The sequence below is a fragment of the Arthrobacter sp. StoSoilB5 genome (assembly GCF_019977235.1).
Taxonomy (GTDB): domain Bacteria; phylum Actinomycetota; class Actinomycetes; order Actinomycetales; family Micrococcaceae; genus Arthrobacter.
Genome location: NZ_AP024646.1, coordinates 4,421,339 through 4,478,370, shown reverse-complemented (window position 1 = coordinate 4,478,370; position 57,032 = coordinate 4,421,339). Strand labels below are relative to the sequence as shown.

The window sequence follows — 57,032 nt, the reverse complement described above, 5'->3', positions numbered from 1 at the left end:
TGGTAGGTTCCGACGGCCATTAGTGTCTGTAGGGAATTGTTCAAATCGCTCTAATGCAATGATGCGTGGAGGAAAAGGGGAAGATGGCGGGCAGTTTCGAAATACTCAAGGCCGGGACGAACACGTTCAGGTTCCGACTCACAGCCGATGACGGCACAGTTGTGGCAGTGTCGCCACAGTTTCCCAATTTGAAGGCCGTAGTGGCCGGTATCAACGCAGTCCGCGAAAACGCGGCAACCGGATTCGTAGTAGACCGGAGGAATCTGGGCACCTAAGCCACCCCGGTAGTACAGCAAAAATACAGTTGGCGGCAGTGTTCTTCATGAACACTGCCGCCAACTGTATTTCCCTACCTTGGCTTGCCCGGGTTCCTGGGCGTCGCCGTTCTTAGGCGTCGCCGCCTGCTCCGCCGGTGGTGCCGGCGTTCACGTCGAGCAGTTTGTAGCGGTCAATGGCGTACGACGGCGCACCCTCCTCGACCTCGCCCCTCGCCGCCAGCAACTGCAGGGTTTTGGCGACGATGGAGTGGGTGTCGTTTTTGAAGTAGCGGCGGGCGGCTTGGCGGGTGTCGGAGAAGCCGAAGCCGTCTGCTCCGAGGGAGGCGAAGTCGTTGGGGATGAATTGGCGGATTTGGTCGGGGACGGCTTTCATGTAGTCGGACACGGCGATGACGGGTCCGGTGGTGCCGGCGAGTTGTTCGGTGATGAACGGGGTGCGGGCGGGTTGGCCGGGGTTGAGGAAGGCGTGTTCCTCGGCGGCGAGGCCGTCGCGGCGTAGTTCGTTCCAGGAGGTCACGGACCATACGTCGGCTGCGACGCCCCAGTCCTCGTTGAGGATGCGGGCCGCTTCGATGGCCCAGGGCACGGACACGCCGGAGGCGAGGATGTTCGCGGTGGGCCGGTTGGTGTCGCCTTCGGGTGCGGGGGCGAGGTGGTAGATGCCCTTGATCAGCCCGGTGGTGTCCAGGTTTTCGGGTTCCGCGGGTTGGGTGATGGGTTCGTTGTAGACGGTGAGGTAGTACATGACGTTCTGATCAGTACTGTTGTCGCCGTACATTTCTTCGAGGCCGTGGCGGATGATGTGGCCGATTTCGTAGCCGTAGGCGGGGTCGTAGGTTTTCACGGCGGGGTTGGTGGAGGCCAGGAGGGGGGAGTGCCCGTCGGCGTGTTGGAGTCCTTCGCCGGTGAGGGTGGTCCGTCCTGCGGTGGCGCCGATGATGAAGCCGCGGGTCATTTGGTCCGCTGCTGCCCAGAAGGAATCTCCGGTGCGTTGGAAGCCGAACATGGAGTAGAAGACGTAGATCGGGACCAGGGGTTCGCCGTGGGTGGCGTACGCGGTTCCGGCGGCGGTGAAGGCTGCGACGGCGCCGGCTTCGTTGATGCCGGGGTGGATCAGTTGCCCGGCGGGGGATTCCTTGTAGGCCAGGACGAGGTCCCGGTCCACGGAGAGGTAGTTCTGGCCCTTGGGGTTGTAGATTTTCGCGGTCGGGAAGAACGCGTCCATGCCGAAGGTGCGGGATTCGTCCGGGACGACGGGCACGAACCGGGCGCCGAAGTTTTTGTCCCGCATGAGGTCTTTGAGGAGCCTGACGAAGGCCATGGTGGTCGCGGCTTGTTGTTTGCCGGATCCGCGTTTGGCGACTTCGTAGGATTTGGCTTCGGGCAGGGTGACGGGGGTGTGGGTGCGGCGGCGTTCGGGGACGAATCCGCCCAGTTCGGCCCGGCGTTCCATGAGGTATTTGATTTCCGGGGCGTCCATGCCGGGGTGGTAGTACGGGGGCCGGTAGAGGTCCGCGTCGAGCTGGTCATCGCTGATGGGGATGCGCAGGTGGTCACGGAAGGCCTTGAGGTCTTCCATGGTCAGCTTTTTCATCTGGTGGGTGGCGTTGCGGCCCTCGAAGTGCGGGCCCAGGCCGTAGCCCTTGACGGTTTTGGCCAGGATCACGGTGGGTTTGCCCTTGAACTCGGTCGCTGCCTTGTACGCGGCGTAGACCTTGCGGTAATCGTGCCCGCCGCGTTTGAGGCCCCAGATCTGGTCATCGGTCAGGTCAGCGACCATGTCCTTGGTCTGCGGGGACTTGCCGAAGAAGTGGTCCCGGACGAACCCGCCGGACTCGGCCTTGTAGGTCTGGTAGTCACCATCGGGGGTTTCGTTCATGATTTTCACCAACGCCCCGTCGGCGTCCGCTTCCAGCAGGGAGTCCCATTCCCGGCCCCAGACGACCTTGATCACGTTCCAGCCCGCGCCGCGGAAGAAGGCCTCCAGTTCCTGCATGATCTTGCCGTTGCCGCGCACCGGCCCGTCCAGGCGCTGGAGGTTGCAGTTGATCACGAAGTTCAGGTTGTCCAGGTTCTCGTTCGCCGCGAGCTGGAGCAGGCCGCGGGACTCGGGCTCGTCCATTTCCCCGTCACCCAGGAACGCCCAGACCTGCTGGTCCGAGGTGTCTTTGATCCCGCGGTTGTGCAGGTACCGGTTGGACTGGGCCTGGTAGATCGCGTTCATCGGCCCGATACCCATCGACACGGTCGGGAATTCCCAGAAGTCCGGCATCAGGCGCGGGTGCGGGTACGAGGACAGCGCATGGCCTTCCCGGGACTTTTCCTGGCGGAACCCGTCCAGGTCCTCCTCGGTCAGCCGGCCTTCCATGAACGCCCGGGCGTACATGCCCGGGGACGCGTGGCCCTGGAAGAACACCTGGTCCCCGCCCGAGGGGTGGTCCTTGCCGCGGAAGAAATGGTTGAACCCGACCTCGTACAGCGTCGCCGCGCCGGCATAGGTGGAAATATGCCCGCCCACCCCGATATCGGACCGCTGCGCACGATGGACCATGACCGCGGCGTTCCAACGCATGTACGCACGGTACCGGCGCTCGAACTCCTCGTTCCCGGGAAACTCTGCTTCCTGGTCCACCGGGATCGTGTTCACATAATCAGTGGTCGTCACCATCGGCACACCCACCGACCGGGCACCGGCACGCTGCAACAACGAACGCATAATGTACTGGGCACGCTCCGTGCCCTGCTCCGCGATCAACGCATCAAGTGACTCAATCCACTCCGCGGTCTCTTCCGGATCACGATCAGGCAGCTGGGCAGTCAACCCGCTGAGGATGTGTGAGGTCTCTTCTCCTGCAGCCACGTCCAACCTCTCTTCATTGAATGTCTGGGCGCTTGCTCTGTGGGGGCGCTCAAGGAATTTCGTATTGTGAGAATAAAATTCTGCAATTCGAGATTACGTCTGCCGATGGGCAGCGTCAACACGGATTACGTAACCGCAACAGTCAACTGGGAAACACTCGGCCAATCAACCGAATGTGACCCTCCATACAGTTGTGACGCCTTGACGTGACGTGACCTAGGTCATAAAGTGTTTTCACTATTCAATAACTTGTTTCCGCAATGTGGAAACAATACGAAGTGGAGATCCATGATGCAGACGACTTCATCAGTCGGCGTCACTGAGGCTCCGGGAGACATAGCAGCAGGTGGCCCCCACCACCCGGCCGTAGGCAACACGGACCTTTGCGCTATTGCTTCCGAAGCGGCAGGCCGTACCATCAGCCCGAGTCTTTACAACATCGACCTCGCACCCACTAAGGCGGCCGGCCGTAAGTGGACGAGCTACAGCATCTTTACCCTCTGGGCCAATGACGTCCACAGCCTGGGTAACTATGCCTTTGCCATTGGTTTGTTCTCCCTCGGACTGGGTGGTTGGCAGATCCTCGTGGCACTGGGAATCGGGGCAATCCTTCTCTTCGCCCTCTTGAACTTCTCGGGATTCATGGGCCAGAAGACCGGCGTTCCCTTCCCTGTCATGAGCCGCATCAGCTTCGGCATCCGGGGCGCCCAGATCGCCAGCCTGGTCCGCGGCGCGGTGGCTGTCGCCTGGTTCGGCATCCAGACGTACCTGGCATCTGTGGTGCTTCGTGTCATGCTCGTCGCCATGGCCCCTGGCCTCAAGGACTTGGACAGCAACTCCATCCTTGGCCTTTCAACGCTGGGCTGGCTCTCCTTCGTGGCGCTGTGGATTGTCCAGCTCGTCATCGTCAGCTTCGGCATGGAAATGATCCGGAAATACGAGGCCTTCGCGGGTCCCATCATCCTGGTGACCATGGCTGCGATTGCAGTGTGGGTCTTCATCGAGGCTGGCGGAGCCATCCAATGGAGCGGCATCAAGGGACTCGAGGGTGCGGACATGTGGCTCACAATCTTCGCCGGTGGCGCATTGTGGGTTTCCATCTACGGAACGTTCGTCCTGAACTTCTGCGATTTCACCAGGTCCTCTGTCTCCAAGAAGTCCATCGTCAAGGGCAACTTCTGGGGCATCCCCATCAACATGCTGGTATTCGGCGCAATCGTGGTGGTCATGGCAGGCGGGCAGTACAAGATCAATGGAACAGTCATCGAGAGCCCGTCGGACATCGTCCAGAGCATTCCTAATACTCTGTTGCTGGTCCTGGCTTGCCTTGCCCTGCTGATCCTAACCATCGCCGTGAACCTGATGGCCAACTTCGTGGCACCCGTCTACGCGCTGACCAACCTTTTCCCGCGGCATCTGAACTTCCGCAAGGCAGCCTGGGTCAGCGGCACCATCGGCCTCATCATCCTGCCGTGGAACCTCTACAACAACCCGATCGTCATCGTGTACTTCCTCGGTGGCCTGGGCGCTCTTCTCGGTCCGCTGTTCGGTGTGGTCATGGCCGATTACTGGCTGGTCCGTCGAGGCAAGGTCAATGTCCCAGAGCTCTACACCGATGATCCCAAGGGCGCGTACTTCTACAAGCGTGGCGTGAATCCCAAGGCCATCATCGCCATGCTTCCTGCGGCCGCCCTGGCCATTGCCATTGCCTTCATCCCGGGACTGGCTGCCGCGGCACCATTCGCCTGGTTCATCGGAGCCGGCGTCGCCGCGCTCACGTTCTTCGCTGTTGCTGACAAGAAGCACATCCACGAGGACGTCTCCGGCGAGCCGATCGCCGTCGCCAGCACTCACTAGCCCACCCTATGATCAGGCACCACCCGTCCTCCCCGGTCCAAGGGGCAAGGGCGGGCGCTGCCGTTGAGAGGAAACCATGCGCATTCTTGTGGCAAACGTGAACACCACCCAGTCCATGACTGATTCCATTGCCGCCCAGGCCCGGGCTGCTGCAGCTCCCGGCACTGAGATCGTCGGCATCACTCCGCGTTTTGGCGCCGATTCCTGCGAGGGCAACTTCGAGAGCTACCTTGCCGCTATCGCCGTGATGGACGCGGTGGTCAACTATCCCGAACCCTTCGACGCCGTCATCCAGGCCGGCTACGGCGAGCACGGCCGCGAAGGGTTGCAGGAGCTCCTCGATGTCCCGGTCGTGGATATCACCGAGGCTGCTGCAAGCACTGCGATGTTCCTCGGCCACAAGTACTCCGTGGTTACTACATTGGACCGAGCCGTCCCCTTGATTGAGGACCGCCTCAAGCTTGCTGGGCTGGAGGCGCGCTGCGCTTCAGTCCGCGCCAGCGGCATGGCCGTGCTGGAACTCGAGGAACATCCGGACCGCGCCGTCGAGGCAATCGTGGGCCAGGCCGAGCAGGCTGTTCTTCAAGACAAGGCCGAGGTGATTGTCCTTGGCTGCGGTGGCATGGCTGGCCTCGATGAGCAGGTCCGGCAGCGCACTGGCGTCCCGGTGGTCGATGGGGTGGCGGCGGCCGTCACCATCGCTGAGTCCTTGGTCAGGCTTGGCCTCACGACGTCCAAGGTCCGCACCTATGCAACGCCGCGTCCGAAGACTGTCATAGGCTGGCCAATAACTGGAGCCCAGCCCCCTGCAGCCCAGCCCCCTGCAGCCCAGCCCCCTGCAGCCCAGCCCCCTGCAGCCCAGCCCCCTGCACAGCAGTCCGCAGAAGCAGCGCACTGATTCGGCTTGCAGAGGCTGTGTTGAACGCGATTCCCCGAAAGGCGACCACATGACTGACCCACGCCCGCCCGCAGACCAGAAGGTCGCCGTCGTAACCGGTGCCGGTTCCGGCATTGGGAGGGCCGTTGCGCGGCTCATGCTCGCCGAGGGATACCGCGTGGCGTTGGCAGGCCGCCGCGAGGCGCAGCTGCTTGAGACGGCTGGTGGCCACACGGACGCGCTGGCGGTGCCATGCGATGTGACGGTGCCCGACGACGTCGCCCGCCTTTTCGCCGCGGTCCGCGAGCGCTGGGGCCGGGTTGATGTGCTGTTCAACAATGCGGGCATCTTCGGGCCTGCCGGCGACGTGGGCGAGATCGACGTCGACGAGTGGGAGGCCACGCTGCGCGTCAATGTCACGGGCTCCATGCTCTGCGCCGCGGAGGCTGTGAGAACCATGAAGGCCCAGGAACCGCAGGGTGGCCGCATCATCAACAACGGCTCTATTTCTGCGCATTCGCCCAGGCCCAGATCCGTGGCGTACACGGTGACGAAGCACGCGATGACCGGTTTGACCAAGAGTATTGAGCTGGATGGTCGCGGGTTTGGCATCACGTGTGGGCAGATCGATATCGGAAACACCCGGACCGAGATCATGGACACCATCGGAGTCGGCTCAGGCGCGCTCCAGGCGGACGGCAGCCGCCGTGTGGAGCCGATGTTCCCCGTGGAGGACGCTGCGCGTGCGGTGCTCATGATGGCCAACATGCCTGCATCGGCCAACGTTGGTTCCCTGGTGGTGACAGCCGCCGGCATGCCGTTCGTAGGCCGCGGCTAGGTTGAGTGGCGCCTGCGTGTGCCGTACTGACCTTCTTTGCTTCAAGTTCGCCCACGGCACGCCCATATTTTGGGCGTGCCGTGGGTTTTTCCATGTCAAAAGAGGTCAGGAAGCCACTTTCATCCGGCTTCTCAGCAAAATGTGACTTTCCGCAATATGGAAATTCAATTTCCCCTTGCGGAATGATGTGAGCGGGATTACATTGAAAACAACCCCCAAATGTGGGGCTGTTCCCAACTGATTGGTTCAGATCAATGAAGATCCCAGACTCTGCGGCGCTGAAGGCGAGTTCGGCCCCGCTGAAGAAGAAGCCACTGTACAAGTCGCTCTTCTTTCAAATCCTGATCGCCGTCGTCGCAGGTGTGCTTATCGGTCATTTTTGGCCGAACATCGGGTCCACCCTCCGGCCGCTGGGTGATGGATTCATTCAACTCATCAAGATGATCATCGCCCCGCTGATTTTCCTCGTGATCGTCACGGGCATCTCGGCAGTCGGCGACGTCAAGGCGGTCGGAAGGGTCGGAGTCAAAGCACTCCTCTACTTCACCTGCGCCACTCTCTTCGCCCTGGTCTTCGGACTCATTGTGGGCAACATCGTTCAGCCCGGTGCTGGCCTGAACATCGATCCCTCCACGCTCTCCCAGGAAGCCGTTGATGCAAAGACAGGCCACGCGGTTCCCAAGGACGCTGCTGCCTTCCTGCTGGACGTCATCCCAAGCAGTGTGATCGGTGCCTTTGCCAGCAACAGCCTGCTCCAGGTGCTGTTCTTCTCCGTCTTCTTTGGTGCCGCGATCGTGGTCATTGGCCGCCAGCGTTGCCTGCCTGTGATCAGCCTCATGGAGACCGTTCTGGAGCTGATCTTCAAGATCATGTCCTGGATCATGAAGGTCGCTCCCATCGGTGCCTTCGGCGCCATGGCCTTCATCATCGGCCAATACGGGCTTGGCACGCTTGGCACGTATGCGCTTCTCATCGCATCCTGCTACGGAGCCGCCGTCGTCTTTATCGGCCTGCTGTTCCTGGTGGCCTGGGGCTTCGCCCGCGTTCCGCTGTGGCACTTCCTGAAGTACACCCGCGAGGAATTCCTGCTTGCGCTTGGCACCGCCTCCACTGAAGCGGTCATGCCGCGCATCATGACCAAGCTGACCAATGCCGGCTGCTCCCGGGCAACCACCGGCCTGGTGGTCCCCACGGGCTACTCCTTCAACCTAGACGGTGCAGCGATCTACCTTTCCATATCGCTGCTGTTCCTGGCGCAGGCGTTCGGCCACCACCTCGACCTCGGCCAGCAACTGGCTGCGCTGGGTGTGCTGCTGCTGACCTCCAAGGGCATGGCAGGCGTTCCGGGCTCATCGTTCCTGGCCCTCTCGGCCACGGCTGCGGCCCTCGGCATCTTCCCTGTGGCCGGCGTCGCGCTCCTCCTCGGAGCCGATCGCCTCATGGACTCCATGCGCGTGGTGGTAAACCTGCTGGGTAACTGCGTAGCCACCTTCGTTGTAGCCAAGTGGGAAGGCCAGTTCGATCGCAGCGTCATGGTCCGTGCTTTCAACGGCGAGATTACCAACGAGGATTCGGCCATCATGCTCGGCCAGGAGGAAGTGTTCGAGGAACAGGAACTCGAACGCCTCAGCGAGGGCCATCACCCCTCACCGAAATTCCGTGGAGGTCCAACCGCGGACGAAATCCCGCAATTCGAAATGAGCAAGCCTGGGCAACCAACCAACCCGGTCTGCCCGGACTAATTACATAGTTTTGTGTACGGCTGATGCCCTTAAGACGCGGTCTTGAGGGCATCAGCCGTACACAAACCCGTTAAAGGGGGAGCAGTTCAGAGAGGTCGGCGCGCAGCCCGGACGCGGCAACCCGCCCGACGTCGACGGCGTCCGCCCACGAAAGCTGGCCGGTTACCAGCTCAAGCCAGGTTGCGGCGTCGCACTCTATGACGTTCGGGGGCGTGCCACGCGTGTGGCGGGGCCCCTCCACGCACTGGGTGACGCCGTAGGGCGGGACGCGGACCTCCACCGAGTTGCCGGGCGCACGGGCGGTGACTTCCTCAAGTGAGTAGCGGACCGCCGTCGCAATCAAAGAGCGCGACGGCGGGGTCGCGTCTTCAACCGCGGGGCCGACGGCGGATTGCCAGGCTGCCAGCGCAGCGCGGCCCTCGTCGACGTCGATGCGGCGTCGTGCAACTGCCATGGTTTCTTTCCTTATATAACTAGGTGGGTCAGTAACTGGCCGGCTTAGTCGAGCATCGCGGACACGGCGTGGCCCAGACGGATCTTGCCCACTGGCCGGCCGCCGCCCAGCACGGGTTCAACCACGCGTTCCAGGACGTTGGAAACCGCGGGAATGTCCACCGCGCCACTGACGGCAAGAAGGGTCAAGCCAACCAGGGACGTAGCGCGTAGGTTGCCGTCCAGCATCTTGACCGCCACTGTAGCGCCGGTGGAAGTGGCAAGGACCAGGACCCCTTCGGCGCCGATCTTTGCCAGGACGTCCAGCTCTTCCATGACGATCGTGTTTGACTCGCCCTTGCCCTGAACCGCCCACGGGTAGTCCAGCATGGAGGTGGCGATCGTGGCGGCGCGTGCGTTCGAGGAGGAATCGCCGGGTGACTTCGCCAACCGGGAATACGCCCGGGCCAGTCCGGTCAGCGAGATCGCCGCAACTGGTGCCCCGCAGCCATCGATGCCCAGGTGGGAGATCGTTTCGCCGCTGTATTCCTCGATCACGGACCGGACGCGCTGCTGGAGTGGGTGATTCGGCTCAAGGTAGCTGCGAAGGTCCCAGCCGTTTTCCGTGCATGCCCAGAGGAAAGCCGCGTGCTTCCCGGAGCAATTGAAAGCGAGCTTGGTCTGGCCGCGCTCAGAGCGGACCAGCCAATTGCGGGCGGTTTCGTCCTGCGGCCAGGCTGTGGGGCACTGAAGCTGATCCTCGCGCACGCCTGCCGCTTTAAGCATTCCCTCCACGACGTCCATGTGGTCCAGTGAACCGGTGTGGCTTCCGCACGCGACAGCCACCTGCGCGCCCCGGAGCGGGACACCGGACTGCATGGCGGCGAGGGTTTGGAATGGTTTCAGGGTGGACCGGGCCAGGATGGGAGCGTCGATATCACCCAGCCGGGTGACCACGCTTCCGTCACCGGCAAGGACGACGGCAGCACCGATGTGCCGGGACTCGATAAAGCCACTGCGTTCGATGACTGCCAGTTCGACGGCGGACTCAACCTTGAACGTTTCATGCGAACTCATGGGCATGAGCCAAGTCTAGGGCGCGACGACTGTGTTACCCGGTCACATGCGAGGTCCGGGCGCGGTCCCGGATCCGGTCATCCGTTGCCGGGGGACGACACAGCTTAGGCCCCGCGCCCTACACAAAGTACCCTTGAAGACTGTGAAGGTACTCGTCATTGGCCCAGGCGGCCGCGAACACGCCATTGTCCGCTCTCTGCTTGAAGATCCCAACGTTTCCGAGGTCCATGCGGCTCCGGGCAACGCGGGCATCAGCAAACTCGTTCCCACGCACGCAATTGACGGGAACAACCCGGAAGCCGTGTCCGCACTCGCCACCAAGCTGGCCGTGGACCTGGTTGTCGTCGGTCCGGAGGCTCCCTTGGCCGCCGGTGTGTCGGACGCCGTCCGTGCAGCTGGCATCCCGGTCTTTGGACCCAGCAAAGAAGCAGCCCAGCTCGAAGCGTCCAAGGCCTTCGCCAAGCAGATCATGGCTGAAGCCGGTGTTCCCACGGCCATGGCCCGTGTTGCCACCAATGCCGAGGAAGCCGCCGATGCCCTGGCTACGTTCGGAGCCCCGTACGTTGTTAAGGACGACGGCCTCGCCGCGGGCAAGGGCGTTGTAGTCACCAACGACCGCGAGGAAGCACTCGCTCACGCGCAGGCTTGCTTCGACGCCGGTGGAAGCGTGGTCATCGAGGAGTTCCTCGACGGCCCCGAGGTCTCCCTGTTCGTCCTCTGCGACGGCCGCACTACGGTTCCGTTGTCTCCTGCACAGGACTTCAAGCGCATCTTCGACAACGACGAAGGCCCCAACACCGGCGGCATGGGTGCCTACACCCCGCTCGAGTGGGCACCGGCAGGCCTGGTCCAGGAAGTCATCGACCGCGTGGCCCAGCCCACCGTGGATGAGATGGCCCGCCGCGGCACCCCCTTTATCGGTGTGCTCTACTGCGGCCTCGCCCTTACCTCGCGCGGAACGCGCGTCATCGAGTTCAACGTACGCTTTGGCGATCCCGAGACGCAGGCAGTCCTTGCACGCCTCAAGACCCCGCTAGGTGCCCTGCTTCTGGCAGCTGCCAAGGGCGAACTGGACACCGCCGAAGAGCTGCGCTGGTCCAAGGACACGGCAGTCGCCGTCGTCGTGGCCGCCGAAAACTACCCTGACGCTCCCCGCACTGGCGATCGCATCCGCGGACTGAAGAAGGTGGACGAGCTCGATGGCGTCCACGTTGTCCATGCAGGCACCAAGCTGGACGAGGAAGGCAAAGTGGTTTCGGCTGGCGGCCGCGTCCTCGCGGTGGTCGCGCTCGGTTCAGATCTGGTGGAGGCCCGCGAAAAAGCGTACGACGGCGTGGAGCTGGTTCAGCTTGAAGGCGCGCAGTTCCGCACGGACATCGGAGGCAAGGCCGCCCGCGGCGAAATCCGCGTGCCCTATGCAGCCACCGGAACCATCCCGAAAGTACAGGCCTGAGCATGACTGATTCCCTCCCCACAGGCGGTTTCAAAACCGAGACCCTGCAGCTTCCCGGCTGGACTCACGTGTATTCCGGCAAGGTTCGCGACCTCTACGTCCCAACCGATGAATCCATCACGGAAAAGGTCGGCCAGGAATGCGTACTGGTGGTTGCCAGCGATCGCATCAGTGCTTATGACCATGTCCTGAGCAGCGAAATCCCGGACAAAGGCCGCATCCTTACACAGCTGAGCCTGTGGTGGTTCGATCAGTTGGATGTTGAGCACCACGTGCTGGCGTCAACCGTTGAGGGTGGCGTTCCCGCGGCCGTCGAGGGCCGCGCCATGATCTGCAAGAAACTGGAGATGTTCCCGGTGGAGTGCATCGCCCGCGGCTACCTCACGGGTTCCGGCCTGGCGGAGTACAAGGAGTCCCGCACGGTCTGCAACATTCCGCTTCCCGAAGGGCTTGTTGACGGTTCCCGCTTGGAGAAGGCCCTGTTTACGCCATCTGCAAAGGCCGACGTGGGCGAGCACGACGTCAACATCACCTATGACGACGTCGTGGCCATGGTCGGCGACGACATCGCGGCCCGTCTCAGCGAACTCACGCTGAAGATCTACACCCGCGCCGAGGAGATCGCCCGTGAACGGGGCATTATCCTGGCCGATACCAAGGTGGAGTTCGGCCTCGATACATACACGGGCATCATCACCTTGGGCGATGAAGTCCTCACCCCGGACTCCTCCCGTTTCTGGGACGCCTCCACCTATGCGCCGGGCAAGTCGCAGCCATCGTATGACAAGCAGTACGTCCGTGACTGGCTGACCTCGGCCGAGTCCGGTTGGGACAAATCCTCGGACACGCCACCGCCAGCCTTGCCTGCGGAAGTCGTGGAGCGGACCCGTGCCCGCTACGTGGAAGCCTACGAGAAACTGACGGGGCGCACGTTCGCCTAAGCTTCACAACGTTCATAACGCAGGCAGCCCCGGACCGCGAAGGTCCGGGGCTGCCTGCGTTGGAAGCTAACTGGCCTCGGAGTGCTCCGTGTGCTCAGGGTGCGTGGCTGCGGCGCGGCGTTCCGCGAGGCGGATCTCCAGGACCGCATCCATGGCTTGCTGCACCCGGTCCGATGCGCCGGCTGCACTGAAGTCGTTCTGGGCCTCTTCCAGATAGTGCAGCGCTTCCGTGGTTTCACCGGCGGCCTTCAAGGACTTGCCCAGCAGCAGCGAAACTTCACCAGCCGTGTGGCGGGCCAACACCTTGCGGTCCTTGTAGATCTCGCGAAGCTTGTCCACCGCGGCCGGAATATCGCCGGTCAGGTATAGCCAACGGGCGCGGATGAAGGCCACTTCCAACTGGTCCGTCTTGTTTCCGCCGACGATGGATAGCGCGAGCTCGGCACGTTCAATCGCGGACAGGGTTTCGGGCTCAACAATGCCGGAGGACAACCTGACAGCAGCCGATGCCTTATTGAAACGGGCCCACAGTTCGATGTCGTTGGCGGGGGAGAGCAGCTTGGCCGCGCGCTCGTGGTGCTTGATGCCCTCCACGTAGTCGTGGCGCATGAAAGCAACGTTTCCCACCACCCACGCGACTTCGCCGGCCAGCTGGGACATGGAGTGCTCGTCCATGTGCTCGATCATCGTAAGGCAGTACTGCCATGCTTCGTCCAGCTTGCCGCTCTCCGCGAGGGCGCCGATCAGCGCGCGGTGCGCACCGATGATCAGCGTGGATCCCTTGGGCAGCTGCTCGCTCAGCTGCACGGCTTTCTTTGCATGCTCGACGGCGGTGGCCAGCTGACCTTGTCCGTGACAGACGGCGGCGAGCATCTGCCAGGCCCGCACGCCAAGGCCCGCGGATTCCGTGGCCATGGGATGTTCCAGCAAGTGCTCAACAATCTGCTGGCATTCCTTTAGCTGGCCTTGCTTCATCACACACTCGGCCTGCATGTAGGTCATATTCCACCAGGCGCTGTTGTTCTTTGCCTCGAGGGCGATCTGTGCGGCGGTGGCTGCATGGCTTGCTGCGAGCTGGTAATCGCGTAGGTCCCAGGCTTGCCGTGCGTACAAGCCGGCCAGCACGTACTCGGCATCGCTCACGGAAACGGGTTGGCTCCAGGCTTCCAGAGCCTTTGGAGCCAGCTCCAGCCTGCGCGCCAGCTCTTCGATGACCTCGGCAGTAGGCTCGCGCCTACCTGTTTCAAGCAGCGAAATGTAGCTCGGGGAATACAGGTTTTTGCCCAGTTCTGCCTGCGTCAACCCGCGTTCGAGCCGTTCGGCACGTAGCTTCTCGCCGAATCCGTTTCCCACGGGGTCCTCCTACAGGTGTCTTTTCACCAAAACCTTGACAGTCTCTGTGGAAAACATTTTACAATGTATGTCAACAGGGACCGTGCAATTTCCGTAACGAATCCGACTCGCATTGGGGAACAATATGTTCAAGAAAATGGCCGCTTCTGTGGCCTTGGCAGGCGCTCTCGCTTTTACGGTTGCGGCTCCCGCAGTCGTCTCGGCTGCTGCGGCGGCAGACTCCAGCACGGTAAGTGCTATTGGTAACTGGCCCGATCCTATGCGGTCCGGCACCACAACGGTACCTACCACGTCTTCCATCGGCAATTGGCCGGATCCTATGTAAATCAGTAGTACTGCTGGAAACCCCGGAGCGTGACGAGCGATGCTCCGGGGTTTTCTTTTGCCCCTTTACAAGGGTGCGGGTCAACAGGCCGGTGGCGGCGACACCCATATTCGCCCAAGCACCAGAAACGGGTTGGCGACACCCGTATGTCGGTGTCGCATGCGGGGATGTGTGGCGCTTGTGAAGATGCGCGTCATTGGTAGAAGCTCGAATAGATCCGGACAAACGAAAAATGGCGCCGATTCCTCGGCGCCATTTTCGTGTTTGGTCGGGATGACAGGATTTGAACCTGCGACCTCTTCGTCCCGAACGAAGCGCGCTACCAAGCTGCGCTACATCCCGATCCGCTGCGAAAGCAACTGTTCAAGGATAGCTGAATCACTGCGGGATGCGAAATCGAGGAGGAGGTGTCACTCCTCACACGAGCGAGTCCCGCCATGCCCCGTGGAGCCGGGCAAACTGGCCGCCACCAGCTATCAGTTCCGCCGGTGTTCCGTCCTCAACAATCCGTCCATCGTGGACCACCAGTACCCTGTCTGCCGTCTCCACAGTGGAGAGACGGTGGGCAATGATGATGGCGGTGCGGGCAGCGTTCTGGCCAGCGACACCCTCCAGAAGGTGGGCGAGCCCTGCCTGAACCATCCGTTCGGAAGGAATATCCAGGGAGGATGTTGCTTCATCCAGGATCAGGACAGCAGGCGCGGCGAGGAAAGCCCGGGCGAATCCGATCAGTTGGCGCTGGCCCGATGAGACGCGCCCTCCGCGCTTATTGACATCCGTGTCATATCCCTCGGGCAAACTCATGATGAATTCATGCGCGCCCACTGCTTTAGCCGCAGCCTCCACTTCTTCACGCGAAGCTTCGGGCCGGCCCAGCGCAATGTTCTCAGCCACGGAGCCGCTGAAAAGGAAGGCTTCCTGCGTCACCATGACCACTGCCCGGCGAAGGTCGGTAGTAGCAAGGTCGCGGAGGTCAACGCCGTCCAAAGTGATGGCGCCGGACGTGACGTCGTAGAAGCGCGCAACGAGTTTGGCCAAGGTGGATTTACCGGCGCCCGTCTGTCCAACCAAGGCAACAGTTTGGCCAGCCGGAATGTGCAGGTCCAGTTTGGGCACAACCACCTTGCCATCGCTGTACCCGAACTGCACGCCTCTGAAGTCGATCTCGCCGCGCGAACTCTTCAGCGGGACAGGATTCTTTGGCGGCCGGACGGTGGGCACTTCCTCCAGGAGCCCGGATACTTTTTCCAGTGCCGCCTGTGCGCTCTGGAAGGAGTTGTAGAACATGGCCATCTGGTCCACCGGCTGGAAGAAGCGCTTGGTGGAGAGGATGAGGGCCAGAAGGACGCCTACGGCGAGGTCACCGCTGAGCACCCTGAACCCGCCGAACAACAGGACCGCCGCCACACACACGTTGCCGATCAGCACCAGTCCAGGCTGGAAGATGCCGTTGAGGTTGATGGAGCGGACGGTGTTCTTGCGGTAGTCCTCAGCCAACGCACCATAGCGGTCAGCGTTCTCGCGCTCCTTGCGGAAGGCCTTCACTGCACGGATGCCGGTCATGGTCTCCACGAAGTGTACGATCAACCGCGCTGAAACAACCCGGGATTCCCGGAACGCGATCTGTGAATGCTTTTGGTACCAGCGCGCGAGCAAGAACATGGGCACACCCGCCGCAAGCATGATCAATCCACTGCGCCAGTCCAAGGCAAACACCGTGAAGGCAGTGAAGAGCATAAACAGCATGCCCGACGCCAGGGAGCTCACACCGGAGTCCAACAATTCCCGGAGCGCCTCAAGATCCGAGGTTTGACGGGCGATGATGCGGCCGGACGTGTACTTCTCATGGAATTCCAGGCTCAACCGCTGGGTGTGCCTGAACACGCGGACCCGGAGGTCCAACAGCATGGCCTGGCTCAGTTGGGCCGTGGACGTTACATACAGGGCTGTCATTGCGGCCGTGGCGACCGCTGCGGCCAAGTACAACGCACCGGCGAGTACAAGCGGGCCGTTGTCACCGGCTTGCAAAGCGGGCAACGCGGCGTCGATGCCAAAGGCGATCAGGGCTGGCCCCGCCACCCGGGTGAGCTGCGAAACCACCACCATCACGATTGTCACCCAGAAACGCAGCCGCACCGGGCGGATCAGCGAGGCAAGCAAGGTCAGCGACCGGCGTCGTACTGCTTTGCTGTCCGCTTTGGTCAGGAGCGTGTTGTCCTCGTTGGCAGTTCCAAAAGTTGTGGCGCTCACCGGCGGGCCTCCTGGGCGTCTTCGAGCTCGTCCAGTTCACTGTCCAGGTCCCTCGGACCCGTATCCAGGCTTGCGATGACGTAACGGTAATGTGGGTTTTCAGCCAACAGTTCCGTGTGGGTCCCGACGGCGGTGATGGTTCCGTTTTCGAGCAAGGCGACCCGGTCCGCCAATGCCACCGTGGAAGGACGGTGCGCGACGATCAGCGTGGTCGTCTTGTGCAGGACCTCACGCAGATGGGCTTCCACGCGCTCTTCGGTGTTCACGTCCAGCGCGGAGAGGGGATCGTCCAGGACCAGGACTTTCGGCTTCGCGGCGATGGCCCGGGCGAGGGCGATGCGCTGCCGCTGGCCACCGGACAGGCTCAAGCCTTCCTCGCCAATCAGGGTGTCCACGCCCTCTGGCAGGGAGTAGGCGAACTGGGCCTGTGCTACGTCCAAAGCCTGGTCAAGCGCTGCGTCGCTGGGCTCAGGGGCGCCGAGCAGGACGTTGTCCCGTACTGAGCTGGAGAACAGTGTGGTGTCCTCGAAAGCGACCGCCACGATCCGGCGGAGTTCCTCAATGTCGTAATCGCGGACGTCGACGCCATCGATGCTCACGGCGCCCTCCGTGACGTCGTATAGACGCGGCACCAGTTGGAGTAAGGCGCTCTTGCCACTGCCGGTAATGCCCACTAGCGCCATTGTTTCGCCCGGCCGAATGTCCAGGGTGACGTCGTGCAGGAGCGTCCCGCCGTCGTCGAATCCGAAGCCCGCATGCTCAAAGCGGAGGGCGCCCTTCACGGTCTCCGGCACTGCGGGCTGGGCCGGCGAGGTGATGGTGTTCTCGGTATCCATGACTTCGAAGTGTCGGTCCAGCGCAGTCTTGGCAGTGAGCGCCATGGCCAGGAGCATGCCCGAAAATTCCACGGGAGTAGCCACGACGGCAGCAGTCGCGAAGAACGCAACGAGCGAACCGATACTCAGCTGGCCGGTGGCCGCGAGCATGATGCCTACCACCAGGCCGACGCCCAGCGCCAGCTCAGGCAGCAACGTGACCACCAGCGTGAAACCGGCTTGCTGCTTGGCCTTGGCGATTTCGGTCTGCCGCAGCTCTTCTGCCTGGCCGTTGAAATTCTCCAGCGCTTCGCGGCTGCGGCCGAATGCTTTCAAGACGCGAATGCCATGGACGGACTCTTCCACGGTGGTGGCGAGGTCGCCCGCCTGGTCCTGGCTGAGGCGCGTGACCAGGCTGAAGCGGCGGCGGAAGCGGAAGGAGTTGACCATGATCGGCACCGCCGCGCCAAGGAAGATCAGCGCCAACTGCCAACTCATGGAGAACATAACTCCGACGCCAATGATCACCGTCAACGTGGTGACCACCAGCATGATTGCCCCGAACGCCATCCAGCGGCGCAAAAAGCTCAGGTCCGTCATGGCCCGGGACAGCAACTGCCCGGAACCCCAGCGGTCATGGAAAGACACTGTGAGTTGCTGGAGGTGACCATACAGCGATACGCGCATCCTGGTCTCAACCGTGGTGGCCGGGTTGATAACGAACTGCCGCCTCAAGGCCACAAGTCCGGCCTCAGCCACACCAAGCGCAAGAATCACGACGGCGGCAATCCAGACGGCGCCTGGGTCACCGCCGGGTTGCAGCGAGTTGTTGACCAAAACACGCAACACTTGCGGGATGGTCAGCGCGACGATGCTGGCGAGCAGGGCGCAGAGGAGGCCCATGAAAAGCCGGGGGAGGATGGGCCGTACATGAGGGTACAGGCGGCCGACGGATGTGAAGAATGACGTTTGTTTGGACATGCCCGCTTCTCAACAGCTGGATCTTCAGATGGTGCGGAGGTAGTTTCCCGTAGCAACTACCCTATGCCATGCCGTGATTCGTTTCACAGGACCACACTTTGCTATGTGGAAAGTTCCCCAGTTATTGAGGTTCGTAATGGTCCGTGAGGTTTTAGCTGCGGGCCGTGAGGGTGAGCAGTACCGCTTCCGGGCGGCAAGCGATCCGAACTGGGGCGTAGCGCGAGGTGCCAATGCCGCCTGAGACGTTCACCGGCGTCGTGAATCCGTCGCTTTCCCAATCGTGGAGGCCCTTGGCCCGCCACGTCGGGAGATCGCAATTGGAGACGAGAGCGCCGTAACCAGGGATGCAAATCTGGCCGCCGTGGGTATGTCCGGCGAGGATCAGATCGGCCTCGGCTTCGGTGAAGTGGTCCAGCACGCGCTGGTACGGCGCATGGATAACGGCGACCCTGAGGTGCGGACGGGCATCCTGGTTCACGGTGCCACGGGGCCAACCGGCATAACGTTCGCGCTTCAAGTGGGGATCATCGACGCCCGAGAAATCGAAACGCAGGCCATTCAGCACCACCGACTGGGCGCGGTTTGTGAGGTCGATCCAGCCTCCCATGCCGAACGCAGACCGCAACCTGGGCCAGTCGAGCTTGATCGGGTCGGTCCTGAGCTTCGACGGTCCGCGGAAGTAGCCGGCAGGGTTCTTGATTCTGGGCGCGTAGTAGTCGTTGGAGCCCGGGACGAAGACGCCGGGAAATTCCATGAGGGGCCGGAGCGCGGTAATCAGCGGATCGACGGCCTGTGCGTGGCTGAGGTTGTCGCCTGTGTTGACCACAAGATCGGGCTTCAAATCGACTAAAGACTGCAGCCACTGGGTTTTCTTGTCCTGTCCCGGAACGAAATGGATATCGCTCAGGTGCAGTACGCGGAACGGCTCCGAACCTTCGGGGAGGATGGGGAGAGTCTCATGGCGGACTTCGAACTGGTCCTTTTCCCACCAACCGTATGCAGCAGCTGCCGCGCCGGCAGTGGCACCGAGGGCCGTAGTGACGGCGAAACCGCGCCCGATAGTGCGGACGCGGTTTGCCAGGGAATCACCGAAGGTCACGGCTAATCCTTGCCAGGGCCGTTGCCGTTGCCATTCCCGGTATTGCCACCGTTGCCGGTAGGGGCAGGCGAGGGGGCGGGATTGTTCTGCGTGGGTGCTGGCGCCGTACTGCGCTGTGGAGCAGGGGCTCCGAGGAGGTTGGACGGCGGCTGCTGGAACGGGTTGGTTCCATATGCAGGGGCTACGGACAGCATGTAGTTGGTGAACTGCGGACCAGCAATCATGTAACCGTCGATGGACTGGTAGAACTTGCCGTTGACGGTCAGGTTACGTCCGGGACGCTTCTGGTCGCCCAGGGGGTCACCGAACCAGGAAGCCGTTGCCAACCCGGTGGTGTAGCCGACGACCCAGGTGGAACCGTTGGTGTCGTTGGTACCGGTCTTGGCGGCTACCGGGAAGTTGTTTCGGGTGGAAAGAGCCGGCCGGATCAGTGAACCCGAACCGGCGTTCAAGACTTCCTGCATGGCATACGCCACGCCCCGGGCAACTTCAGGTTTGACGGCATCCTTGCAGTTGGACGATTGCGCCGGGAGATCGGCACCCGACTGGTCCTTTACCGAGGTGATGGCGATTGGCTCGCAGTACTTGCCATCGGCAGCGAACGTGGCGAAGGCGCTGGCCATGGTGAGGGGCGCAGTCTGGGTGGAACCAATGAGGTTACCCAGAGTGGTCATGGGCACCTTCGGATTGGGATCCGTAATCTTGCCGGCATCATCCCGCGCGGGCAGGCCCCCATGGATGCCCGTGGCATCAACAATGCCCTGGATGCCACACAGGTCCAGCTGGGAAGCCGAAGCAAAGGTGGCTGTGTTGATGGAGTTCATGAGGCCGTAGAGGACCGTCATGTTTCTGTAGTAACCCTCGTCGGAGTTCTGCAGGTCGAAAGTGCCGTTGGTGGCGTCATACCAGCCAACAGTGGGGGCAGGACAGGTGTTTCTCCACCGGAAGTTCTGGGGGTACCTACGGACCGAAGCGTTGATGGTCGTATTCATTGACTTGCCCTCGTTCAGCCATTCAGCGAACGTAAACGGCTTCATCGTAGAGCCGGGCTGGAAGCCACCAATGCCGTTGAGGTCGTTGCCCTCGGCATCGAGCACGTCCACATTGAAGTTCTGGGTCTGATCGAACTTGCCCTCTTGAGGGAGCCAAACAGTGTTCTGGGCCATGCTTACGATCTGGCCGGTGCCCGGCTGGACCGAGACGATCGAGGCACCCCACTTGTCCGGATTGGCGCCCGCTGTCCCGTCAACCTGCTGCTGGGCAACGGTCTGCGCGGTGGGATCGAGGGTGGTCCGGATGGTAAGGCCGCCACGCATGACGCGCTTCTCGCGTTCGTCGGAGGTCTCGCCATACGCCGGGTTGTTCAAGAGCAAGTGGAGCACGTAGTCGCAGAAATATGGAGCCATGGTGGCGTACGCGCAACCCTGGCGTGCGGGGGTGACCTTGGTGGTGACAGGCGTGGCCACCGCTTCGTCGTACTCGGCCCGGGTGATCTTGTGCTGGTTGACCATGGCGGCCAGCACAAGGTCGCGGCGCTTCTTCGAGTTATCCGGGTTGGTGATCGGATCGAAGGCGGACGGGCTGTTCACCAAACCGGCCAGCAAGGCTGCCTGCGGAAGTGTCAGATCCTTGGCAGAAGTGCTGAAGAAGAACTTGGAGGCAGCTTCAATGCCGTAGGCGTCACGGTTGAAGAAGACGATGTTGAGGTAGCCCTCAAGGATCTGCTCCTTGGAGAACTTCTTCTCCAGGGCGATAGCCAACTTCATCTCGCGGAGCTTATCGCCGACACCCTTGTTCAGGCCGTTCAGCTTGACGTCTTCGTCCTTGCCGGATGCCACCAGCGATTCGTTGATGACGTTGTTAACGTATTGCTGCGTAATGGTGGAAGCGCCCTGCTTGTTGCCGCGGGCGGTGCTCACGATGGCTCGCATGATGCCGGTGGTGTCGATGCCGCCGTGTTCATAAAAACGGCTGTCCTCGATAGCGATGACAGCGTCCTTGATGAACGGGCTCATTTGATCCAGCGGAACCTTGGTCCGGTTCTCAGCGTAGATCGATGCAATCGGTGTACCGTCCTTCGCCAGAATCGTTGTGTTCTGGCTCGGCGGGTCCACCTGCAGCTCTGCCGGCAGAGTGTCAAAGAACTGGATTGAACCACTTGCGGCACTGCCCGAAACGGCGGCTGCGGGGACCAAAAGGCCCGCCACCAGGACGCCACAAATCGCGCTCACGCCAAGGAAACCTAAAATCTTTCCGAGGGTGGTGGCAGTGTCGAATATGGGGTTCTTGCGAGTCACCATGTTTTCCACTTTACCGGCAAGGGCTAGGCTTTCTGTCATGACCAAATGGGAGTACGCCACGATTCCGCTCATTATCCACGCCACGAAGCAGATCCTGGACCAGTGGGGCGAGGACGGTTGGGAGCTTGTCCAGGTCGTCGGTGGACCCGATGGCAAAGGCCTTGTTGCATACCTGAAGAGGGAGAAGCAGTAACTATGACAACCCCCGCAGAAACCACGTCTGCCGCGGAATCCGGCGCTCCGACGTCGGCTGTTGAGCAGCGTCTCGCCGAGCTCGGCTTGACCCTTCCAGAGGTCGCCGTACCTGTTGCCGACTACGTGCCGGCCATCGTCTCCGGCAACTACGTTTACACGTCCGGCCAGCTGCCCTTTATTAAGGGCAAACTCGAAGCTACGGGCAAGGTCTCCCTCGGCGAGCTGGGTGCCTCCGACGAGCCCACCGTCGATCCCGAGGACGCCAAGCGTTACGCCGCTATTTGTGCGATCAACGCCCTCGCCGCCGTCAAGAGCGTCATCGGCGACCTCGACCGCATCACCCGCATCGTCAAGGTAGTGGGCTTTGTTGCATCCGAGCCCACTTTTACCGGCCAGCCCGGAGTCATCAATGGTGCCTCCGAACTCCTGGGCCAGGTATTGGGCGACGCCGGCAAGCATGCACGCTCCGCCGTCGGCGTTTCCGTCTTGCCACTCGACTCTCCCGTCGAAGTCGAGCTCATCGCTGAATTCAGCTAAGGAACCGGTTCACACAATTGCCGCAGCTTGCCCGCCGCCTGTTCGCACTCCCTCCGGCACTCGAAGGGGCGGCACGAAACTGGCTTGAGCTCGGCGAGCGGACCCCCAGGGCCGCCCGCTACGCATCATCGGTTGTCCTCTTGCGGGACTCACCCACCGGCCTGGAGACCTGGCTTGGTTACAGGCCAGGCTCCTCGCCGCTGGGTGTCGTTGCGTTCCCCGGTGGGTCCCTGGACCCGTCCGACGACGACCCCGTCGGTTGGTTGGGTCCCTCACCGCAGTATTGGGCCGAGCACTTGGGAACGGACGACGTCGGACTCGCCCGCCGTCACGTGGTGGGCGCCATCCGCGAACTCTTCGAGGAAACCGGCGTCCTCCTTGCCGGCCCCGACGCTTCCTCTACGGTGGAGGCCAACTCCACGGTGGAGTGGATGAAAGCCCGGGAAGCTGTGTCCAGCCAGGAGAAGTCCTTCAGCGAAGTGCTCGCCAAGCGTGGCCTTTCACTGCGCACGGACCTCCTGAAGCCCCTGGTCAACTGGCTTAGCCCCGACTTCGCGCACACCCGTTTCAACACCCGCTATTTCGCCGCTACCGTCCCGGTGAACCAGCAGCCCAGCATCCTGGGCAGCAAGGGGGTCTGGGGTCGCTGGGTGTGCGCCGCGGAAGCCATCGCCCTCCGCGATACCACGGCCCTCGGCGACGAAATAGCCCAGGAAAACACCGTCGGACTCACCCTCGGCCAACTTCTGGTCCCCGGGTCCGAAATCATGCTCGAAAAAATGGCCCATGCCAACGGCTGCATCGCCTACCTGAGCTACAAGCGCAAGGCCCACGTGTACCAACCCAACCTGGTAGACGAAGGCGGAGTGCTGATGCTCGAGGTCGAAGCCGCCAGAACCGTAGCCGGAGAACCGCAGCGGGAGCGCTAGGCCAGTCCGCTGAGCTAGTCAGTCCGTCACCACCCTTTCGGATGTTCTCTCACGTCCCGACGGGTTTTGGACGATGTTCTCTCACGCACGAAGAAAAAAGCCGCCCCAGTTCATCACTGGGGCGGCTTTTCGCTTCGATAAATCAGCGCGAACGCTGGCGTAGGCGCTGCATGTCGAGAATGACGACGGCGCGAGCTTCCAGGCGCAGCCAACCGCGCTGGACGAACTCGGCCAGTGCCTTGTTGACGGTTTCGCGGGAAGCGCCAACCAGCTGGGCCAGCTCTTCCTGGGTAAGTTCATGGGCAACCAGGACTCCGTCGGTGGCCGGACGGCCAAAGCGGTCAGCCAGATCCAGGAGTGCCTTGGCAACGCGGCCCGGGACGTCCGAGAAGACGAGGTCGGAGAGCGAATCGTTCGTGCGGCGGAGCCGGCGGGCGAGGGCCTGCAGCAGCTGCGCGGAAACCTCGGGACGTGTGCGGAGCAGCGCGTTGAGGCTTTCGTTCTTCAGTCCGGCCAGGCGCGTTTCCGAGACGGCGGTGGCCGTGGCGGTGCGGGGGCTGGGGTCGAACAACGCCATTTCGCCGAAGAGTTCTCCCGGGCCGAGGATGGCCAACAGGGACTCGCGGCCATCGGGGGAGGTGCGGCCGAGCTTTACCTTGCCGGAAACGATGAAGTAAAGCTGGTCACCCTGGTCGCCTTCGCGGAACACTGATGCCCCACGTGAGAGGTCCACCTCGGTGAGTTCGTCCGTCAGCAAGCGGAATGCGTCGTCGTCAAGGGTGGCGAAGAGGGGTGCGCGGCGCAATACCTCGATGTCCATGAAATCTCCTGAATATAAGTTTCGGTCGTGGCGCTCCAGCCATTGTTTCAGAATTTTTAAGCTTCTGTGACGTACTTGGCAGGCGAAACGCTGAAACGGCGCGGTTTTTGTCCTCATCGGCCCCGGTTTGAGGGGCGATTAGACCCGGAGGGCGGACCCATATGGTGACGGGACTAACGGTTTCCTGTCAGGGTGCCCAACTACAATTGGCGCTACCCGGCTACAAGGAGCATTGGTGTTTGGCTTGACCATTTTGGATTTGGCATTGATCTTGATGCTGCTGTCCTACCTGATCTATGGCCTCCGCAATGGCTTCCTGGTGACACTCGGCGGAATTGCCGGTTTTGTGGTTGGTGCGATTGCTGCTTTTGTAGCAGTTCCGCTCGTGAGCGGCTGGGTGAGCGATAGCGGCTGGAGGCTGACCGCCACGGTGGGTGCCGCCGTCGTACTCATTGCTTTAGGCCACGGGCTGGGAACCATGATCGGGCGAAAAGTCCGCCATGCTGTGCGGATCAAGCCGTTGCACGCCGCTGACCGGTTGATTGGTGGCGTTGTCAGCGTGGTGGTTTCGGCGCTGGTGATGTCCATGCTGGCGTTCAGTATCAGTTCGCTGGGCGTGCCGTTCGTCTCGCAGCAGCTGGCTGAATCACGGGTCATTCGATACATCGATTCCTTGACTCCTACGCCGGTCAAAACCACTATGGCCCAGTTGCGATCTACGGTGATTGGCGACGGTATTCCCAAGTTGATTGAAGGCTTCGGCCCAGCGACGCCGGTTCCGGTTCCCAACGAGTCCACTGACACTCCAGCCCTGAACCAGGCTGCCGAGTCCGTACTGAAGATCGCGGGCACGGCCTTTGAATGCGGCCAGAACCAGACGGGTTCCGGATTTGTGGTCTCGCCCGGGCGCGTCGTGACCAATGCGCACGTTGTTGCGGGCGTGTCGCAACCGGTGGTGGAAATTCCCGACGGCGGCGCGTTGCCGGGTCGGGTGGTCTACTTCGACTCCCAGCGGGATATCGCGGTTTTGGCCGTGGACGGACTTTCATCCGCTCCGCTTCCCTTGAGCACCGACCTGGCCGCTGGCAGCCCTGCAGCCTTTGCGGGCTACCCGCACGGTGGTCCGTTCCAGTCCAAACCGGCAACTGTCCAAGGGATTTCGACCATCCTTGTTCCTGATATTTATGGCAGCAATCCTTCCCCGGAATTGGTCTACAAGCTCGCAGGCGACGTCCAACCGGGCAATTCCGGTGGACCACTGCTCACCATGCAAGGGCAGGTAGCCGGTTTGATCTTTGCCAAGACCACCACCGATGCTGCACTTGGCTTTGCACTCACCATGGAGGACATCCAGCCCGTTGCTGCCCAAGCTCCGGGACTTAGCGCTCCGGTTTCGCCCGGGCAGTGCACCCGAAAGTAACTTTGACGGCAATTCCCGGACAATCTCCCAACGCCTATAGATTGGGAGCCATGACTGAAGCCACCCCCGCCACCGAATCTGGTCGCGGCACCATCCTTGTGATCAACGGACCGAACCTTAACCTTTTGGGAACCAGGGAGCCCGAGAAGTACGGGACTTCCACGCTCGCCGACGTCGAGCAGCTTGCCATGTCAGCTGCGGCCGCCCACGGCTTCACGGTGGACTGCGTTCAGTCCAACCACGAAGGGGACCTCCTCGACGCCATCCATGCAGCGCGCGGAACCGCGGCGGGAATCGTCATCAATGCCGGTGCCTTCACACACACGTCAGTGGCACTTCGTGACGCCCTCGCCGCAGTTCAGCTGCCCGCCGTCGAAGTACACATCACCAACGTTCATCAGCGCGAAGAGTTCCGGCACCACTCGTACTTGTCCGGCGTGTGCAACGCGATCATCGTGGGCGCGGGCGTGCTTGGGTACAAGCTGGCCATCGACTACCTGGCTGAAACGGCGTAGTTCGGCGGATGTGATAGAGGATTCCCGGGAAGCCGTTGGGATGTGATTGAGGATTCCCGGGAAGCCCTTGGGATGTGAGAGAAGGTTAGAGGGCTGTGAACCGCAGCAAAAGCGCGTGCTCGGGGTTCAACACGGGCATGGGCAGTCCCACCTCACCCAGGAAACGTCCCGTTGCCACAGCACCGTTGGCCAGCCAGGCAACCGGCTGGGCCTCGATGACCGTGTGCCCGTAGTCGGCATCCACCGGGGCCGGGAAGATCGCTTCCACGCGATAGGAACGGGAGGCTTCCAGCCCCGGAATGGCTACACGTCCGGGCTGCTCCGCAAAACCAGTCCTGGTCTTGACCACGGCGAAGAGGGCTGCCGTGGCGCCCACTGCAGTACCGTCGTCGTGCACCCCGGTGTCGGCCACAACACCGTGCAACATCATCGACTCGTCCGGCACATCTGCCCGCACCATTTTTCCGCTGTGGATCAACCCCCGGTGCTCCTTGTAGAGGGCGATAAAGCGCTTGAGTTCTTCGCGCTCAGGTCCCTGGACTTCGCGGATGTCCCACTCCATGCCGAAGTGCCCGAACAGTGCCGTGATCGCGCGGAACGACAAATCATGCGTGCGGGCCGTGGTGTGCGAGGTAGTGGGTCCAATGTGCCCGCCCACCAACTCCGGGGGTACCACAATGCCGGTCCAGCGCTGGATGGTTTGCCGCTCCAGGGCGTCGTTGCAGTCCGAGGCCCAGATCCGGTCGGTGCGTTCCAGGATCCCGAGGTCCACTCGTGCGCCGCCGGAGGAGCAACTCTCGATCTCGACACCCGGGTGCGCTGCGCGGAGGGCATCGAGGAGCCGGTAGGCGGCAAGGGTTTGTTCATGCACCGACGAACGGCCCGCATGGCCGTGCTCCACGAGGTCCCGGTTTTGGTCCCATTTGAGATAGCTGATGTTGTTTTCCCGCAGCAGGGTGTCAATACGATCAAAAATGTACTGCCAGGCCTCGGGGTTCACGAGGTCGATGATGTGCTGGTGTCGCCATTCAAGCGGCAGCCGTCCTCCGTCCTTGAATGACAGGGCAGATGGCCCAACGATCCACTCGGGATGTGCGCGGGCGATGTCGGAATCGAGGTTCACCATTTCCGGTTCAACCCACAGCCCGAACTCCATCCCGCGGGAGGTCACCGCATCAATCAGGGGCGTCAGGCCTGAGGGCCAGACTGCCTCATCCACGTACCAATCGCCCAGCCCTGCGTGGTCGTCGCGGCGTCCCCGGAACCACCCGTCGTCGAGCACGAACCGCTCAACGCCAAGGTCCGCGGCAGACTCAGCCAGCTCGATCAGGGTCTCCAGGTTGTGATCGAAGTACACCGCTTCCCAGGTGTTGAGGACAACTGGCCGCGGCTTTCCAGCGACGTCCACGTGATGCGGGCGGGACCGGAACCAGCTGTAGAAGGCTTCGCTGATGCCGTCCAGACCGCGGTCCGAGTAGGCGGCAAACAACGCAGGCGTCGTGTAGCTTTCACCGGGCTGCAGCACTACTTCTGCGGGACCAAGGAGTTCGGACCCGCCGATCATTGTTCGGCCATCGGCCACGTTGTCAGCGAATTGCTCGTGGTTTCCGCTCCACGCCAAGTGTGTGGCCCAGACCTTGCCCTGCCGGTTGCCAAAGCCTGCGGTTCCGGCCGCGAGCAGCAGCGAGGAATCGTGTCCGGTGCGGCCATGCCGGCCAGTGCGGACCCAGGTTCCTTGCTGGATGGCCCTGCGTTGTGGGTGCCGTTCGCGGCACCAGCGGCCAGTGAGGTCCAAAAGCTCGACGGCGTCCGGCGCCACCGGGAGCATCGTTGCCAATTCATCCACTTGGAAGGGCGACGTGGCGTCGTTGGTCACTGTGTGCCGCAGTTCCAACAGCCCGCCCGGGTGCAAGGTGAGGTTGCTCGTGACGGTGATACCGGCGTCGGGATCTGACTGAACGATCACCGCTGACGACCCGTCTTCGGCGGACCCGACGGCGGCGCTGCCGTCCGCCGTCGCACTCACCACGCGCAGCCGTACAGAGAAGTCGTAGCCGGGGACGCCGTCCGTGAAACGGTGTCCGCGCAACCCCGTCCGGCCTTGCCACGAGGAGGAGGCCTGGGGGAGGAGTCCTGCGGGTACGTTGGCATCGATTGCAGAGGGAGGGATGGGCTCATTAAGGATGGAAAGGTCGGGAAGGGCGTCGCCCAGGTCTGCTCCCCAGTGGGATATTTCGGCCTCTCCTCGGTGAGTGCTGATCACCAGGCTGGTACCGGCGGAACGGAGATGGAGCGGGTGCATGGGTTGAGTCGCTTTCAAAGATGGCGGGTGGGGCGCTGGGTGGACTTGTGAGGCCTGCTTTGCGGCCCAAGTGAGTATTTATTCGCGCAGAGCAGGCCTCACAACGGGAGGTTTACTTGAAGATGGAGTTGACCTGGTTGTTGGCCTCGGTCAAGGAGCTGGCGGGCTTCTTGCCGGAGACGACGGCGTCCATGGCGGGCTTCATGATGCCCTCGATCTTGGCCGCATTATCAGTGATTGGCAGGAGGAACGTGGTTCCCTTCGCGACGTGGGTGGTGAAGGCTGAGACGTCGGTGCCCTTGGCCTTGAATGCCTCGGCTGCCTTTTCGGAGGAGCTCTTGATGGCGGGGAAGACGACGGCCTTGGAGGCCACTACGTCCTGGCACTTGGCCGAGGCGAGGTATTCCACCCATTTGACGGAGGCCACGGGGTTCTTGGTGCCGGCCCAGATAGAGTCGGCCAGCCCGTTGAACATGCTGGCGCGCTTGCCGTCGGGTCCCTTGGGGGTGGGGGCGATGCCTGTTTCCACACCCTTGTAGCTGGTGTACTGGCCGATCATCCATGAACCGTTGGTGTGGATGGCGGCCTTGCCGGCGGCGAAACTTTCGGGCAACTTGGCGCCGACGGTGGTCTCGAGCTTGGGCATGTAACCCTTCTCGACCAGGCCGGCCCACCACGTGATGGTCTCCTGGAACTTCGGGTCGTCGTAGTTGAATTTCTTGCCCCACGGGTTCTTGTCCGTGTGGGTCCAGCCTGTGGTGGCGCTCAGGAAACTCCATTGCGTCTGGCCCGTTCCGGCGCCGGAGTTTTCGAGGCCGAGGCCGTAAACGGCGACGTTGTTCTTGTCGAAGCCGGCCTCGTCGCCGCGCTTGCCGTTCTTGTCCACGGTTAGGTGGGCGATGGCCTTTTCGTAGCTGCCGCCGTCCTGCGGGTTCCAGTCAAGGTTCTTCAGCTGTTCCTCGGTGTATCCGGCGTCGGTGATGAGTTTCTTGTTGTAGAACATGGCAACGGTGTCCCAGTCCTTGGGCAGGCCGTAGCGCTTGCCGTCTTCGGCAACCCACAGGTCCGCGAGGCCCTCGTTGTAGATGTCCATGTCGAGCTTGTCGTTCTTGACGGCGTCGTCAAGGGAGAGCAGCTGCTTCTTGGAGGCGAACTCGGGGTACTTGGCCAGGTGGTCAGTGAAGACATCCGGGGCGGTGCCGGCGACGAAGCCGTTGGTCAGGGTGGTCCAGTAGTCGTCCCAGCCGCGCTGGGTGATCTTGACCTTGATGTCCGGGTTGGCCTTGGTGAAATCGTCCGCGCACTGTTGGTAGGCGGGGAGCTGGTTGGCGTCCCAGAGCCAGTAGTTGATTTCCCCCTTGGCCTCGGAGGAAGCAGGGGCGGAGCCGCCACAGGCGGACATTGTTAGGGCGATGGCGGCGGCAGCAGCGGCGACGCCGAGGGTTTTCTTCATGACGAACCTTTCGTTGGGGAGTGCGGGTTACTTGATTCCGGAGAATCCGATGGAGTTGACGACCTTCTTGCCGAAGGCGATGAAGAGAAGGAAGATGGGCAGTGCAGCGACGAGAGTTCCGGCCATGAGTCCGGACCAGTCGAGGGCACCTTGCGGGGACTGCGATTTGAAGACACTGAGGCCCACGGTGAGCACCCGGACGCTCTCGTCCTGGCCCACAAGCAGCGGCCAGAAGTACTCGTTCCACTGCCCGATGAAGGTCAGCAGCGCCAGGGTGGCGATGGGGGCGGCGGCGTTTGGAAGCACAATCTGGAAGAAGATGCGCAGGTGCTTGGCGCCGTCGAGCATTGCCGCTTCCTCGACCTCGCGGGACATGCTGAGGAAGAACTGGCGCAGGAAGAAGATGGCGAACGGGGTCATGAACAGGAACGGCAGGGACATTCCGGCCATGGTGTTGAGCAGCCCGAGGTTCTTGATCATGAGGAAGTTGGGCAGCGCCGTGAAGATCGGTGGAACCATCATGGTGGTCAGGAACACGGCGAACACTTTGTTCCGGCCCGGCCAGCGCAATCGGGCGAAGGCGTAGGCGGCCATGGCGCTGAAGAACACCTGGCCGGCGGTGGTGATGGTGGCGAAGATGACGGAGTTGCGGAGGTAGAGCCAGAAATTGATGGCGGCACCGGAGCCGCCGTCGGCGATCGCTTCGTCGATGGTTTGCAGGCCAAGTACGCGCTTGAAGGCGCCCCAGCTGAAGTCGGCCGGGAGGAGGTTTCCGGCGTTTGATGCGAGCGCACTGTTGCTGGACAGGGCAGTCCGCAGCATCCAGAGGAACGGGGCAATGGTCACGGCGACGGCGACGGCGACCAGCACCCAGGCGCCAGCCCGGCGCCAATTGATGGGCTTCTTGGGGGACAAACCGGAGCTCCGGGAATTCTGGCGGGAGGCATTCTTGCGGGGTGCGGTTGAGGTGGTCATGGCGGCTCTCCTTATTCCAAATCCGGCTTAGTCCAGGTCCGATTCGTTGCCCTTGAGGAACTTCATTTGCACGAAGGCCACCAGGGCGAGAATGACGAACAGGATCACGGACAATGCGGAGGCGTAGCCGAAATCGGATTCGCCGAAGGCTTTTTGGTAGATGTACATCTGGATCACGCGGGAGGCGTTGACGGGTCCACCGTTGGTTGTCACGGCAACAGTGTCAAAGACTTGGAAGGAACCGATCACGGTGACCACGAGCACCAGTACCAACACGGGGCGCAGCAGCGGCATGGTGACGCTCCAGAACGTCCGGGCCGGGGACGCGCCGTCGAGGTTTGCTACCTCATACAGGTGGTTCGGGATGGCTTGGAGGCCGGCGAAGATCAGGAGGGCCGTGTACCCCATGTGGCGCCATACGTTCACGAAAGCGATGGTGGGAATCGCCCATTGCTCACTGCCGAAGAAGGCGACGCGGGGGAGGCCCACCCAGCTCATGATCTCGTTGACGATGCCCAGCTGGTAGTCCAGCATCCAGAACCACAGCAGGGCGACGATGACGTTGGCCACCAGGAAGGGCAGCAGGAGTGCGCCTCGGATGAACGTGGATTTGGCCACCCGGTGCATTAGAAGTGCGAGGCCCAGCGCGATCACCGTCTGGAAGCCGATGTTCAGGACAACGTACTGGATTGTCACCCCCATGGCGTTCCAGAACAGTTCGTCGGCGAAGATCGCGGTGTAGTTCTCCAACCCGATCCAGGTGGGTTCGCCCAGGATGCTGTACTCAGTGAAGCTGAGGTAGATGCCGCGAATTGTGGGGATCAGAAAGAACGCCACGAAGCCGATCACGGCGGGGAAGATGAAGAAGAGTGCGATCTTCAGGTCACCGAGGCGGCTTGTCATGCTGCGCTTGGCAGGTTGCAGCTTGCGAGGTTGCCGGCCTAGGAGGTTCCTGGCTGAGCGCCGTGCGGCGTTGCCCGGTTGCTTGGTTAGCGTGGTCATCGTCGACCCTTTCCTGACTGTGATGGGGGTAACAACTGGACTAGAATCTACACGAGTAGATTCGAGGGAAGCAAGCTTTTTGGGATTATTTGTTCGTTTATGTCCAAACTGTTGACTCGTGTAGATCGCGGTGAAAGACTCAAGCGAGCCTAATGAGGGGCCACTACAACTGCTGCCGAGTCAGCTTCAGGGAAGGCAAACGATGACGTTTTCGATCGGTGTTCTAGGTGTCGGGCAGTTCGGCAGCCAGTTTGCGCACCTCTTCAAGCTCCACCCCGGTGTCAGTGCCGTTTACGCGGTGGATGAACTACCCGAGCGGGCCACAGCGGCTCAGGAACGCTGGGGCCTTGATGGTGTGTTGGGAAGTTTTGAGGAACTCCTGGAGTCCGACGTCGATGCTGTCGCCATCTTCACGCAGCGATGGACCCACGGTCCTCTCGTCGAGCGGGCGCTGCGCGCCGGCAAGCACGTGTACTCAGCCGTGCCCATGGCGATCTCCGAAGCCGAAATCGAACGGATCATCCAGGCCGTGCGCGACACCAAGCTTGTCTACGCGATGGGGGAGACAAGCTACTACAACCCGGCAACGGTCTTCGCCAGGCAACAGCATGCGGCGGGGAAGTTTGGCCGGATCTTCTACACCGAAGGCGACTACGTCCACGACATGGACCTGGGTTTCTACGAGGCCTACCAGTACAGCGGCGGCGAACGGTGGAAGGAAACGGCGAGCTACCCGCCCATGCTGTATCCGACCCACGCGATCGGCGGAGTCCTCGGCGCAGTACCAAACCACGCTGTCAGCGTTAGTTGCATTGGCGTCAAGGATGATCGCGGAGACGGCGTCTTCGACAAGGACGTCAGCATGTTTGCCAACGACTTCTCGAATGCCACGGCCTTGTTCGAAATGAACGACGGCGGTGCGATGCGCACCAATGAGATGCGCCGAGTCGGCTATCCCTCGCATCTACGCGAGTCCCGCTTCCGCTTCTTTGGCACGGAAGCCAGTTTCGAGCAGCTCGCAACCACCACGGTGTGGCAGGACAAATCTTCTGTGCAGGACGTGTCTGAGCAAGTGGAGACCAAGCCAACCATGTCCGCAGATGACCCGTCCCTCGCGGACGTCGCACCCGAACTGCGGGACGCCTTCATCTCGGGCCTGGCACCCGTGCACGACCAGTCACGGCTTCCGGAAGAATTCCTCGGGGCACCCAATGGCCATGAAGGCAGCCACCAATTCCTGGTGGACGACTTTGTCACTGCGGTCAACAACCGGACCTTGCCGCCCGTGAACGCTTGGGTTGCGGCCCGGTTCACCTTGCCCGGAATCGTCGCCCATGAATCCGCCCTCCGCGGTGGCGAACGCCTTCCTATCCGCGACTTCGGCGACGCCCCCTCGGAATAGCTAGCATTTACCTCATGACAACTTCGGCAGTACAAACCCCGCGCGGACCGGTAACACGCAAGGACGTGGCCCGGTACGCCGGGGTGAGTACCGCCGTCGTGAGTTACGTAGTGAACGGGGGGCCCAAGAACGTGGCCCCGACGACGGAAGCCAAAGTGCGCGACGCCATCCGTATCCTGGGCTACCGTCCCAACGCTGCGGCCCGGGCGCTGAAGCTCGGTTCAAGCGAAACCGTCGGCGTGATTGTTCCGGACAATACCAATCCCTTCTTCTCGCAGCTCGCCCACGCTGTTGAAGATGCTGCGGCAGAACTTGGGTACGGCATGGTTCTCACCAACTCAGGCGGCAGCCTGGCCAAGGAGCGGCAGAATATCCGCAACCTGGCCGCACGGCAAGTGGACGGAGTGTTCCTGGCAAGCTGCGTGTTCGATCCCGATCTGACAGACCTTGAAGCCTCGGAAATCCCGTCCGTGTTGCTGAACAATGCCGGTTCGCCCCCGGGATTTACCAGCGTTGGCGTGGACCTTGAAGCAGGCGCGCGCGCAGCTGTCGAGCACCTCATAGGCCATGGCCACACAAACATTGGACTGGCCATCGGAACAAACACAGGCAACCAACTCGACGGACGTGAAGTGGGCTGGCTTAGAACTTTGCGTGACGCAGGACTGCCGGATGGCCCCATGCTCCACGGCGAATTCAGCCGGCCGGGCGGCTACGAGGTAGGCAAGCGTTTCCTCGCCATGGCCAATCGGCCCACTGCGATCTTTGCCAGCAACGACATGCAGGCTATCGGAATCCTCCGCGCCCTCCACGAGGCGGGCGTTCGGGTGCCTGATGACATGGCCTTGGTGTCCTTCGACGGTTCCCTTGATTCCGAATACAGTTGGCCGGCGTTGACCACCGTGGCGCAACCCGTGGAGGCCATGGCTGAAGCCGCCGTTCGGGCGCTGGTGGGGGATGGCCGGGGCGAGGCACTGCAGCACAGCATCCTGCCCACCGAGTTGATCGTGCGCCAGTCCTGCGGCTGCAAGTAGGCTTCCAAAGTTCTCTCACATCCTGCCGGGCTGGCGCGGATGTTCTCTCACATCCTGCCGGGTTGGCGCGGATGTTCTCTCACATCCTGCCGGGTTGGGCTTGGATGTGAGAGCGCATCGCCTGAAATGCGTCCGGATGTGAGAGCGCATCGCCTGAAAGGCGTCCGGATGTGAGAGCGCATCGCCTGAAAGGCGTCCGGATGTGAGAGAGCATCGCCTGAAAGGCGTCCGGATGTGAGAGCGCATCGCCTGAAAGGCGTCCGGATGTGAGAGAGCGACCGGGGGCTATGAGTCCATGTTGGCGTAGCGTTCGGGACGGGCAAGTACTTGGCTGATCTGGGCGGTGCCAGCGGCGATGGCCAGCCGGACCAGCAGAAATCCGGCCGCAAAAACTCCCCCGACGGTCAGGAAAACCACGGGCTTGGTCAAGAAGGCAGGGCCCGCCAACGGCAAAACCAGGACACCTGCAGCGGCTGAGGAGATTCCGGCCACCAGGAACAGCGGTGACATCACAGCCTTGACGCGCGCAGCCACCATGACTTTCGGCGGCATCCCCACACGGTCCAGTGCCACAATGCTCGCGGCACGATCGAGCACGGCCGCGGCCTGGTTCACGCCGGCGGAACACGCCACCATCAAGAACGAGCCCAACAGGGTGATCATCACCCCAGTGTTGATATCGCGGACGAGCAGCGTGGTTTCATCCGACGGGCTCCCGCCCATCGTGTCAGCCACGGCCATGCCGACGCCCACGAGCACTCCCACGAAACTGGTCATCGCGACGCCCCCAACCTGTCGCCACGATTCCTTGGGACTCTCCAGCACGGTCCGTGCTGCCAGCAGTTGTTCGGGCCGCTTGGCCCGCTTGAGCTGCGCGGACGCCCGCAACCGCAGGATCCAAGGACCCATGAGGTTCAGCGCCAGCAGTGCCAGGCCAAAGCAGCCACCCATGACGGCGATGATCACAATGAATGCGCCAAAGCTGCTGAGCATGCCCATGGCCACTACTCCGAAAACCACCACCACAGCCGCGATGAGCCCACGGACCCAGTGCGCGCCGTCGGCCGTTTGCCTGGTCCGGACGCCAAGCGGCGTTACCACCACCTTGCGCAAGCCAAGCGCCGCGCTCGTTGCGGCAAGCAGGCAGACCGCCAGGATGCAGGCCAGGATGGACGGCACTGACAACCACGCGTGACTGCCGATCGCTTGGCCACGGAACTGGAGCAGCCCGAGGAACGGTGCCGCGCAGGTGTACAGCCCCGCGCCCGCCACAGCGCCGACAGCAGCCAGGACGGTCGATTCAATAACGGTCATCCAGACGACCGTTGCGCTATTGGCGCCCAGCAGGCGGAGGGACGCTAAACGGTCATCACGACGCCGGGCGGCAAGTCGCGCCGCTGACGCGCCGAGCGTCAGCAACGGAATGACGAGCAGGACCACGGCGACGACGGCCAAGGCTTGGTAGGTGCCGGCGATATCGTCGGACCAGGACCAGAAAACCTGTGAACCGCCCGCCACGGTGAGCAGCAGCGCGGTGACCGTCCCAAACGCGAGGATCGGCAACCCTGCGTCGCGCAGTCTGGGTTGGTGCAGGCCGGCTTCGCGGATGCTGTTGCTTCGGGCCAGATAGGGCGTGAGTCGCAGGGCCATGCTGAGGCTAGACATTGAAGGCTCCCTTGAAACTGGTGGTCGCGGGAGCCGCCTGGACAGGAGCGGCAACCGCGCTGCCGCTGTCCGCCACGATCCTTCCGTCGCGCAACTCCACTACGCGTTGGCAGCGTGCGGCCACGTTGGGATCGTGCGTCACAACCAGCAGGGTCCGCCCATTGGCTGCAACCGAGCCCAGCAGCACGTCCAGGACTTCGTTGGACGTTGCCGAATCCAGGGCGCCCGTGGGTTCATCCGCAAACACAACCCGGGCACCAGTGACTTGGGCACGGGCGATGGCGACGCGTTGGACTTGCCCGCCGGAGAGCTCGCCCAGCCGGCGCTGTTCCATTCCTGCCAGTCCAAGGGCACCGAGCCACTCTGCGGCGCGGGTTTCGGCCGTAGTGCGGTCGGTGCCGTTCAGCATGAGCGCCAGGGCGACGTTCTCCACGGCAGTCAGTTCCGGCAGCAGCATGCCCTGCTGGAAGACGAAACCGAATTCCTCCCGGCGGAGGCGGGAAAGCGCCCCATCTCCGAGGGAATCCAACTGGATCGGACCGGCGGCCGAGCTCAAGGTCACAGTACCGGCGTCGGGCCTCAAAATCCCGGCGAGGCAGTGCAAAAGGGTGGTCTTACCGGAACCCGAGGGCCCGATGATGGCAATGGATTCACCCGCAATTGCGGCGAAGTCCACGTGATCGAGCGCGATGCTGCCGGGGTAGTGCTTGGTGAGTTGCCGGGCATGGAGAATGGTGTTCATGGATCCAGCTTGGCTCCCGGGCCCCTGCCAAGTCCTCAGTCCCGCGGCTGAACTCCCCGGGCAGGCCTCCACCCGCGGTATGAGAGCCTACTTGGCCTGGACGTCGGCGATTCTCAGCTTCGCAACATTCTCGGCGAGTACGCGGCGGGCATCCTCACCCAGGTTTGAATCGGTGATGAGCTCGTCGGCTTCTTCCAACTGGGCGATGGAGGCTATGCCGACTACACCCCATTTGCTGTAGTCGGCGAGAACCACAGTGCTGCGGGCCGATGCCATGAACGCCCGGTCTGTTTCGGCCTCGAGCAGGTTGGGGGTAGTGAAACCTGCCTGTGCGTCCATGCCGTGGACACCCAGGAACAGGACGTCCAGATGAAGCTGCTTGAGCGAGGACGTGGCGATCGGCCCCACCAGCGCGTCCGACGGCGTGCGCTCGCCACCAATCAGGATCACCGTGGAGCCGAACCGGGCCGGCCCTGACGATGACCCGTGATGGAAGATGTCGGCAATCCGCACCGAGTTGGTAACCACTGTGATCCGGGGACCATGGACGAGCTCCTGTGCCAGCGCCCACGTGGTGGTTCCTGCGCTGAGCCCGATCGCCATGCCTTCGTGGACAAGCGAGGCGGCCTCGACCGCAATGGCATGCTTTTCTGCGGTCAGCTGTGTGGATTTGAGTTCAAAGCCGGGCTCGTGGGTGCTGGCATCGCCGGGGAGTTTGGCCCCGCCGTGGATACGCTCCACCCGGCCGGTTTCTTCGAGGGCTTCTATATCGCGCCGGACGGTCATAGGGGAGACACCCAGCAACTGGGCGAGGTCCGATACCCGTACAACGCGCTCGCGCTGGACGGCATCGATGATGGCGGAGTGGCGTGCTGCCTGAAGCATCAAGGCCTTTCTGGAGAGCCTCATCAAACGTGGGGCTGATTCTGGCTCCAGTCTAGGGCGCGGTGCTGCTGCCGGGTGGCAAATGCAGTCGCGGCGTCGTCGCGATGCGTTTGAACGCACGACGGCGCCGCCCACCTTGGGAGGCGAGCGGCGCCGTCGTTCTTCGAGTCTGCGGGACGCTACTTGCGAAGCGATTCGGCAATCTGGGTCATAATGCCGGGGTCGGCGAGGGTGGTGGCGTCGCCGGTGTCGCGGCCTTCTGCGATGTCTTTGAGGAGACGGCGGACGATCTTGCCGGAGCGGGTCTTGGGCAGTTCCGGGACGATGAGCAGCTGCTTGGGCTTGGCGATCGGGCCGATTTCCTTGCCCACGTGGTTTCGCAGTTCCAGCACGGTTTCGTCGCCGTTGTTCACGGCGTCACCGCGGAGGATGACGAACGCGACGATCGCCTGGCCAGTGGTCTCGTCAGCAGCACCGACCACGGCCGCTTCAGCGACGGAGGGGTGCGAGACGAGGGCCGACTCGATCTCCGTGGTGGAGAGGCGGTGGCCTGAGACGTTCATGACGTCGTCCACGCGGCCCAGGAGCCAGACGTCGCCGTCTTCGTCCTTCTTGGCGCCGTCGCCGGCGAAGTACATGGCCTCGAAACGGGACCAGTAGGTGTCCTTGAACCGTTCGGGGTCGCCCCAGATGCCGCGGAGCATGGATGGCCACGGTTCACGGACCACGAGGTAGCCGCCTTCGCCGTTGGCCACGGACTGGCCGGTTTCGTCCACGACGTCCACGGCGATGCCGGGCAGAGGGACCTGCGCGGAGCCGGGCTTGGTGGCGGTGACGCCGGGCAGCGGGGCGATCATCTGGGCGCCGGTTTCGGTCTGCCACCAGGTGTCCACGATCGGTGCGGGGTTCTCTTTGCGTTCACCGTTGGCGCCGGCGTTGCCGCCGATGACTTCGCGGTACCACATCCAGGCTTCCGGGTTGATGGGTTCCCCCACAGAACCCAGGACACGGATGGAGGACAGATCGTATTTGCCCGGGATCTCCCGCCCCCATTTCATGAAGGTGCGGATCGCGGTGGGGGCGGTGTAGAGGATGGAGACTTTGTACTTTTCCACGATTTCCCACCAGCGGCCCTGGTGCGGGGAGTCCGGGGTGCCTTCGTACATGACCTGGGTGGCGCCGTTGATGAGCGGGGCGTAGGTGACGTAGGAGTGTCCGGTGACCCATCCGACGTCGGCGGTGCACCAGTACACGTCGGTTTCGGGGTGGAGGTCGAATACGGCCTTGTGCGTGTAGGCGGTCTGGGTGAGGTACCCGCCGGTGGTGTGCAGGATGCCCTTGGGCTTGCCGGTGGTGCCGGAGGTGTACAGGATGAACAGCGGGTGTTCGGAGTCATGCCCGACGGCGGTGTGCTCGGTGGAGGCTTTATCCACCGTGTCGCTCCACCAGAGGTCGCGGCCTTCTACCCAGTTGACGTCCTCGCCGTTGCGCTTGACCACCACGACGTTGTTCACAGTGTGACCCGCTTTGGACAGGGCTTCGTCCACGGCGGGCTTCAGCGCGCTGGGCTTGCCGCGGCGGTAGGTGCCATCGGCGGTGACAACGAGCTTGGCTTCGGCGTCCTCGATCCGGGAACGCAACGCGTCAGCGGAGAATCCACCGAACACGACCGAGTGCACGGCCCCGATCCTGGCGCAGGCCAGCAGCGTGATGACGGCTTCGGGAATCATGGGCAGGTACACGGCCACGCGGTCACCCTTGGCAACACCGAGCGACTCGAACGCATTGGCGGCCTTCTTGACCTCTTCGGTCAGCTCCGCGTAGGTGTAGGTGCGGGTGTCGCCGGGTTCACCTTCGAAGTAAATGGCGACGCGATCGCCCAAGCCGTTTTCCACGTGCCGGTCCAGCGCGTTGTACGCAGCGTTGACCTCACCGCCCACGAACCACTTGGCGAACGGCGGGTTGGACCAATCAAGGGCCTCGGTGAAGTCTTTGTCCCAGGTCAGCAGTTCACGGGCCCGCTTGGCCCAGAACGCGGGACGGTCCGCTTCGGCCTCTTTGTAAACATCTGCGGTGGCCACGGCATTGGCGGCGAACTCTGCCGACGGCGCGAACTTGCGGTTCTCGTGAAGAAGATTCTCGAGGGCCTCGACGTGTGGGGCGTCACCGTTGTGAGCAGTTGAAGCTGCAGCGGTGGCCGTGGATCCGGGGGTGTCCTGGGACATGGTGAACCTCATTATTCATCGATCTTTGCTGCCGCGGACGCCGCCTGCAGGATGCGCACCCCAGCCGTTAACCGGCCTTGTGCGTCCCGCGCGGAGGATCCGCAGAGTGCTGTCCGCCTTCAACCCTATCGCTTCGGGAGGTCCTACGTGTGCGTGGTCACAAAACGGTCAGCGAGCGGTACGGATTCGGCGACGAATGGCGGGTTGGACCGTCAGGAACCGTTTACATGACGGCAGCTGCCGTTGCTTGGCTGTAAGGCGGCCCGGAACTGTAAGGCACCTTGGAGTTTGCTGTGGACGGAGCAGCTTGGCCGTTTTCAGCTAGAAGACTGTCAGTGGGGTGGCATAGGCTGAATAAGTCTTGGGACGCATCTTCAGGTGTGTCCGGTTTTCCGTGGAAGCACGCGGAGAATACCGGTCCGGATTGTCCAAGGCGCCGCCGTACGAAGGAGAAATAGATGAACCAGCTGAGCCCAGGCCCGCACGACTCACATCCGACGGGACCGGACACTGCGGCTGGAAAGGCGCACGACGCCGGTGCCACCACTGCATCGAATCCCGCGTCAGGCGCGCCCACCAAATACGACGCCGTCGCCGGCCCTTTCACCATCCGGGACCTCACGGTTTTCGGTTCCGCACTCCTGATGTTCATCGCATCGCTCCTGCCAATGTTCGGTGGTCGTTTCAATCTTTGGAACGTGGGCAGCCTTTTCTTCCTGCTCCTGGGGATCATCCTGCCGTTGGTGGTGGTGGCGTTGTTCATCGCCCGTCGGTTGCAGCCGGGGACAATCGTCCGCGTTGGCTCGCTCTCGATTGACCAGTTCGCTTCAGTGACCGCTGCCTTCGCGGTGGCGCTGTTCTTCCTGACAATCGTCGATTCCTTCAACGGCAGTGTCCTGCTGGGGTTGGTAGGTTCCGTGGCCTTGCTGGCGGGCACCGTTTTGGCCCCGCACCTGCCGTGGTTGTCGGCCGATTTCAAGGGTCGCCCGGAAACTCCGGCCCACGTTGTAGCCCGCCAAGCCGCGATTCCCACCCGCAAGCCCGCTGCTCCCAAGCCTCCCAAAGAACCTAAGGCGGCCAAGCCGTCCACCGGACCCTCGACGCCGGCGTACCAGGCGCAAGGCCCCCAGGCGCCCGGCTCACAGGCGCGGGGATACCAGGCTCCGGGTGCGCAGGGGTACCAGGCGCCGGGTTATCAGGCACCGGGTGCAGGTCCTTCCAGCGCCAGCCCATATGCTCCGCCAGCCACGTCCGAGCCCGTTGCTCCGGCCCCCACTGGTGGCCCCGCCGTCGTGCACCCCGCCGTCGTGCACCCGGCTGACGGCAAGCCTGCTGCGGAACCCCAGGCTGCCGCCCCCGCACCTGCTGCCCCAGCCTCAGCCCCGGCTGCGCACGCCGAGCCTTCGCCTGCCGAGCCCGACGTTCTCGTGAGTGAACCTGGAGAAAGGCGGTCACCGGCACAGGCACCCGCCACGAGCCAGCACCCGCAGCAGCCAAGTGCCGCGCAGCCTGAAGCCCAGCAGCCCGCAGCCCAGCAGCCAAGTGCCGCGCAGCCCGCTAATGAGCGTGCATGGGCTGCCACTATGGCCACGCCCATCGTGTCTGCGGATACGCGCACGGTCAGCGACTCCATTGGCGCCACCGTTGATCCGTCCAGCCGTTCGGATGATTCCGACTCCTCGCCCGCCTACGAAGCCTTTTGGTTTGCCGTAGCCCAGCCCCGAACCGCATATGACGAACGGACGGGTGCTCCGGCCTTCACCATTGAGCCAGGAGGTTGGGTCCTCGCACTGGAGGACCGTGGCCACGAATTCCTGGTTCAGGATACCGACGGCAAGGTTGGGGTCCTGCGGGAGCTCAGCAACATCGAACGCGGCTGAGAACGACGCTGTGACCATCGCTGAAGCTGGTTCCCCGCTCGCCGTAAAACGCCGGGCACGCAGGATTAACAGGGTCCTGGCTGACAAATACCCTTATGCTCACGCCGAGCTGGATTTCCGGAACCCGTTTGAGCTTGTGGTGGCCACGGTGCTCTCAGCCCAGACCACGGATGTATTGGTCAACCAGGTCACCAAGATCCTGTTTGCCCGCTACCCTGACGCCCGTGCCTTGGCGGAAGCGGACCCTGCGGAGTTGGAATCAATCCTGCAACCCACGGGATTCTTCAGGGCAAAAGCCAGGAACATCCTGGCTCTCAGTACACGATTGGTTGACGAGTACGACGGCGAGGTTCCAGGCCGCCTCGAGGACCTTGTGACACTCCCGGGTGTCGGCCGTAAAACAGCCAACGTGGTCCTCGGGAACGCTTTTGGTGTCCCCGGAATTACCGTGGACACCCACTTCGGCAGGCTGGCTCGCCGTTTTGGGTGGACGGTATCCGACGATCCCGTCAAGATCGAGTTCGACGTCGCAGAGCTCTTCGAACCACGGGACTGGACCATGCTTTCGCACCGCGTGGTCTTTCATGGCCGCAGGATATGCCATGCTAAAAAACCCGCATGTGGCGCGTGTCCTGTCGCGAGTTTGTGTCCCAGCTATGGCGAGGGTGAGACAGACCCTGTTAAGGCCGCAAAGTTGTTGAAATACGAGCTCGCGCCGGGCAATGAGGCACTGTTGGAGAAGTTGCTCGCCGAGACGCACAGGGCTGCGGAGATCCGGATGGAATCGCAGAGGAGGCCCGGGTGACCGCGTTCGAGGACCTCGCCAAATTAGTAGCCCGTTTTGAGGCCGGCGAGCAGCAGCATTCTTCACACTGGGCGCAGTTGCCCGTCACGCCCGAAACCAACCGCGCCGCAGCCGTGCTCATGCTCTTTGGTGTGCTGGACAACGTCCCCGCCGAATCCGGACGCCCTTTTGCCCCGGCTGACCTCGATGTTCTCCTGCTTGAACGGGCTCACACCCTGGACGACCACCCCGGCCAAGTAGCTTTTCCCGGCGGCAGCGTGGATCCGGAGGACGACTCCGTGGTGTCTGCCGCCTTGCGTGAGGCAGTTGAAGAGACCGGGCTGGATGTCAGCGGTGTAAAGGTGCTGGGCGTCATCCCCGAGCTGGGGCTCATCCGCAGCAATTTTCGGGTGACACCCGTACTTGCATGGTGGGACTCGCCATCGCCAGTTCGCGTAGTCGATTACGCAGAGTCAGCCCAGGTGTTCCGGGTACCGGTCCGGGATCTCCTGGACCCCGTCAACCGGGTTACCGCCACTATTTCCCGATTCGGCCGTACGTTCTCAAGTCCAGGCTTCACCGTCAACGGACTCGTGGTCTGGGGCTTCACCGGGATGGTCCTCAGCGGGTTGTTCGATGAACTCGGCTGGACGGTCCCCTGGGACCAGGACAAGCTACACGCGATCCAGCTTTAGCAGCTCCGCCGCAGGTGCCCCTCAGGCGGCCCTGCGGTTCGCCGTCGAGCGGTCCACGATCAGCCCCGTTGCGGCGTTTTCACGCACTGCATTGATGCCATCCACCACGCCCTTGAGATGCTTGAACGTTGGTGACTCCGCTACAACCGTTCCGTCCGCCGCGGTAAGGCGGAACCGGTACGAGCCGTCGCTGTCTTTGAGAATTTCGAACCTGCCAGCCATTTTTTTGCTGTCCCCCTTGGTGCTTCCTTGCAACAGTGCGGGGCCGGTGTGCCGGGCCCACGTAGAGAACGTATCCAGAAGCCAGCGGGAAATAAAGTTACTCGGTGGTACCTGTCATGCAAGGGTCATCCACCATCACACTGCGAGATATGACTGGCTTGAGCGGAGGGTGGCAGCTAATCTGCGGCGCTTGCGGGTTCATGACCAATCGCGCCGGATGATCAACCCAGCAGCACTTGGCGAGGCTCAGGGATGGGGGAGCTAAGTAAGGCTGCCCGGAGACCCACTTCGGCCTCTGCGATCCGACGCTGTTCCATGCTTTGAAGGGCCTCAATATCCAAAAGCTCGACACCGGGCATTTCTGCAAGGTTCCTTATCCATTCCTGGCCAGTCACGCTGTCGTGCTGTTCACCGAGAAGGCGCTGCAGGACCATGGACGGTTGGATGATGGCCGTGGCACCTGCCCCCAGGACATTGGCCACCGCCTCCACAGAGTACCGCAATACCTTGATGTCCTTTCGCGCGCCATGGAGCAGTTCGTTGTCCTCCGCTTCAACGGCATGCGCGCCCGCCGTGTCCGAGCTTCCCTGCGCAGCCTTCAAACTTCCCTGCGCAGCCTCCAAGCTTTTCTGTACCGTCTCCCAGAGCGGCTGGAGGAGGTTGACCACTTCGAGAAGACTGGGACGGTTCTCATTTTCGGCTACCGCCGAGGGCTCGGTATTGGGAAGGAAGGTCTGACGGGTCGCACGGACGATGCCCTGCCATCGCCTTCCCGTCCCTACACGCGTTGCCATCCCATTACTGCTGGCCAGGAGCTGGTCAACGGCTTCTTGGATGGCGTCCGGCGACAGCCAGTGCTCTGAGGCAGCCAGCCACAACATCAAACGCTGGGACAGAACGTATGCATCACGGGCTTCGCCGAGGGATCGCGCCAGCCATCGGATATCCCGACCGGTGGCCTCCTTGAGGTCGGGTAGAACGGATTTGTAGCATGAAAGGACAGAACGGAGCCGCCGAAGTGCCAGCCGGGCGCCGTGGACGGCTTCCTGGTCAGCGGCGGCAACCAGCGGCAAGCAGCCCTCCAGCTCTGCAAGTTGGAAGGCTATGTACGATTCCAGGGAATCACGCACCTCGGAGCCCACGTGGCCAGTTTCCCCCTGACAGCCGGGGTGGACAAGCAGGTGCCTACTTCGCTTTGTCGTAAGAATCGACGACGGCGACACTCACCGGGAATTCGACCGGAATCCGGCCGAACATGAGCTCTTTCGCTGCGTTTGCGGACTCCTCGATCGCTTGGATGCAGGCATCCACGGCTTCGTTCGGGGCATGGACCATCACTTCGTCGTGGAGGAAGAAGACGAGTTCCCCTGAGGGTGAGCCTTCGGCGTGCAAGGCCCGCAGCCGTCGTCGTAATTCCGCCAACCAGCACGAGGCCCATTCCGCGGCGGAGCCCTGAACTACGAAGTTCCGCGTGAACCGGCCACGGGAGCGCGCCAGGTTGTCGGCTCGCCGCTGTTCCTCGGCAGTGGTGGACTGCTGGCTTCGCAACCAGCCGGTGGACGGTGGTGGGCTGCTTCGTCCCAAACGGGTGGTGACGGTCCGCCCGGCTTCGCCTTCCCTGGCTGCCTGCTCCACAAAGCCCACGGCACGCGGATAAGTACGTGCCAGCTGCGGCATGAGCCTGCCCGATTCACCGGTGGTTGCGCCGTAAATGGCGCCGAGCAGCGCAACCTTCGCCTTGGACCGATCCCCACCGAAGCCTTGGGCCGCGATACCGGCGTAAAGGTCCTTGTCGCGGGCGGCCTCGGCCATTTTTGCGTCCTGGGCAAGCGCTACAAGGACGCGCGGTTCCAGTTGCGAGGCATCGGCGACGATGAGCTTGTGGCCAGGGTCCGCATGGACTGCGGCACGGATATTCCTGGGAATCTGCAGCGCACCGCCACCACGGGAAGCCCACCTGCCGGACACTACGCCCCCCACCACATATTCGGGGTGGAACCGGCCATCGTGGACCCAGGCATCCAGCCAGGCCCAACCATTTGCGGTGTGCAGCCGGGACAGCTTCTTATATGCGAGCAGGGGCTGGATCGCGGGGTGTTTGGACTCTTGAAGCTCCCATTGCCGTGTGCTTTTGACCTCGATTCCGTTCCGATGCAGCGCCCGCATCAGGTCCTGGGGGGAGTCCGGGTTCAGGCCCGGTGAATTGAGGATATTCCGCAGTTCGTTGCACAGCACCTCAAGTGCCCGGGGCCTATGGCCAAGTGGCGGACGGGGCCCGAGTACGTCGGCAAGAATCTGCTCGTGCACCTCCTCCCGCCACGGGACACCGGCGTGTTGCATTTCCACCGCAACGATGGCACAGGCGGACTCGGCCGCAAGCAGCAATTGCAGGCGTTGCTTCCGTTGGTCGTCTGCGGTGACCTGGGCAATCGCGTGCTGTTGCGCTGCAAACTCATCCCGCAGTTCGGCGAGCCCTGGACTTGTGGATGTCGGCCTGAAGTCGTCGAAGAGCGCCCCTTGATCGGAGGGTGGGGGCGGGGGCTGCAGCGCGCGGGGCGGCGTCGTGTCATCGTCCTGCGTGAGCTTTTCAGCGTTCTTTGCGTAGTCTGTGTGTGCCGTGAAAGAGGAGTGCGCCAGGATAGCTCCGCAGAGAGCGAGATCGTGGCAACGCTCCAGCTTCACGCCGTGCATCAGGAGCTCCGGGTAGCAGTCCTGCGCACGATGCCACACCCAGCGGGGCCGCTGGCTTTCCAGTTCACGGACGACGCCGGGCAGCTCATCCCGGGTGACCACGCGCGCATCCGTCGTGGCCTTCCCTGTGGGAGAGACTCTTTGTATGGCTGCGCCGTCCGGATGGGCGGCGAGCAGCAAATACATGGTGTCCATTCTGCCCTGTGCGAGTGCATCAACTGTTCCTCCACACCCCCTGCTTGGGCTGGATTGTCCACATGGGTTGATTGGGAGCTTATGTCATGGCCATCTACGCCGGGAAAGTGGCTTCATGACCAAGCGACATCTTCGGCACAGACGGTCCAGCAACCAACCTATGCGGCAGGCCACGGAGGACTCATGGACGCCGCGTGAAGCTGCCGGCATCCTCCTCGTCACCGGCGACGCCTACCTTCAGGAGGAGGCGCGACGGATCGTCGCGGCAGCAGGTGGCAGCCTCCAGGTGGCCACCGACGTCGGAGAGGCACTGCACGTTTGGGATGGCGCCGACGTTGTCCTGGTAGGCAGCGACATTCGCGAGCTGCCGCCACGAAGACAGGCGCCCACGGTCTTATTGGGCAGGTCCATTGAAGGCGACGACCTTTGGCGACTGGCCGCTGCGTTGGGCGCAGAGCGCGTAGCTGTCCTTCCAGAGGCGGCGAACTGGTTGGCCGAGTACCTGAGTGTGTCCGGATCGCCGGAACCTGGCGGAATCGTCATGGGGATCGTGGGAGGCTGCGGCGGGGCCGGGGCTTCGACGGCAGCCATTTGGCTTGCCCAGGCAGCGGCGGGCCATGGCATCAGCACCATGCTGGTAGACGGCGACCCGTGGGGCGGGGGCCTGGAATTGGCAATCACTGTCCAAGAGCTGGCTGGCTTGCGCTGGCCGGATTTCGCCGAAACACGGGGAAGTATTGATCCCGTCCAATTCCGCGATTCCCTGCCTGTGGCGGGAGGCTTCGCGTTCCTTTCGTGGCCGGGTACACGGGAAGCGTTCACTGCACCGGATGCTGGTTCTGTGGCCGCTGTCATGGATTCCGCGCGACGCAGCTTCGAACTCATCGTGGTGGACATCGGACGAAGCGGGGAGGGCCTGCGGGCATTTGCCTGGGACTGCGAGAAGATCCTGTTGGTGACCCGAGCGCACCTCAAGCCAGCCGTCGCCGCGGCACGCATCCTCAACGAACTGCCACCCGTAGAGGCGGGATTGGTGCTCCGAGGCAGCGGCCCCTCGGCCGTTGACGCACAACTCATTGCCGAGTCACTTGCGCTGCCACTATTGGGGATCGTGCCGGAGATTCGCGGAGTGGCAGCAGGGACGGAACTCGGGCGGCTGCTTGAAATGGGCCGTCGCAAGTCCGTGAACCGTTTTGCCCAGGGCGTCCTTGAATTGAACGGCGCTTTTGAATGAGCAGTCCGGAGAAGGGCGCTCAGGGATGGCCGCGGACGGGCACGCCGCTGAGAGGAGGGCGCCGCAGCCGAAGCCGCCGGTTGGACTCCATGCTTCTCGAAACCGTGCGGGAGTCTGTCCTTGCCGGGAATGGGCCGGTCACACCATCTGCCGTTGCTGCCGCCGTCCAGGCAAGTGGCAAGCTGCTGGGTACTGCCGGAGCATTGGCGGCCGCGGAGTCCATCAATGCGGAATTGAATGGCCTCGGGCCGCTCCAGCAGCTTGCCCATGACCCCTCTGTCACAGACATCTTCGTCAACGGTCCAGACTCTGTATGGATGGACCGCGGGCAAGGCCTGGAACGGTCTTCCGTGCAGTTCGATTCTGAAGGACAGATCAGGGCGCTTGCCGCCAGACTGGTCTCGGCGGGCGGCCGCCGCTTGGACGATGGTTCTCCATGCGTGGATGTCAGGCTCAAAGGTGGCTATCGCGTACATGCAGTGCTGGCGCCGATCTCGACCTCAGGGACTCTGCTGTCCATTCGAATTCGACGCGAAGAAACCTTCACTATGGCTGAGCTGCGCGAAGGTGGCATGTTCAACGAGCACATCGAGGCCCTTCTCCATGCCATCGTGGAGCGACGGCTGAGCTTCCTGATCAGCGGCGCCACTGGATCCGGGAAAACAACGCTCCTGTCCACCATGCTCGGATTGAGCCACCCATCCGAGCGCTTGGTATTGATTGAGGACGCCGCTGAGCTCAACCCGGTCCATCCGCATGTGGTAGCGCTTGAATCCCGCCACGGAAACCTTGAGGGAGGTGGGGCCCTGGACCTTGGCGAACTGGTCCGTCAGGCCTTGCGTATGCGACCGGACCGGCTGATTGTGGGGGAGTGCAGGGGCGCCGAGGTCCGCGAACTGCTCACGGCGCTCAATACGGGACACACAGGCGGTGGAGGAACAATCCACGCCAACACCGCTGAAGCTGTGCCGGCGCGGCTGACAGCCCTCGGCGCGCTCGCAGGATTGAACGCTGAGGCCGTGAAGTTGCAGGTCTCAAGTGCACTGGACGTTGTGATTCACGTGGAACGCACGCCTTTGGGGCGAAAAGTCGGCTCAATCGGGGTACTGACGGAGTCCTTGGATGGCCAAAGGGTTGTTACGGCATTGAGATGGGGGCCCGAAGGTCTGGTGCGTGGACCAGCCTGGCCGGACCTGAATGCGAGGCTCTCTGCCAGTTCACCCCGGGAGGAGGATACGACTGCATGGTGTTTGCCCGTTGGCTTTGATGCACCCACAATGATCGGCTACGAATGATCCCCTCCCTTGTTCTCGCGCTGGCGGTGGCGGCATGGATCGAGCTCAAGCTGCCGCTGGCCGACGCCCGGAGAAAGCGGGCAAGGCTCGCCAAGCCTTCAACCATGGGCGGCACCGGGGTCCGGAGAGGCCATGGTGCCCAAGGAGCCAGCAAAGGGCCGTGGGCCGGGCTTTGGTGGTCGAAACGGGTGGAAACCCTACCCCTTGTGGTGTTGGTACAACAGCTCGCTGCCCTCCTGCGGGGAGGACGCGGACAGTCATGGCTCTGGGAAGAGTTGTGGCTCGTCAATAGCTCCTGGCCCGGCCTGGATGCTACGTCAAGGGTCCCACCCCACCACGCGGCTCCAGTAGTTTCTGCAGAAGCTATCAAGGTGCTGGCCGCGGCGCGGGCAGGCTCAGCCATGGGAAATTCCCCCGCTGAAGCTATTCGCACGACGTCCGCAAAGGTCTATCCAGGCCGAGGCAGCACAGAACGCCGAATCTGGATGGAACTTGCTGCATGCCTGGATGTAGCCGAAACCAGCGGCTGTCCACTTGCAGATCTCCTCACGCGCTTCGCAGCACAACTCGAAGCCGAGGAGGATTCAGAAGCAGCACGTCAAACCGCCCTCGCTGGACCCAAAGCGACTGTCAGGCTGTTGTCCTGGCTCCCGGTCCTTGGCCTGGCCCTCGGGATGGCTTTGGGCGTTGACCCTTTGGGAATCCTGCTGGGTAACTTCCTCGGAGTGGCCACCTTAATCATGGGCCTCTTGCTGACCGTGGCAGGGCGGGTATGGTCCTCCCGGCTCGTCGCCTCCGCTGTAGGGGCCACATGATGATGGGATTTCAGTTGCTTGCGCTGGTAGGTGTACTGGCTCTGGCAGCCCTTGCCGGATTCACCAGGCCAGCGACGCTTCGCGGCCAACTGCAGGCGAGACTGACTGGGGACCGCGACTCCAGGGGTGATCCCCATGAGCAACCGGATACCCTCACCGCTGGGGACGGGCTTAGGGACACGGCTATGATGCTCGAGCTCGTAGCTTCCATGCTGGATGCAGGTGCCGGGATAGGGCGGGCGCTGGAATTGATTTCCTATAGCTCCACACCGAAAATCAGTCAGGATCTCCGACCCGTCGTCGCCGCGCTCGCCATGGGGGCTGATTGGGACACCGCGTGGCGAACCCCTACGCAGCATGAGCCGGAAGTAGCGCGTTTGAAGGATGCGCTTGCTTTCGCCGCCTTGACCGGTGCGCCCTCTGCTTCCATTCTCTATGCACAAGCGGCCAGAGAGCGCCGCGAGCAATTCCGTGCCGCGGAGAAGCGGGCCGCCGCCTTGGGAGTAAAGCTTGTGGTTCCCCTTGGACTGTGTTCCTTGCCAGCCTTTATTTGCCTTGGAATCGTGCCCGTACTCATCGCCATGCTGCCGGCTGGATGAGCCGCCAGGGCCAGCGCCTGCAGGATAGCCAGCGCCTGCAGGATAGCCAGCCCTCTTTTCCTCCACAAACCCGTCAAAGCAAGGGTTTATCCACTTGGCGGAACCCGTCCCTTCAGAGTTGGTCCCACTCACGGAAGAGTCGTTTTCATCCGGCGGATCTGCCGGGCTTCCCGCGAAAGGAACACACTATGGAAACTCGATCCAACACGCTTCCCGGCCGCCGCAATACCGGACAGAACGGTTCGCTTGCGCTCGCAGCAACTCCTCCCGGAGTGGTATCCCCGGGGCACGTGAGTGGCAAGCCTGGGGGCGCACAACAGGAGACCGGTATGTGCGTGCAGTTGGACAACCTGTGGCGTCGGATAACCCGGACAAAAAATGTGCGCAGGCGCGTCCGCAACGGTGTACGGCGGCAGACCAATCTCAGACAGACGCGTCTCATAGGCTCCGAAGGCGGAATGGCAACAGCGGAGTACGCCATAGCAACGCTCGCGGCGGTGGGCCTTGCTGGTTTGCTGGTGGTTATCCTCCGCAGCGAGGAAGTCCGGGGGTTCCTGCTCAACCTTGTTCGCACGGCGTTGTCCTTGCCATGACCTTGTTGGTGCCGGTCACGACAGAAGCGGCCACAGGGGAGAGGGAAGGAGGTGCCGTAACAGCTGAGTTCGCCGTTGCCCTGCCAGCGGTCATTTTGTTGCTGGCCTTCTTGTTGTCGGCCGGTGCAGCAGGGATAACCCAGCTCAGGTTGGAGGAAGCGGCCAGGGCCGGTGCTCGAGGCATGGCGCGGGGCGAGACTACCGTCCAAGTTCAGGGAATCGTCAGGCGCTTGGCCGGTGAAGGTGCCACCACAGGGGTCACAAGCGACGGGCGTTGGGTGACGGTGACAGCCTCCGCAGCCGTAGGAGGCTCGCTGGGGTCATTGATCCCCTGGACACTGACGGCTTCGGCATCGGCTCGCGGTGAAACGCCCGAGGCCGCAGTAGTACGTGGAACGCCGGGAGCAGCGGCGCGCGGTGTTCCGACGGAGGATGCCGCTGTGGGAGCTGTGGGAGCTGTGGGGAGCCGATGGGTTCCGTCGTGAGGGGCCGCAGCTTGCGGGTACCCACCATGGAGGGTCCTCCTGAAGAGCCACAACCTGAGAAAGGATCCGGCACGGTGCTGGCGCTGGTACTGGCGTTCGCAGTTATGGCCTTGCTTGCCGGGGTGCTCCTCCTGGCCCAGGCGGGGGTCATGGCGTCGCGGGCTGCCTCTGCAGCAGACCTTGCAGCACTCGCAGCAGCGGATGCAGCGCGCGGAATATCTTCGGGTGAACCCTGTGCTGTGGCGGCCAGCGTGGTGGAACAGCACGGTGCCACGTTGACTGCCTGCGAGGTCGTCGGGGGTGAGGTCGCGGAAGTCGCCACCGAGTTGGAGCGGCCGTTCCTACTCGGTGTGGCTACCGGCAGGGCACGTGCTGGTCCGCCGCCCTAGCCAAGCATGCGTGGGCCGCGGAGTTGGCAGGGATAGCCCAAACCTAGATGGCGTCTTTCAAGAGGACATCAAGGAGTGTGATGGCGGCTGCCTTGTCCAGTGGGTTGTTCTTGTTGCCGCATTTGGGCGACTGCACACAGGACGGGCAGCCGGCTTCGCATTCGCAGGACTTGATGGCCTCCCGGGTCGCCGTAAGCCAGACCTTGGCCTTTTCAAAGCCGCGCTCGGCAAATCCGGCGCCGCCGGGGTGCCCGTCGTAGACGAAGATAGTCGGTACCCCGGTGTCGGCATGCAGGGCAGTGGAGACACCCCCAATGTCCCAACGGTCACTGGACGCCACCAACGGAAGGAGGCCGATTGCCGCGTGTTCCGCGGCATGCAGGGCACCGGGAAACTGCGCTTCCACCAGCCCTGCACCGTGCAGTGACCGGTTGTCCACCACGAACCAGACGGCCTTGGTGAACAGATCCCTGGCCCCGAGATCGAGCGGTTCCTCGCCCAGGATCTCGTTGGAAATCAATGCCTTGCGCTGAAAGGAAACCACTTGGGTTGTGACCTTTACGTCCCCGAAATGCGCAGTGATGTCGCCCCACTGGACCGAGCGCGAGGTCTCCAGGACCTCGATCTGGGTTACATCCCTCGCCGTGGTGTAAAAGTCCGGATTCACGCGCCTCACCATGACGCAGTGGTCGGCCTCGTTGAGTTCCTCCACCAGGTAGCTATCGCCCTGGTGGACATAGATCGCCCCGGTGTGGGCCTGGTAGTGGGTCTGCGGCGAGTCCATCGTCCCCAGAAGGGAACCTGTCTCGGCGTCGACGATGCTCACAGGGCCCCCTCCATCGGCGCGCAGGTTCACCATCCCGGCTGCGCTCTCCGGATGGGTCCAGAACCAGCCCGCGGGCCGTTTGCGGAGATAGCCCTGAAGAACCAGCCGGTCTAGGAGGCTTTCGGCCGTGGGCCCGAAGAGTTCGAGTTCAGCGGGACCCACTGGCAACTCGGCTGCTGCGGCGCACAGGTGTGGCCCCAGAACGTAAGGGTTTCCTGGATCAAACACAGTGGCTTCGACGGACACATCGAAGATGGCTTCCGGATGGTTCACAAGGTACGTGTCCAAGGGGTCATCGCTTGCCACGAACGCCGCGATGGCGTCCTGGCCGGCTCTTCCAGCTCGTCCAATCTGCTGAAAGAGCGAGGCCCTGGTCCCGGGCCAACCGGCAACCAAAACCGCGTCAAGCCCGGAGATATCGATGCCGAGTTCCAAGGCAGAGGTACTGGAAACCCCCAACAGCTGTCCGGACCGCAAGGCCTGTTCCAGGGCACGCCGCTCTTCGGGAAGATAGCCGGAACGGTAGGCGGCCACACGGCTGGGCAGGCTGGGATCCACCTCGTCCAGCAGCCGTTTGGTGATGGACGAAATCGACTCAGCGCCGCGCCGGGACTTGATAAAGGCAATGGTCCGTACACGGGAGGAAACAAGGTTTGCCAGGATGTCAGCAGTCTCGGCCACCGCGGTCCGCCGTTGCTTGGCCCCGTTTTCACCCTTGACGTCTGTCAAGGCGGGCTCCCAGAACGCCACGGTCGTAGAGCCATGCGGAGAACAGTCTTCCGAAACTTCCCTGACCGGGGCACCGATGAGCCGTCCGAAGGAGACGCCCGGCTCGGAGGCAGTGGCAGAAGCGGCGATAAATACGGGTTCAGGAAAGGAGGTTCCGGCGCCGTAGTAGGCGCAGATCCGTCGAAGACGCCTCATGAGGTTGGCTACGTGCGAGCCAAACACGCCGCGGTAACTGTGCGCCTCGTCCACGATCACATAGCGCAGCCTTCGGAAGAAGCGTGCCCACCACGTGTGGTTTGGCAGGATCCCAAAGTGCAGCATGTCCGGGTTGGCAAGGATGAAATTGGCGTGATCGCGGATCCAACGGCGCGACGCGACGTCGGTGTCGCCGTCGTACGTTTCTGCGCGGACTGTAGGAAGCTTCAGGGAACGAATTGCTGCCAATTGGTCTGCGGCCAGTGCCTTGGTGGGGGACAAATACAGTGTCACGGCGCCGTCGTCGTGGATCTTCCCGGGCTCGGACAAGACACGGAGCTCGGAGCGGTGGATGGCGTCCAGCGCCGGCAATTGATAGGCGAGCGATTTTCCGGAGGCAGTGCCGGTGGCGATCACCACGTGCTGGCCTGAGTGGGCAAGTCCTGCCGCCTGGATCTGGTGACGGTACGGTTCATGGATACCCAAAGTGCCGTAAGCCTGGACGATATCGGGGTGAACCCAATCGGGCCACGGTTCGTTGACGGCCTTGCGTGCAGGAATGGTGTGGACGTGGCGCAACTGCTCCGGGTCCGGAGTCCGGCCCAGCAGTGAGATCAGCGAATTGGGTGCAGCCACCAAATCATTCTGTCACTGTGCCGGGCGGGCCGACGGCGGCACCTGTTGGCCGCCGTCGCAAACGACCGCCCAACAACGGGTGTCACGCTACGGAAAGGTCCGAACCCTCACCGGCGCTGACTGACATCATCAGAACGTGGCATACAACGTCCCATCCCAGGTGGGAATAGAGTTTCTGGCCGTCCAAGGAAGCGAGGAGGAGGCCATTTTCGACGTCGTGCTCGAAGGCCTGGGCGGCGAGGGCTTTCATGATGAAGCTTCCCAGACCACGCCGCTGAAATGCAGGTTCAGTAACGATCTTGTCGAAGACTGCCGTGCCGTCCACCACGAACACCCGGCCGCTGGCAGCAACTTGCTCTCCCGAGTGGACCACGGCGTGGTGGACTCCGTTGGATTCTGAAGTGGTAACTTCCAGATCGTCATCCGGGAGCCAAGGATCCTCTGCATCCTGGGTCTCCATGTCCACAATCATCATGGTCTGGGAGGCCGAGTTGACGTTCAGGCCATGCTGTTCGGCCAAGTACTTATAACGCTGGACGTCATTGGTAAGTATCGTCAGAATCCGTGTATCGGCTTCTGCGGTCTTCGCAGCAAGGGCGGCGAACTCTTCGTCGGACGGATCATGGGCGAAGTACTCCCAGTCACCGGTTTTATCGGCGCGCAGCGCGGCAGGGAAGCGTCCCTCTTGTCGTGACTCATAGCCCCGGCAGCCGGTCCAACCGGCCACCCAGACTTCCAAGAGGTGCGCGATGTCTTCAACCAAGGCGTCTGGACTCATGTAGAGAGACTATGCCAGCGCTCGTTCAAGCAACAGAGCCCGGTCAGCGGAAGAATCCTTGCTTATGAAATTGTGACTTCGACGACTGGAACGCACCCATGGGCGTTGAACTAGTCGCGGGCGGGCGGCGATTTTAGTACAGCAAGTACCCTTTAACAGTGGCTTTGAACCGAATTGTTCTCTTTTATGGCTTTACCCCGATCGCCGATCCCGACGCCGTGCGTCTGTGGCAGCGTGCCCTCTGCGAGAAATTGGGCCTCAGGGGCCGGATCCTGATCTCGAAGGACGGCATTAACGCCACGGTTGGCGGCGAACTGAACAACATGAAGCAGTACGTGAAAACCACCCGCGAGTACAAGGGCTTCCACGACATCGATTTCAAGTGGTCCGAGGGCGGGGCTGCCGATTTCCCCCGCCTCAGCGTTAAGGTCCGCGACGAAATAGTTTCCTTCGGGGCTCCCGGCGAGCTGAAGGTCGACGAAAACGGTGTGGTGGGCGGAGGCCAACATCTGCAGCCCGAGGAACTTCACTCACTGGTGGACGCGAAGAAAGCGGAGGGCGAAGAGGTGGTGTTCTTCGATGGCCGCAACGCTTTTGAAGCGCAGATCGGCAAATTCAAGGATGCCATCGTCCCGGATGTCGCTACGACCCACGACTTCATCAAGGAACTCGAATCCGGCAAGTATGACGCTCTCAAGGACAAGCCGGTGGTTACTTACTGCACGGGCGGCATCCGTTGCGAGGTGCTCTCAAGCCTGATGGTCAACAGGGGTTTCAAAGAGGTGTACCAGCTCGACGGCGGGATAGTCCGCTACGGCGAAACGTTCAAGGACAAGGGCCTCTGGGAGGGCTCGCTCTACGTTTTCGACAAACGCATGCACGTGGAGTTCAGCGAAGAAGCAAAGACCATCGGCGAGTGCGTTCGCTGCGCCGCGCCCACCAACAAGTTCGAGAATTGCTCCAACCTGAGCTGCCGCACACTGACTCTTTACTGTGCAGAGTGTGCCTCGAGTCCTGAAACCCTTCGTTGCCCCGGAGGCTGCGAAGCCGCCTGAGGTGCAGCGCAATCAAAGCCGGCTGACCCGATAGGCGAAGTTCGCGTCGGATCTGGCGCCCACAGTGATGGCCAGGATGGCGTCCTTTTCCAACTGCACCACGCTTACCCGGGCATTCGCGCATCCCAAAGTCAGGTCAACCAATTCCGTCTCACCCACGCTGACGGCGAAGGAAACCCGCCTGGTGCCGCGGCATGCCAGAGTCACCGCGTACGTTCCGCCGGGCAACTGCACGGTTTGTTCAGTTCTGGATTCGCCGGACTTCAGGAAGCCGCTGCTCGAATAGAACGATTGCCCTTGCGATTCCGGCAAGGCGGCTTTGGCCCACTCTTCGAGGGCCTCGCCTGTGACGGTTTGCTCCAAGGCTGGGTCGGGAGGAAGCACCACGTTGTTGCCGGTGCCCTCCGTGGGGCTGGAATCTGCCCGCCCGCCTTCGTCGTAGGTGTACTCGCACGCCGTCAGTGAGCCACACAGCACGAGCAGCAGTCCGACGGCGGCACTTGCCAGCCGTCTGGACATAACCGAGCCAGCCACCTTGCTGCCCATACGTTGACTCTACGCTGGCCTGGAGGCCCGCCAAAGGGGTGCGGGACAGGGCTAATTTGCGGACGGCACCAGCTGATAGGCGAAAATCAACGGGGCGTCCACGCTACTTGTAGAGATGCTGAGGCCAGCCGTGGCGGGGACTTTGATCTTCACCACTTCAAGGCTGCCGTTGCATGCGGCTCCCGCGTCGGCGATTTGCTTTCCACCGGAAGAGACGGCGAAGAAAACCTTTCCTCCGCCGTCACAAGCCATGGTGAGCGTGTAGTTACCGGCGGGAACGCTGGGTGACTCCTTGACCAGCGGGTCCCGGTTCAGGATCTTGCCGGAATCCTCCAATGTCACTGTGCTGGCGTCGGGAAGGACTTTGTCTTTCCATGCCGGTACATCCGCATGTTCGATGCTGACAGGGCCCTGGCAAGCTGAGGCGGCCAGCAGCGTCCCCGCAGCAATGACAACAAAGCCTGCGCGACGCCCTGTGGAGGAGAGGTTGAGCATGCTTCAACGCTACCGGGTCCCACACCAAGGTTTTGTCCACATAGTCCCAACGGCGGATGTCTGCCACCAAGTGGCCCCCCATAGACTTGCAATGTGACTCAAACCCCTCAAACATTCACCGCCGGCACTACAGACAACGCCCCGCGGAGCGACCATCCGGAGCTCCTGGTGTCGCTCGCCTCTGACCTTCGCGCCATCTCATACACGGTCGACGGCGTGGCGGAACTTTTGGGGGAATCCGCCTCCGCGGCACTGAGCAGGGACCAGATCATTCCAGCGTTGCTGGTCAGCGAACGGTTATCCAAGGACGGCGGGG

General features: G+C 62.5%; 51 protein-coding genes and 1 tRNA gene (1 of these 52 cut by a window edge). 27 read left to right on the top strand and 25 right to left on the bottom strand.

Going from position 1 to position 57,032, the window contains the following annotated elements; all coding sequences use genetic code 11:
- The first annotated feature begins 83 nt into the window (after window positions 1-83).
- Window positions 84-275, top strand: a complete 192-nt coding sequence (locus LDN75_RS20245) for a DUF1508 domain-containing protein (RefSeq protein WP_223934473.1) — start codon at window positions 84-86, stop codon at window positions 273-275.
- A gap of 112 nt (window positions 276-387) precedes the next feature.
- Here the strand turns inward: LDN75_RS20245 and aceE are convergent, their stop codons facing one another.
- Window positions 388-3,138 (bottom strand): pyruvate dehydrogenase (acetyl-transferring), homodimeric type, encoded by a 2,751-nt coding sequence (gene aceE, locus LDN75_RS20240; protein WP_223934472.1) that lies wholly within the window; start codon window positions 3,136-3,138, stop codon window positions 388-390.
- A gap of 291 nt (window positions 3,139-3,429) precedes the next feature.
- On the opposite strand from aceE, the gene LDN75_RS20235 reads away from it, so the two are divergent.
- The 4 genes from LDN75_RS20235 (at window position 3,430) to LDN75_RS20220 (ending at window position 8,452) form a co-directional block, all read left to right on the top strand.
- A complete protein-coding gene (locus LDN75_RS20235; RefSeq protein WP_223937652.1) occupies window positions 3,430-4,995 on the top strand; it encodes an NCS1 family nucleobase:cation symporter-1 in 1,566 nt (521 codons plus the stop codon).
- 76 nt (window positions 4,996-5,071) lie between these two features.
- A complete protein-coding gene (locus tag LDN75_RS20230) occupies window positions 5,072-5,893 on the top strand; it encodes an aspartate/glutamate racemase family protein (protein ID WP_223934471.1) in 822 nt (273 codons plus the stop codon).
- A 49-nt stretch (window positions 5,894-5,942) separates the two neighbouring features.
- Window positions 5,943-6,710 (top strand): SDR family oxidoreductase, encoded by a 768-nt coding sequence (locus LDN75_RS20225; RefSeq protein WP_223934470.1) that lies wholly within the window; start codon window positions 5,943-5,945, stop codon window positions 6,708-6,710.
- Window positions 6,711-6,964: 254 nt separating this feature from the next.
- Window positions 6,965-8,452: a cation:dicarboxylase symporter family transporter gene (locus LDN75_RS20220; RefSeq protein ID WP_223934469.1), complete on the top strand. Its 1,488-nt coding sequence runs from the start codon at window positions 6,965-6,967 to the stop codon at window positions 8,450-8,452.
- Window positions 8,453-8,522: 70 nt separating this feature from the next.
- On the opposite strand, the gene LDN75_RS20215 is transcribed toward LDN75_RS20220, so the two are convergent.
- Window positions 8,523-8,906: a sterol carrier family protein gene (locus LDN75_RS20215; protein ID WP_223934468.1), complete on the bottom strand. Its 384-nt coding sequence runs from the start codon at window positions 8,904-8,906 to the stop codon at window positions 8,523-8,525.
- 44 nt (window positions 8,907-8,950) lie between these two features.
- Window positions 8,951-9,967 (bottom strand): asparaginase, encoded by a 1,017-nt coding sequence (locus LDN75_RS20210; protein ID WP_223934467.1) that lies wholly within the window; start codon window positions 9,965-9,967, stop codon window positions 8,951-8,953.
- Window positions 9,968-10,103: 136 nt separating this feature from the next.
- On the opposite strand from LDN75_RS20210, the gene purD reads away from it, so the two are divergent.
- Window positions 10,104-11,414, top strand: a complete 1,311-nt coding sequence (gene purD / locus LDN75_RS20205) for a phosphoribosylamine--glycine ligase (RefSeq protein ID WP_223937651.1) — start codon at window positions 10,104-10,106, stop codon at window positions 11,412-11,414.
- A 2-nt stretch (window positions 11,415-11,416) separates the two neighbouring features.
- A complete protein-coding gene (locus tag LDN75_RS20200; RefSeq protein WP_223934466.1) occupies window positions 11,417-12,355 on the top strand; it encodes a phosphoribosylaminoimidazolesuccinocarboxamide synthase in 939 nt (312 codons plus the stop codon).
- A gap of 66 nt (window positions 12,356-12,421) precedes the next feature.
- On the opposite strand, the gene LDN75_RS20195 is transcribed toward LDN75_RS20200, so the two are convergent.
- The gene (locus LDN75_RS20195; protein ID WP_223934465.1) at window positions 12,422-13,708 is read right to left on the bottom strand and encodes a helix-turn-helix transcriptional regulator; all 1,287 of its coding nucleotides are present in this window, start codon (window positions 13,706-13,708) and stop codon (window positions 12,422-12,424) included.
- A gap of 124 nt (window positions 13,709-13,832) precedes the next feature.
- On the opposite strand from LDN75_RS20195, the gene LDN75_RS20190 reads away from it, so the two are divergent.
- Window positions 13,833-14,033, top strand: coding sequence for a hypothetical protein (locus tag LDN75_RS20190; RefSeq protein WP_223934464.1), 201 nt, complete (start codon window positions 13,833-13,835; stop codon window positions 14,031-14,033).
- Window positions 14,034-14,298: 265 nt separating this feature from the next.
- Here LDN75_RS20190 and LDN75_RS20185 read toward each other — a convergent pair.
- The 5 genes from LDN75_RS20185 to LDN75_RS20165 all read right to left on the bottom strand — a co-directional run bounded on the left by LDN75_RS20185 (window position 14,299) and on the right by LDN75_RS20165 (window position 21,478).
- Window positions 14,299-14,375: transfer RNA gene (locus LDN75_RS20185), tRNA-Pro, on the bottom strand.
- 75 nt (window positions 14,376-14,450) lie between these two features.
- Window positions 14,451-16,283, bottom strand: coding sequence for an ABC transporter ATP-binding protein (locus LDN75_RS20180; protein ID WP_223934463.1), 1,833 nt, complete (start codon window positions 16,281-16,283; stop codon window positions 14,451-14,453).
- Window positions 16,280-18,079 carry an ABC transporter ATP-binding protein gene (locus LDN75_RS20175; RefSeq protein WP_223934462.1) on the bottom strand — a complete coding sequence of 600 codons (1,800 nt, stop codon included), beginning with the start codon at window positions 18,077-18,079 and terminating at the stop codon, window positions 16,280-16,282. The genes LDN75_RS20180 and LDN75_RS20175 overlap by 4 nt, the downstream gene beginning before the upstream one ends.
- Window positions 18,080-18,230: 151 nt before the next feature.
- Window positions 18,231-19,178, bottom strand: a complete 948-nt coding sequence (locus LDN75_RS20170; protein WP_223934461.1) for a metallophosphoesterase — start codon at window positions 19,176-19,178, stop codon at window positions 18,231-18,233.
- 2 nt (window positions 19,179-19,180) lie between these two features.
- Window positions 19,181-21,478, bottom strand: a complete 2,298-nt coding sequence (locus LDN75_RS20165) for a transglycosylase domain-containing protein (RefSeq protein WP_223934460.1) — start codon at window positions 21,476-21,478, stop codon at window positions 19,181-19,183.
- 37 nt (window positions 21,479-21,515) lie between these two features.
- Between LDN75_RS20165 and LDN75_RS20160 the strand changes: the two genes are divergently transcribed.
- The 3 genes from LDN75_RS20160 to LDN75_RS20150 are packed head-to-tail and all read left to right on the top strand — an operon-like array spanning window position 21,516 to window position 23,139.
- Window positions 21,516-21,671 (top strand): DUF4177 domain-containing protein, encoded by a 156-nt coding sequence (locus tag LDN75_RS20160; RefSeq protein ID WP_011775990.1) that lies wholly within the window; start codon window positions 21,516-21,518, stop codon window positions 21,669-21,671.
- A gap of 2 nt (window positions 21,672-21,673) precedes the next feature.
- Window positions 21,674-22,210, top strand: a complete 537-nt coding sequence (locus tag LDN75_RS20155) for a RidA family protein (RefSeq protein WP_223934459.1) — start codon at window positions 21,674-21,676, stop codon at window positions 22,208-22,210.
- A 17-nt stretch (window positions 22,211-22,227) separates the two neighbouring features.
- Window positions 22,228-23,139 carry an NUDIX hydrolase gene (locus LDN75_RS20150; protein ID WP_223934458.1) on the top strand — a complete coding sequence of 304 codons (912 nt, stop codon included), beginning with the start codon at window positions 22,228-22,230 and terminating at the stop codon, window positions 23,137-23,139.
- A 142-nt stretch (window positions 23,140-23,281) separates the two neighbouring features.
- Here the strand turns inward: LDN75_RS20150 and LDN75_RS20145 are convergent, their stop codons facing one another.
- Entirely contained in the window at window positions 23,282-23,959 is a 678-nt protein-coding gene (locus LDN75_RS20145; protein WP_011775987.1) for a Crp/Fnr family transcriptional regulator, read from the bottom strand.
- 235 nt (window positions 23,960-24,194) lie between these two features.
- Between LDN75_RS20145 and LDN75_RS20140 the strand changes: the two genes are divergently transcribed.
- Both LDN75_RS20140 and aroQ read left to right on the top strand, forming a co-directional pair.
- Window positions 24,195-25,379, top strand: a complete 1,185-nt coding sequence (locus LDN75_RS20140) for a MarP family serine protease (RefSeq protein WP_223934457.1) — start codon at window positions 24,195-24,197, stop codon at window positions 25,377-25,379.
- A gap of 50 nt (window positions 25,380-25,429) precedes the next feature.
- Window positions 25,430-25,894 carry a type II 3-dehydroquinate dehydratase gene (aroQ, locus tag LDN75_RS20135; RefSeq protein ID WP_223934456.1) on the top strand — a complete coding sequence of 155 codons (465 nt, stop codon included), beginning with the start codon at window positions 25,430-25,432 and terminating at the stop codon, window positions 25,892-25,894.
- A gap of 85 nt (window positions 25,895-25,979) precedes the next feature.
- Here the strand turns inward: aroQ and LDN75_RS20130 are convergent, their stop codons facing one another.
- From LDN75_RS20130 to LDN75_RS20115, 4 genes are all read right to left on the bottom strand, one after another.
- Complete coding sequence (locus tag LDN75_RS20130; protein WP_223934455.1) at window positions 25,980-28,196, bottom strand: alpha-galactosidase; 2,217 nt, start codon at window positions 28,194-28,196, stop codon at window positions 25,980-25,982.
- Window positions 28,197-28,308: 112 nt separating this feature from the next.
- Window positions 28,309-29,649: a sugar ABC transporter substrate-binding protein gene (locus LDN75_RS20125; RefSeq protein ID WP_223934454.1), complete on the bottom strand. Its 1,341-nt coding sequence runs from the start codon at window positions 29,647-29,649 to the stop codon at window positions 28,309-28,311.
- Window positions 29,650-29,676: 27 nt separating this feature from the next.
- A complete protein-coding gene (locus LDN75_RS20120) occupies window positions 29,677-30,624 on the bottom strand; it encodes a carbohydrate ABC transporter permease (RefSeq protein ID WP_223934453.1) in 948 nt (315 codons plus the stop codon).
- 27 nt (window positions 30,625-30,651) lie between these two features.
- Entirely contained in the window at window positions 30,652-31,527 is an 876-nt protein-coding gene (locus tag LDN75_RS20115; RefSeq protein ID WP_223937650.1) for a sugar ABC transporter permease, read from the bottom strand.
- 301 nt (window positions 31,528-31,828) lie between these two features.
- Between LDN75_RS20115 and LDN75_RS20110 the strand changes: the two genes are divergently transcribed.
- Window positions 31,829-33,028 carry a Gfo/Idh/MocA family oxidoreductase gene (locus tag LDN75_RS20110; protein ID WP_223934452.1) on the top strand — a complete coding sequence of 400 codons (1,200 nt, stop codon included), beginning with the start codon at window positions 31,829-31,831 and terminating at the stop codon, window positions 33,026-33,028.
- A 14-nt stretch (window positions 33,029-33,042) separates the two neighbouring features.
- Complete coding sequence (locus LDN75_RS20105; RefSeq protein WP_223934451.1) at window positions 33,043-34,062, top strand: LacI family DNA-binding transcriptional regulator; 1,020 nt, start codon at window positions 33,043-33,045, stop codon at window positions 34,060-34,062.
- Window positions 34,063-34,347: 285 nt separating this feature from the next.
- Here LDN75_RS20105 and LDN75_RS20100 read toward each other — a convergent pair whose 3' ends face one another.
- The 4 genes from LDN75_RS20100 to acs form a co-directional block, all read right to left on the bottom strand.
- Window positions 34,348-35,727 carry an FtsX-like permease family protein gene (locus LDN75_RS20100; RefSeq protein ID WP_223934450.1) on the bottom strand — a complete coding sequence of 460 codons (1,380 nt, stop codon included), beginning with the start codon at window positions 35,725-35,727 and terminating at the stop codon, window positions 34,348-34,350.
- Window positions 35,720-36,469, bottom strand: a complete 750-nt coding sequence (locus LDN75_RS20095; protein WP_223934449.1) for an ABC transporter ATP-binding protein — start codon at window positions 36,467-36,469, stop codon at window positions 35,720-35,722. Before LDN75_RS20095 ends, LDN75_RS20100 begins: the two co-directional genes overlap by 8 nt.
- 87 nt (window positions 36,470-36,556) lie before the next feature.
- Window positions 36,557-37,354 carry a DeoR/GlpR family DNA-binding transcription regulator gene (locus LDN75_RS20090; RefSeq protein ID WP_223934448.1) on the bottom strand — a complete coding sequence of 266 codons (798 nt, stop codon included), beginning with the start codon at window positions 37,352-37,354 and terminating at the stop codon, window positions 36,557-36,559.
- 179 nt (window positions 37,355-37,533) lie between these two features.
- A complete protein-coding gene (gene acs / locus LDN75_RS20085; protein ID WP_223934447.1) occupies window positions 37,534-39,579 on the bottom strand; it encodes an acetate--CoA ligase in 2,046 nt (681 codons plus the stop codon).
- Between the two features lie 458 nt (window positions 39,580-40,037).
- Here acs and LDN75_RS20080 point away from each other — a divergent pair, with 458 nt between their 5' ends.
- From LDN75_RS20080 to LDN75_RS20070, 3 genes are read left to right on the top strand one after another with little or no spacing between them, the layout of a single operon-like run.
- On the top strand, window positions 40,038-41,459 hold the full coding sequence (locus tag LDN75_RS20080) for a hypothetical protein (protein ID WP_223934446.1): 1,422 nt from the start codon (window positions 40,038-40,040) through the stop codon (window positions 41,457-41,459).
- 10 nt (window positions 41,460-41,469) lie between these two features.
- Window positions 41,470-42,264, top strand: a complete 795-nt coding sequence (nth, locus tag LDN75_RS20075; protein WP_223934445.1) for an endonuclease III — start codon at window positions 41,470-41,472, stop codon at window positions 42,262-42,264.
- On the top strand, window positions 42,261-42,938 hold the full coding sequence (locus LDN75_RS20070; protein ID WP_223934444.1) for a CoA pyrophosphatase: 678 nt from the start codon (window positions 42,261-42,263) through the stop codon (window positions 42,936-42,938). Before nth ends, LDN75_RS20070 begins: the two co-directional genes overlap by 4 nt.
- 21 nt (window positions 42,939-42,959) lie before the next feature.
- Here LDN75_RS20070 and LDN75_RS20065 read toward each other — a convergent pair whose 3' ends face one another.
- From LDN75_RS20065 to LDN75_RS20055, 3 genes are all read right to left on the bottom strand, one after another.
- Complete coding sequence (locus tag LDN75_RS20065) at window positions 42,960-43,160, bottom strand: DUF1508 domain-containing protein (protein WP_223934443.1); 201 nt, start codon at window positions 43,158-43,160, stop codon at window positions 42,960-42,962.
- A 221-nt stretch (window positions 43,161-43,381) separates the two neighbouring features.
- On the bottom strand, window positions 43,382-44,290 hold the full coding sequence (locus LDN75_RS20060) for a CHAD domain-containing protein (protein ID WP_223934442.1): 909 nt from the start codon (window positions 44,288-44,290) through the stop codon (window positions 43,382-43,384).
- Window positions 44,291-44,345: 55 nt separating this feature from the next.
- Entirely contained in the window at window positions 44,346-46,037 is a 1,692-nt protein-coding gene (locus LDN75_RS20055) for a bifunctional 3'-5' exonuclease/DNA polymerase (RefSeq protein WP_223937649.1), read from the bottom strand.
- Window positions 46,038-46,161: 124 nt separating this feature from the next.
- Here LDN75_RS20055 and ssd point away from each other — a divergent pair, with 124 nt between their 5' ends.
- From ssd to LDN75_RS20020, 7 genes are all read left to right on the top strand, one after another.
- Complete coding sequence (gene ssd / locus LDN75_RS20050; RefSeq protein WP_223934441.1) at window positions 46,162-47,280, top strand: septum site-determining protein Ssd; 1,119 nt, start codon at window positions 46,162-46,164, stop codon at window positions 47,278-47,280.
- Between the two features lie 89 nt (window positions 47,281-47,369).
- A complete protein-coding gene (locus LDN75_RS20045; RefSeq protein ID WP_223934440.1) occupies window positions 47,370-48,575 on the top strand; it encodes a TadA family conjugal transfer-associated ATPase in 1,206 nt (401 codons plus the stop codon).
- On the top strand, window positions 48,572-49,390 hold the full coding sequence (locus LDN75_RS20040) for a hypothetical protein (protein WP_223934439.1): 819 nt from the start codon (window positions 48,572-48,574) through the stop codon (window positions 49,388-49,390). Before LDN75_RS20045 ends, LDN75_RS20040 begins: the two co-directional genes overlap by 4 nt.
- Window positions 49,390-49,989, top strand: a complete 600-nt coding sequence (locus LDN75_RS20035; protein ID WP_223937648.1) for a type II secretion system F family protein — start codon at window positions 49,390-49,392, stop codon at window positions 49,987-49,989. The genes LDN75_RS20040 and LDN75_RS20035 overlap by 1 nt, the downstream gene beginning before the upstream one ends.
- Before the next feature lie 188 nt (window positions 49,990-50,177).
- Window positions 50,178-50,582 carry a DUF4244 domain-containing protein gene (locus LDN75_RS20030; RefSeq protein ID WP_223934438.1) on the top strand — a complete coding sequence of 135 codons (405 nt, stop codon included), beginning with the start codon at window positions 50,178-50,180 and terminating at the stop codon, window positions 50,580-50,582.
- Window positions 50,579-51,067: a TadE family type IV pilus minor pilin gene (locus LDN75_RS20025; protein ID WP_223934437.1), complete on the top strand. Its 489-nt coding sequence runs from the start codon at window positions 50,579-50,581 to the stop codon at window positions 51,065-51,067. The genes LDN75_RS20030 and LDN75_RS20025 overlap by 4 nt, the downstream gene beginning before the upstream one ends.
- A gap of 26 nt (window positions 51,068-51,093) precedes the next feature.
- Window positions 51,094-51,456: an Rv3654c family TadE-like protein gene (locus tag LDN75_RS20020; RefSeq protein WP_223937647.1), complete on the top strand. Its 363-nt coding sequence runs from the start codon at window positions 51,094-51,096 to the stop codon at window positions 51,454-51,456.
- Between the two features lie 43 nt (window positions 51,457-51,499).
- Here LDN75_RS20020 and LDN75_RS20015 read toward each other — a convergent pair whose 3' ends face one another.
- Together LDN75_RS20015 and LDN75_RS20010 are read right to left on the bottom strand one after the other, a co-directional pair.
- Window positions 51,500-53,842: a DEAD/DEAH box helicase gene (locus LDN75_RS20015; protein ID WP_223934436.1), complete on the bottom strand. Its 2,343-nt coding sequence runs from the start codon at window positions 53,840-53,842 to the stop codon at window positions 51,500-51,502.
- A gap of 82 nt (window positions 53,843-53,924) precedes the next feature.
- Entirely contained in the window at window positions 53,925-54,620 is a 696-nt protein-coding gene (locus LDN75_RS20010) for a GNAT family N-acetyltransferase (protein WP_223934435.1), read from the bottom strand.
- A gap of 158 nt (window positions 54,621-54,778) precedes the next feature.
- Between LDN75_RS20010 and LDN75_RS20005 the strand changes: the two genes are divergently transcribed.
- On the top strand, window positions 54,779-55,675 hold the full coding sequence (locus LDN75_RS20005) for a rhodanese-related sulfurtransferase (protein WP_223934434.1): 897 nt from the start codon (window positions 54,779-54,781) through the stop codon (window positions 55,673-55,675).
- 12 nt (window positions 55,676-55,687) lie between these two features.
- Here LDN75_RS20005 and LDN75_RS20000 read toward each other — a convergent pair whose 3' ends face one another.
- Both LDN75_RS20000 and LDN75_RS19995 read right to left on the bottom strand, forming a co-directional pair.
- Entirely contained in the window at window positions 55,688-56,194 is a 507-nt protein-coding gene (locus tag LDN75_RS20000; protein ID WP_223934433.1) for a DUF6023 family protein, read from the bottom strand.
- Window positions 56,195-56,272: 78 nt separating this feature from the next.
- Window positions 56,273-56,716 carry a hypothetical protein gene (locus LDN75_RS19995; RefSeq protein WP_223934432.1) on the bottom strand — a complete coding sequence of 148 codons (444 nt, stop codon included), beginning with the start codon at window positions 56,714-56,716 and terminating at the stop codon, window positions 56,273-56,275.
- 93 nt (window positions 56,717-56,809) lie between these two features.
- Between LDN75_RS19995 and LDN75_RS19990 the strand changes: the two genes are divergently transcribed.
- Window positions 56,810-57,032, top strand: partial view of a methyltransferase gene (locus LDN75_RS19990; RefSeq protein WP_223934431.1) — the 5' end (the start) only. The gene runs 1,427 nt beyond the window's last position; the window shows 223 of its 1,650 coding nt (coding positions 1-223); it begins with the start codon at window positions 56,810-56,812; the stop codon falls past the right edge of the window.

Excerpts from the sequence above, each read along its gene's own strand:
- LDN75_RS20245 (WP_223934473.1), top strand. The coding sequence starts at position 84 with ATGGCGGGCAGTTTCGAAATACTCAAGGCCGGGACGAACACGTTCAGG.
- LDN75_RS20235 (WP_223937652.1), top strand. The coding sequence starts at position 3,430 with ATGCAGACGACTTCATCAGTCGGCGTCACTGAGGCTCCGGGAGACATA.
- LDN75_RS20230 (WP_223934471.1), top strand. The coding sequence starts at position 5,072 with ATGCGCATTCTTGTGGCAAACGTGAACACCACCCAGTCCATGACTGAT.
- LDN75_RS20225 (WP_223934470.1), top strand. The coding sequence starts at position 5,943 with ATGACTGACCCACGCCCGCCCGCAGACCAGAAGGTCGCCGTCGTAACC.
- LDN75_RS20220 (WP_223934469.1), top strand. The coding sequence starts at position 6,965 with ATGAAGATCCCAGACTCTGCGGCGCTGAAGGCGAGTTCGGCCCCGCTG.
- LDN75_RS20215 (WP_223934468.1), bottom strand. The coding sequence starts at position 8,906 with ATGGCAGTTGCACGACGCCGCATCGACGTCGACGAGGGCCGCGCTGCG.
- LDN75_RS20210 (WP_223934467.1), bottom strand. The coding sequence starts at position 9,967 with ATGCCCATGAGTTCGCATGAAACGTTCAAGGTTGAGTCCGCCGTCGAA.
- LDN75_RS20200 (WP_223934466.1), top strand. The coding sequence starts at position 11,417 with ATGACTGATTCCCTCCCCACAGGCGGTTTCAAAACCGAGACCCTGCAG.
- LDN75_RS20190 (WP_223934464.1), top strand. The coding sequence starts at position 13,833 with ATGTTCAAGAAAATGGCCGCTTCTGTGGCCTTGGCAGGCGCTCTCGCT.
- LDN75_RS20175 (WP_223934462.1), bottom strand. The coding sequence starts at position 18,079 with ATGTCCAAACAAACGTCATTCTTCACATCCGTCGGCCGCCTGTACCCT.
- LDN75_RS20165 (WP_223934460.1), bottom strand. The coding sequence starts at position 21,478 with ATGGTGACTCGCAAGAACCCCATATTCGACACTGCCACCACCCTCGGA.
- LDN75_RS20160 (WP_011775990.1), top strand. The coding sequence starts at position 21,516 with ATGACCAAATGGGAGTACGCCACGATTCCGCTCATTATCCACGCCACG.
- LDN75_RS20155 (WP_223934459.1), top strand. The coding sequence starts at position 21,674 with ATGACAACCCCCGCAGAAACCACGTCTGCCGCGGAATCCGGCGCTCCG.
- LDN75_RS20145 (WP_011775987.1), bottom strand. The coding sequence starts at position 23,959 with ATGGACATCGAGGTATTGCGCCGCGCACCCCTCTTCGCCACCCTTGAC.
- aroQ (WP_223934456.1), top strand. The coding sequence starts at position 25,430 with ATGACTGAAGCCACCCCCGCCACCGAATCTGGTCGCGGCACCATCCTT.
- LDN75_RS20130 (WP_223934455.1), bottom strand. The coding sequence starts at position 28,196 with ATGCACCCGCTCCATCTCCGTTCCGCCGGTACCAGCCTGGTGATCAGC.
- LDN75_RS20125 (WP_223934454.1), bottom strand. The coding sequence starts at position 29,649 with ATGAAGAAAACCCTCGGCGTCGCCGCTGCTGCCGCCGCCATCGCCCTA.
- LDN75_RS20120 (WP_223934453.1), bottom strand. The coding sequence starts at position 30,624 with ATGACCACCTCAACCGCACCCCGCAAGAATGCCTCCCGCCAGAATTCC.
- LDN75_RS20115 (WP_223937650.1), bottom strand. The coding sequence starts at position 31,527 with ATGACAAGCCGCCTCGGTGACCTGAAGATCGCACTCTTCTTCATCTTC.
- LDN75_RS20110 (WP_223934452.1), top strand. The coding sequence starts at position 31,829 with ATGACGTTTTCGATCGGTGTTCTAGGTGTCGGGCAGTTCGGCAGCCAG.
- LDN75_RS20105 (WP_223934451.1), top strand. The coding sequence starts at position 33,043 with ATGACAACTTCGGCAGTACAAACCCCGCGCGGACCGGTAACACGCAAG.
- LDN75_RS20100 (WP_223934450.1), bottom strand. The coding sequence starts at position 35,727 with ATGTCTAGCCTCAGCATGGCCCTGCGACTCACGCCCTATCTGGCCCGA.
- LDN75_RS20095 (WP_223934449.1), bottom strand. The coding sequence starts at position 36,469 with ATGAACACCATTCTCCATGCCCGGCAACTCACCAAGCACTACCCCGGC.
- LDN75_RS20090 (WP_223934448.1), bottom strand. The coding sequence starts at position 37,354 with ATGCTTCAGGCAGCACGCCACTCCGCCATCATCGATGCCGTCCAGCGC.
- acs (WP_223934447.1), bottom strand. The coding sequence starts at position 39,579 with ATGTCCCAGGACACCCCCGGATCCACGGCCACCGCTGCAGCTTCAACT.
- LDN75_RS20080 (WP_223934446.1), top strand. The coding sequence starts at position 40,038 with ATGAACCAGCTGAGCCCAGGCCCGCACGACTCACATCCGACGGGACCG.
- LDN75_RS20065 (WP_223934443.1), bottom strand. The coding sequence starts at position 43,160 with ATGGCTGGCAGGTTCGAAATTCTCAAAGACAGCGACGGCTCGTACCGG.
- LDN75_RS20055 (WP_223937649.1), bottom strand. The coding sequence starts at position 46,037 with ATGTATTTGCTGCTCGCCGCCCATCCGGACGGCGCAGCCATACAAAGA.
- ssd (WP_223934441.1), top strand. The coding sequence starts at position 46,162 with ATGACCAAGCGACATCTTCGGCACAGACGGTCCAGCAACCAACCTATG.
- LDN75_RS20045 (WP_223934440.1), top strand. The coding sequence starts at position 47,370 with ATGCTTCTCGAAACCGTGCGGGAGTCTGTCCTTGCCGGGAATGGGCCG.
- LDN75_RS20040 (WP_223934439.1), top strand. The coding sequence starts at position 48,572 with ATGATCCCCTCCCTTGTTCTCGCGCTGGCGGTGGCGGCATGGATCGAG.
- LDN75_RS20035 (WP_223937648.1), top strand. The coding sequence starts at position 49,390 with ATGATGGGATTTCAGTTGCTTGCGCTGGTAGGTGTACTGGCTCTGGCA.
- LDN75_RS20030 (WP_223934438.1), top strand. The coding sequence starts at position 50,178 with ATGGAAACTCGATCCAACACGCTTCCCGGCCGCCGCAATACCGGACAG.
- LDN75_RS20025 (WP_223934437.1), top strand. The coding sequence starts at position 50,579 with ATGACCTTGTTGGTGCCGGTCACGACAGAAGCGGCCACAGGGGAGAGG.
- LDN75_RS20020 (WP_223937647.1), top strand. The coding sequence starts at position 51,094 with ATGGAGGGTCCTCCTGAAGAGCCACAACCTGAGAAAGGATCCGGCACG.
- LDN75_RS20010 (WP_223934435.1), bottom strand. The coding sequence starts at position 54,620 with ATGAGTCCAGACGCCTTGGTTGAAGACATCGCGCACCTCTTGGAAGTC.
- LDN75_RS20000 (WP_223934433.1), bottom strand. The coding sequence starts at position 56,194 with ATGTCCAGACGGCTGGCAAGTGCCGCCGTCGGACTGCTGCTCGTGCTG.
- LDN75_RS19995 (WP_223934432.1), bottom strand. The coding sequence starts at position 56,716 with ATGCTCAACCTCTCCTCCACAGGGCGTCGCGCAGGCTTTGTTGTCATT.